Raw genomic sequence first — 56,772 nt, 5'->3', positions numbered from 1 at the left:
AAGTGATCAGGATCGTCGCCCAGATGCCGACCCACCACGGGTCCAGCCGGGTCGCATCCAGCACCAGCAGCTTCCCGATGAAACCCGACATCGGCGGCAACCCGGCCGCGGCGATGGCGGCGGCGAAGAACATCGCCGCGATCAGCCCGCTGTTCTGGATCTTCGGGCGCAGGGTCAGCCACAGGTCGCCGCCGCGCCGGGCCGCGATCATGTCGGCGATCAGGAAAAGCGCCGCCCCGGTCAGGGTCGAGTGGATGGTGTAATACAGTGCCGCCGAGATCGATTCCGGCGTGAACATCGACACCGCGATCACCAGCGTGCCGATCGAAGCGATGGCCGACATCGCCGCCACCCGACCCAGATGCCGCCCCCCCAGCACGCCCACCTGACCCACGATCAGGGTAATCAGCGCCGCAGGCAGCAGCATGTCGGAAACCAGCGTCTCGACCGCGGAATCGCCGGGGAAGACCAGCGTATAGAAGCGGATGATGGAATAGACGCCGACCTTCGACATGATCGCGAACAGCGCCGCCACCGGGCCCGGCGCATTCGCATAGGTCGAGGGCAGCCAGAAATGCAGCGGCACCAGCGCCGCCTTGATGGCGAAGACCAGCATCAGCAGCACCGCGCCGGTGCGCAGCACGGCGGTATCGCTGAGCGGCAGCGCCGCCACCTTGATCGCCATGTCTGCCATGTTCAGCGTGCCGGTCACCGCGTAAAGCGTCCCCAGCGCGGCCAGAAACAGGGTCGAGCCGATCAGGTTGATGACCACATATTGCACGCCCGCGCGCAGGCGAAGCGGGCCGCCGCCATGGATCATCAACCCGTAGGAGGCGATCAGCAGCACCTCGAAGAAGACGAACAGGTTGAAGGCGTCGCCGGTCAGGAAGGCGCCCATGACGCCCATCATCTGGAACTGCCACAGCGCGTGGAAATGCCAGCCCTTGCGGTCCCAGCCGGAACCGATGGCGTAAAGCTGCACGACCAGCCCCAGAAAGGCGGTCAGCACCAGCATCATCCCGGCCAGCCGGTCCAGCATCAGCACGATGCCGAAGGGCGCGGGCCAGTTGCCCAGACGATAGACGAAGACCTCGCCGGTGCTGGCATGGAAGGCCAGATACAGCGCCGCGCCCAGCAGCAGGACCGAGCCGACGGTCGAGAAGACGCGCTGCAGCAGCAGATCATGCCGCATCCACAGGATGATGAGGCCGCCGATGATCGCGGGAAGAAGGACGGGGGCAATGATGAAGTGGTTCATTCGGCGTTCCCGTCCTCGCGCCGGTCGGATTCGGGCATGTCGATATAATCGTCACCTCCCTCGATATAGGCGCCCAGCGACAGCAGCACGACCACTGCCGTCATCCCGAAGGAAATCACGATGGCGGTCAGCGTCAGCGCCTGCGGCAGCGGATCGGTATAGGCCGAGAAATCCGGTGCGCCATGATTTTGCAGGATCGGCGGCTTGTTGATCGCCAGCCGGCCGGTGGCGACGAGGAACAGGTTGATCGCATAGGACATCATGGTCATGCCGATCACGACCGGGAAGGTCCGCAGGCGCAGCACCAGATAGATGCCCGAGGCGCTCATGGCGCCGATGGCGATTGCGACGAGCGCTTCCATCAATGCGCCTCCTTCGGAACTGCGGGGGGGGCCTGATTGGTGGCGGGGCGGTTCGTCGATTCGCCCGTGCGCCGGGCGATCCGTGACAGCGAATTCAGCGCCAGCATGACCGCGCCCACGACACACAGGAAGACGCCCAGATCGAAGGCCATGGCGGTGGCCAGTTCGAACTCCTCCAGGAAGGGGAGTTTGAAATAGCCGTAAGCCGAGGTCAGGAAGGGCACGCCGAAGAACCACGCGCCCATGCCGGTGGCGGCGGCGACGATGACGCCGGCGCCGATCATCGCGTGGAAGGGCACGCGCTGACGTTCCTGCGCCCAGGCGAAGCCCGAGGCCATGTATTGCATCAGCAGCGAAATCGCGACGATCAGACCGGCGACGAAGCCGCCGCCCGGCTGGTTGTGGCCGCGCATGAAGATGAACAGCCCGACCGTCAGCGAGATCGGCAGGATCAGCCGCGTCGCCACCACCAGCATCAGCGGGTGGCGATCGCCGGCGCGCTTCTGGTCGTGGCGCCAGTTGGCCAGCTTGCGGGCGGATTTTCCGATCAGCAGCGTCTCGGTCATGGCATAGATCACCAGCGCGGCGATCCCCAGCACGGTGATCTCGCCAAAGGTATCATAGCCGCGGAAGTCGACCAGCGTGACGTTGACGATATTGTCGCCGCCGCCCTGCTTGTAGCTGTTGGCGATGTGGTATTGCGAGATGGTGTCGAAGGCGAAGTCGCGCCGCATGATCGCATAGGCCAGCCCGCCGAAGGCCAGCCCGACCATGGTGGCGATCAGCGCGTCGGCGCCCCGGCGCAGGCCGCCGGTCTCGACCCAGGTGACCTTGGGCAGGAAGTTCAGCGCCAGCAGCATCAGCATGACGGTGACCACCTCGACCGAGATCTGCGTCAGCGCCAGATCCGGTGCCGACAGGTAAACGAAGGCGCAGCTGACGATCAGGCCGACGATGCCGATCAGCACCAGTGCCAGCAGGCGGTTGCGGTGGAAGACCACCATGCAGGCGGTGGCCACGATCAGCAGCACGAAGCCGATGGCGGCGACCGGGCTGATCGGCAGCATCGCGCGGGTTTCGGGGCCGGCGCGGCCGGTGATCCAGGCGAAGGTGCCGGCCAACACGATGGTGGCGGCCATCATGCCCGCGCCACGCGCCAGCCGGCCGTCATGCAGCCCGTCATTGACCGCCTGCGCCCAGCGGACGGCGCGGCGGATCACCGCGTCGAAGATGGTCTTGGCCTCGGGGCGCGGCAGCGCGTCCCAGATCCGTTGCAGCGGACGGTGGAAGGCGACCATCAGCGCACCGATCACCAGCGCCGCGCCCGAGATGAGCAGCGGCGCGTTCACGCCATGCCACAGGGCGAGGTCGGGCTCGGTCGCGGCCCCGGTGACCGCATTGGCCGAAGCGGTGACCAGCCAGCCCGCCATGGTCATCGGCATCAGCCCGATCAGGACCACCAGCACCACCAGCAGGCCGGGACTGAACAGCAGCCCCAGGCCCGGATCATGCGGGTGATGGGGATAGTCGTCGCGCACCGGCCCGAGGAAGGTGCCCGAGATGAAGCGCAGCGAATAGGCGACCGAGAAGGTCGCCGCGATGGCCGCTATGATCCCGAACAGTTGCGGATGGCCCGCCCAGCTGGTGTGGATGGCGTCGTCTAGCATCATCTCCTTGGAGATGAAGCCGTTCAGCGGGAAAACCCCGGCCATGGACAGGGCCGCGATGGTGCCGATGATGAAGGTGATGGGCATCAGCTTGCGCAGCCCTCCCAGCAGCTTCATCGAGCGGGTGCCGGCCTCGTGATCGACGATCCCGGCGGTCATGAACAGCGCGGCCTTGAAGGTGGCGTGGTTGATGATGTGGAAGACGGCGGCGATCACCCCCGCCTCGGTTCCCAGACCCAGCAGCATGGTCACCATGCCCAGCTGGCTGACGGTCGAGAAGGCCAGAATCGCCTTCAGATCGTCCTTGAACAGCGCGATCACCGCGCCCAGCAGCATGGTGAACAGCCCGGTGGTGGCGACGATATAGAACCACTCGGGCGTGCCGGACAGCACGGGCCACAGCCGCGCCATCAGGAACAGTCCGGCCTTCACCATGGTGGCGCTGTGCAGATAGGCAGACACCGGCGTCGGCGCGGCCATGGCTTGGGGAAGCCAGAAATGGAACGGGAACTGCGCCGATTTGGTGAAAGCGCCCAGCAGGATCAGCAGCAGCGCCGGCACATAAAGCGGCGAGGCCTGGATCGCCTCCTTCGCCTGCAGAATGTCGCCGATGTTGTAACTGCCGGCGATATTGCCGAGGATCATCATCCCCGCGATCATCGCGAGGCCGCCCATTCCCGTCACGGTCAGCGCCATACGCGCGCCCTGCCGCCCCTCGGGCAGATGCTTCCAATAGCCGATCAGCAGGAAGGAGGACAGCGAGGTCAGTTCCCAGAACACCAGCAGGAACAGCACGTTATCCGACAGCACGATGCCCATCATCGCGCCTTGGAACAGCATCAGATAGGTATAGAACTGCCCGACCGGATCGCCCTTGGACAGGTAGTAACGGGCATAGAGGATGATCAGCAGCCCGATCCCCAGGATCAGGATCCCGAACAGCAGGCTCAGCCCGTCGATGCGGAAGCTGGCATCCAGCCCGATCCGGGGCAGCCAGGTGAAACTGCTGGTGATGACCTGCCCGTCCATGACGGCGGGAATGTGAAGACACAGCCCGATCAGGGCCAGCAATGTCATGGTTCCGCAGGAGATCGCCGCGACATTGCGCCCCGAGCGGATCAGAAGTCCGGGCAAAAGCGCGCCCAGGAAGGGCAGCGCTGCGATCAGGGCTGGCGACATCTAACCTCCGAAGTGTTTACCGTTTGTGTCAAGGAACGGGGGGGCGGTGTCAAGCAAAGGGGGGCGCGGAAAAGGACCTCTTTCCCGATGTTCGCGTTTCGTGCTAGCCTGCGGAAAACGAAGGAAAGAGGGCAGGGCATGCGGGTTCTGGGCATCGACCCCGGTTTGCAGAACATGGGCTGGGGTGTGATCGAGTTGGACGGCCCGCGCCTGCGACATATCGCCAATGGCATCGTCCATTCCGATCAGGGCGAGCTGGGGGTGCGCCTGCTGCGGCTTTATCGCGGGCTGTCGGCGGTCATCATCGCGCATGCGCCGACGGCGGCGGCGGTGGAGCAGACCTTTGTGAACAAGGACGCGGTGGGCACGCTGAAGCTGGGACAGGCGCGCGGCATCGCCCTGCTGGCCCCGGCTGAAGCGGGGCTGGAAATCGGCGAATACGCCCCCAATGCGGTCAAGAAGGCGGTGGTCGGTGTCGGCCACGCCGGAAAGGAACAGGTTCAGCACATGGTGCGCCATCAGCTGCCCGGCGTCGAATTCGCCGGCCCCGACGCGGCGGATGCGCTCGCCATTGCCATCTGTCACGCCCATCACCTGCAATCGCGCACCATCCGCATCAAGGTGCGGGCGTGATCGGCCGTATCGCCGGGGTGATCCTGCACCGCGCCCCCGATCACGTGCTGATCGATGTGCGTGGCGTGGGCTATATCGTCCATATCAGTGAACGGACGGCGGCCAGCCTGCCGCCGGTCGGTCAGGCGACCGCGCTCTATACCGACCTGCTGGTGCGCGAGGATCTGCTGCAATTGTTCGGCTTCCCCAGCCTTCTGGAAAAGGAATGGCACAAGCTGCTGACCAGCGTGCAGGGGATCGGGGCCAAAGCCTCGCTGGCGATTCTGGGCACCCTGGGCGCGGAAGGGCTGGGCCGGTCCATCGCGCTTGGCGACTGGTCGGCGGTCAGGAAAGCGCCGGGCGTCGGCCCGAAACTCGCGCAGCGCGTGGTGCTGGAGCTGAAGGACAAGGCGCCGTCGGTCATGGCCATGGGCGGCGCACTGACCGTCGATGCGGGCCTGCCGGTGATCGAGACCGATACGCCTCCGGCCGCAGCCCCGCCGCCGTCTGCGCCGCCGCCTTCGGCCGCCGCGCAATCCGAGGCGCTGTCGGCGCTGACCAATCTGGGCTATAACCCATCAGAGGCTGCTCAGGCGGTGGCGCAGGCGGCGATGGCGGAAGCGGGGGCGGCGACCCCGGCATTGATCCGCGCGGCGCTGCGATCGCTGGCGCCGAAGGAATAGGAAGTCTATGATGTCCGGCACGCTGCGCACATTCACCCTTATGGCCGCGCTGACGGCCCTGCTGATGGGGCTTGGCTGGCTGGTCGGCGGTCGCGGCGGGATGATTCTGGCGCTGATCTTCGCCGGTGTGGGCAATGTCTGGGCGTGGTGGAACAGCGACCGGGCCTTGCTGCGGCAGGCCGGCGCGGTCCGCGTCGATGCCCAGACCGCGCCCGATCTGGTGGCGCTGGTGGCGGCGCTGGCGCAGCGTGCGGGTCTGCCGATGCCCGCCGTCTACGTGCTGCAAAGCGACCAGCCCAATGCCTTCGCCACCGGCCGCGATCCCCAGCATGCCGCCGTGGCGGTGACGCAAGGACTGCTGCGCAGCCTGAACCGGGACGAACTGGCGGGCGTCCTCGCCCATGAACTGGCCCATATCCGCAATCGCGACACGCTGACCATGACAGTCGCCGCCACGCTGGCCGGTGCGATTGCCATGCTGGGCAATCTGGCGCTGTTCACCGGCGGACGCGAGGGGCGCGGCGGCGCGCTGAGCGGTATTCTCGCGATGATTTTCGCGCCGCTGGCGGCGGGGCTGGTTCAAATGGCCATCTCGCGGACGCGGGAGTTCCGCGCCGATGCGCTCGGCGCCGAGATCGCAGGGCAGACGCAGGGCCTGTCCAATGCGCTGCGCAAGATCGCGGCTGTCTCGGGGCAGATCCCGAACATTCCCGCCGAACGCAACCCGGCCTCGGCGGCGATGTATATCATCAACCCGTTGGGGGCGCTGCGCATGGATAGCCTGTTCCGCACCCACCCCTCGACCGAGGCGCGGATCGCCGCGCTGCAGAAGCTGAAATTATGAGCCTTCCTGACCCCACCCTGCGCCCTGAACCCCTGCCCGAGGACGAGCCGGGGCGCGCCCTGCGTCCGCAGGCGCTGACCGACTTCGTGGGCCAGGCAGAGGCGCGGGCCAATCTGCGCGTTTTCATCGAAAGTGCCCGCCGCCGCGGCGAGGCGATGGACCACACCCTGTTTCACGGTCCGCCCGGCCTTGGAAAAACCACGCTGGCGCAGATCATGGCGCGCGAGTTGGGGGTGAATTTCAAGATGACCTCGGGCCCGGTGCTGGCGCGGGCGGGCGATCTGGCGGCGATCCTGACCAATCTCGAAGCCCGCGACGTGCTGTTCATCGACGAGATCCACCGGATGAACCCCGCCGTCGAGGAAGTCCTTTATCCGGCGATGGAGGATTTCGAACTGGACCTGATGATCGGCGAAGGCCCCGCCGCGCGCACGGTCAGGATCGAGTTGCAGCCCTTCACGCTGGTCGGCGCGACGACCCGGCTGGGCCTGCTGACCACGCCGCTGCGCGACCGATTCGGAATTCCCACGCGCCTGCAATTCTACACCATCGAGGAACTGGACCTGATCGTGCAGCGCGGGGCGCGGCTGATGGGGATGGCCGCCGATCTGGACGGCACCCGCGAAATCGCGCGGCGCGCGCGCGGCACGCCGCGGATCGCGGGGCGCCTGCTGCGCCGGGTGGCGGATTTCGCGCTGGTGGAAGGTGACGGCCGGTTGACGCGGGCGATTGCCGATAACGCGCTGACACGGCTGGGCGTGGATGATCTGGGCCTCGACGGGGCCGATCGCCGCTATCTGGGCCTGATCGCCGAGAATTACGGCGGCGGCCCGGTCGGGGTCGAGACGCTGGCGGCGGCGCTCTCGGAAAGCCGTGATGCCATCGAGGAGGTGATCGAGCCCTATCTGCTGCAGCAGGGGCTGATCGCGCGGACGCCGCGCGGGCGGATGCTGGCGGCGAAAGGCTGGCGGCATCTGGGGCTGGATGCGCCGATCACGCCGCTGCAAACGCCGCTGTTCGGCGATTGAGCGCCGCTGCGGGGCGATCAAGAAGCTTTGATGCGAAAGCGCTGCGCGCGCGGGCCATGCTGTCCTAGACTGGACCGCGAACCGGAGGATCCGCCATGCAACCGATACGCCGCCTTGTCGCCGCTTCCGTCCTGCTGTCGGCCCTGTCGCTGCCCGCGCTGGCGCATCACGGCTGGGGCTGGGCCGAGGGCGATCTGATCCAGATGACCGGCGCAATCCGCAGCGTCACCATCGCGCCCCCGCACCCGATCCTTGAGGTCGAGGCCGCCGACGGCAACCTCTGGACGGTGGAACTGGGCAATCCCGGCCGCACCGAGCGTGCGGGCTTTGTCGAGGGCGTGGCCGAAGCGGGCGATCAGGTTGAGATCCTCGGCAACCGCTCCCGCGACCGGGGCGAGGCGCGGATGAAGGCGGTCAGCATCACGCTGGACGGGCGGGATTACGTCTTCTACCCGGAACGGCTGCCGGAAAACTAGCGTGCAAACGCTGGCCGAGTTCCTCGCTGGGTTGCCGTTTTCGGGCCCGATGCGCCGCTCGGCCCTGCTTTATGCCTTGGTGAATGCGACGCATATCCTTGGCATCGGGCTGATCCTCGGGGCGATCCTGCCGCTGGATCTGCGGATTCAGGGGCTGCTTCGGGCGCCCCCGCTAGCGGTAATCGGGCCGTTTCTCAGCCGGGTGGCGGCGGTCGGTGTCGGGCTTGCAATGCTGACCGGGCTGGCGCTGATTTCGGTCCGGCCGGGCGAATACCTCGGCAATCCGGCGTTTCGGGTCAAAGTGCTGCTGCTGGTCACGGCGCTGCTGAACGTGGCGGCGCTGCATCTTTCGGGCACCTGGGGGCGCGCTGCCGCGGGCGGGGTGGTCTCGGTTGGGCTGCGATTGGGCGCGGCGGTGTCGTTTTCGGCCTGGCTCGGCGCCCTTGTCGCCGGGCGAATGATCGGGTTTCTATAACCCCGCGCATCCGACGGGGGGATCATGGAAATCGAAGCACGCATCCGCGACAGTTTCGGCAAGCAGACGATGATGCAGACGCTGGGGGCGGAACTCGACAACGTGGCCGAGGGCCGCGTGGTCATCACCGCGCCGATCCTGCCGACCAGCCTGCAGCAGCAGGGGGCGGGCCATGCCGGGCTGGCCTTTTCCATCGGCGATTCGGCGGCGGGCTATTCGGCGCTGACGGTGCTGCCCGAAGGCGCAGAGGTGATGACGGTCGAGATGAAGATCAACCTGATGGCGCCCGCGCTCGGGGATCGGCTGGTGGCCGAAGGCCGGGTCGTCCGCGCCGGCCGCCGCATCGTGGTGGTCGCCGCGGATGTGTTTGCCGAGACGGCGGGTGCCCGCAAGCATGTCGCCATGCTGCAGGGCACCATGATCCCGGTCTAGGCGCGCTCCAGCAGCGCCTCGCCGCCCGAGATGGAACACTGGCCGGGCGATTCCTCGATATTCAGGGCGGTGATCGTGCCGTCCTCGACCAGCATGGCATAGCGCTTGGACCGTCCGAACAGGCCCGCAGGCGGGGCGTCGAAATTCATGCCCATCGCCTTGGTGAAGCTGCCATCGGCATCGCCGAGGAAGGTCAGTCCGGCCTTGTCGGCGCCGGTCGAGGTCGCCCATGCGCCCATCACGAAGGGGTCGTTCACGCTGACGCAGACGATCCGGTCGACGCCCTTGGCGCGGAACTGGTCGGCGGTGCGGATGAAGCTCGGCACATGGGCGGTGGTGCAGGTGCCGGTGAATGCGCCGGGCAGCGCGAAGATCGCGACGCGGCCCGTCGCGTAATCGGCCAGATCGACCTCGGCCGGGCCGTTTTCGGTCATGTTCAGCAGCTTGCCAGCCGGCAGCTTGTCGCCTTCACCTAAAGCCATGATGCGCTTCCTTCTGTTGAGATGCGCGAAGCCTAGCCCATGCCGCCGGCAGGAGCAAAGGGTCAGCCGGCCTCGATCTCGGCCAGAAAGGCCCCGGCGAAGCGGTCCAGCCGCGCCGCGTCCAGAAAGCGCGACATCGCGTCGCGGTCCGCCGGGCGCTGCTCGGCGATACGTTTGAGCTGGCTGGTCGAGCAACTCAGCGGTTTCCCGGTCCCGTCCTCCCCGCGGACCAGACGCATCTGCGCCTCGGCCAGCCGATCGAACAGCGCGCCGGAGGCACGCCCTGCCAGCGCCCGACGCGCCGGATGCATGGGGGCGGTGTCGCCCGCGATGACCGACAGGAAGGCCGCGCCGTAACTTTCCAGCTTCTTCGCGCCGACGCCGCTGATCCGGGCCATCTCGTCCAGCGTCTGCGGGCGGCGCTCGGCCATTTCCTGCAAGGTGCGGTCGGGGAAGATGACATAGGCGGGGACACGCGCGGCCTCGGCCAAGGCGCGGCGCCTGGCCTTCAGCGCCGAGAACAGCGGCGCGTCCTCCTCGGCCACCTGCATCTTTGGCACGAAAGCGGGTTTCGCGCGGCGGATGCTATCCTCGCGCAGGGTGATCTGGATTTCACCGCGCAGGACCGGATGGGCGGCGTCGGTGATGTGCAGTGCGCCGTGTCGGGACGGGTCCGGGCGGCACAGGTCGCGGCCCATCATCTGGCGGATGATCGCCTGCCATTGCGCCTTGGACCAGTCGCGCCCGACGCCGAAGGTGGGCAGGTGGTCATGGCCGCGTTCGCGGATCTTCTCGGTTGTGTTGCCGGTCAGCACGTCGATGACATGGCCCGCGCCGAACCATTCGCCCGTTCGCAGCATGGCCGAGAGCGCCATGCGCACGGGGATGGTGGCGTCGAAGGTGGCAGGCGGCGCGTCACAGAGGTCGCAGTTGCCGCAAGGTTCCGAAGTCTCGCCGAAATAGGACAGCAGCAGCTGTCGGCGGCACGAGGTCGCCTCGGCCAGTCCCAGCAGGGTGTTCAGGCGGGCATGGTCGGCATCCTTGCGGGCGTTGTCGGCCAGCCCTTCGTCGATCTGGGCGCGGCGCATGCGAATGTCGTCGGGGCCGAACAGCGTCAGGGTTTCGGCAGGCGCGCCGTCGCGCCCGGCGCGGCCGATCTCCTGATAATAGGCCTCGATCGATTTGGGCAGGTCGGCATGGGCGACCCAGCGGATATCGGGCTTGTCGATGCCCATGCCGAAGGCCACGGTGGCGGCGACGATCAGCCCGTCTTCGCGCTGGAAACGGGCCTCGGCCTCGCGCCGGGCCTCGGGGTCCATGCCGCCGTGATAGTGCAGCGCGCTGTGGCCGGCGGCGTTCAGCGCGGCCGAGAGGGTCTCGGTCTTGGCGCGGCTGCCGCAATAAACGATGCCGGACTGGCCGCTTCGCGCTGCCGCGAAATCCATGATCTGCCGGCGCGGGCTGTCCTTGGGCTGGAAGGCCAGATGGATGTTCGGGCGGTCGAAGCCGCGCAGGAAGGTCAGCGGTGCCTCGCCCGCGAACAGGCGGGTGACGATTTCCGCGCGGGTTTCGGCATCGGCCGTGGCGGTGAAGGCCGACAGTGGCACGTTCAGCGCCTGTTTAAGCTGGCCGATGCGCAGATAGTCGGGGCGGAAGTCATGTCCCCATTGGCTGACGCAATGGGCCTCGTCCACGGCGATGGCGGTGACGCCGGCGCGGCGCAGAAGCGGCAGTGTCCCGCCCGAGGCGAGGCGTTCCGGCGCCATATACAGGATCTTCAGCGTGCCTGCGCGCAGGGCGGCGAAGATCTCGTCCGTCTCGGCCTCGGTATTGCCCGAGGTCAGCGCGCCCGCGGCCACACCCGCCTCGCGCAGGGCGCGGACCTGATCGCGCATCAGGGCGATGAGCGGCGAGATCACCACCGTCACCCCGTCCCGGATCAGCGCCGGCAGTTGGAAGCACAGCGACTTGCCGCCGCCCGTCGGCATGATGGCCAGCACGTCGCGGCCATCGCGCACGGCCTCGACGATGTCCTGCTGGCCGGGACGGAATTCGTCGAAGCCGAAGATCTGGCGCAGCAGGTCGGCTGGCATGATCAGCCCAGGAAGAAGCCTGCGTTATTCGCCAAGGCCTGCCGCAGGATGATGATGCCGATGAACACCACCAGCGGCGCCAGATCGAGGCCGCCGGTATAGGGCAGCAGCCGGCGGATCGGGCCATAGATCGGTTCGAGAATCCGGTTCAGCCCGTCCCAAAGCTGCGCGATCAGCGGCTGGCGCAGGTTCAGGACCTGGAAATTGATCAGCCAGGACATGATGATATGGGCGATCATCAGAAACCAGACCACGTCCAGGATCAGCATGATGGCTTGGTAAAGCGTGGTCATCGGTCAGGCCTCGATCAGGATGCGCAGGATGCGGCGCAGCGGCTCGGCCGCGCCCCACAGAAGCTGGTCGCCGACGGTGAAGGCGCCGACATATTCCGGCCCCATGGCCAGCTTGCGGATGCGGCCGACCGGGATGGTCAGCGTGCCGGTGACGGCGACCGGGGTAAGGTCGCGCATCGACGCCTCTTTCTCGTTCGGGATGACCTTCACCCAAGGATTATCCTCGGCGATGATCGCCTCGATCTCGTCCACGGGCACATCGCCGTTCAGCTTGAAGGTCAGGGCCTGGCTGTGGCAGCGCATGGCGCCGATGCGGATGCAGAACCCGTCGACCGGGATCGCCGGTTCGGTCGAGCCGCCCATCGCGTCGGGCCCAAGACCGAGGATCTTGTTCGTCTCGGCCATGGCCTTCCATTCTTCCTTGGACTGGCCATTGCCCAGATCCTTGTCGATCCACGGGATCAGCGAGCCGCCCAGAACCGCGCCGAACTGGGCGGCCTCATCGGTGCCCAGCATGGCCTGCTGGCGGGCCAGCACCTTGCGGTCGATTTCGAGGATCGCCGATTTCGGATCGTCCAGCAGGTCGCGGATCTCGGCGTTCAGGGCACCGTATTGGGTCAGCAATTCGCGCATATGCTTGGCGCCGCCGCCCGAGGCCGCCTGATAGGTCTGGGTCGACATCCATTCCACCAGTCCCGCCTTGTACAGCGCGCCGACACCCATCAGCATGCAGCTGACGGTGCAGTTGCCGCCCACCCAGTTGCGGTTGCCGGCGGTGATCGCCTCATCGATCTGCGGGCGATTCACCGGGTCCAGCACGATCAGCGCATCATCCGCCATCCGCAGCGTCGAGGCCGCGTCGATCCAGTGGCCGTCCCAGCCCTCGGCCCGCAGTTTCGCATAGATGTCAGACGTATAATCGCCGCCCTGACAGGTCAGAATGGCGTCGCAGGATTTCAGCGCCTGAAGGTCATAGGCATCGGCCAGCGGCTGATCGCCCTTTGGGGCCTTGCCGCCAGCGTTCGAAGTCGAGAAGAAAACCGGCTCGATATGGTCGAAGTCGCCTTCGGCCTCCATTCGGTCCATCAGGACCGAACCCACCATGCCCCGCCAGCCGACCAGACCGACCCGCGGCGTTTCATTCATCGCCATCGCCGTTTCCCCCGAAAAGATGCGCAGGCCAGCACCTAAGGCAGCCGGGCCTTTCGCGCAAGCTTGCGCTGCGTCGTTGTTGACACCGCTCACCCCCCTGTTACCCCCGCAGCAACAGGAGGCCGCGCATGTATCCCTTTGTCCGCTTTACCAAGGAAATGCTGAAATTCCGTAACGCGCCCAAGCTGGGGCCGCTGGACACGCATATCTCGACCCATATGTGCTGGCCCTGGGATCTGGACCCGTGGATCGAGCTGAACAACGGCCGCACGCTGACCCTTTATGATCTCGGCCGCATTCCCATGGCGGTCAGGACCGGGTTGATCGGTGCGTTGCGCGAACATGGCTGGGGGATTACCGTCGCGGGCAACTCGACGCGGTATCGCCGGCGGATCCGGGCCTTCGACCGTTTCACCATGCTCAGCCGGATGATCGGCTGGGATCAGCGCTTCATGTATATGGAGCAGTCGATGTGGCGGAAGGGCGAGTGCTGCAATCACATGCTGCTGCGCGGGGCCTTCACCGGCCCGAAGGGGATCGTCAGCCCGCAGCAGGTCTTTGCCGCCGTGGGTTACCACGATGACAGCCCGGCGCTGCCCGAATGGGTTCAGGGCTGGATCACGGCCGAGGCGATGCGCCCCTGGCCGCCCGTGGTGGCCGAGGAGGCGCGGGATGCCATTCGCACCTGAGGCTACATTATCACGTCACCGACCGTGCGGCCGTCGCGGGACAGATCGGTGAAGCTGTCCAGCCCGTCGAACAGATCGAGCGGGATCGGTCGGATGATATCCTGATCTTCCGACAGTCGCAGATTGACGGCGAGGCGGCGGCGGCCGTCCTTTTGCAGATGCACCCCGCGCCATGCGGCGATGCAGCCGCAATCGGGGCAGAAATGGAACTCCAGCCAGCCGCTGCTGGTCTTGTAGATGTGGCTGTCGCCGGTCAGGGCGACATCCTCGCCCTCATGGCCGTAGATCCACAGGACACCATATCGACGGCAAATCGTGCAGTTGCACAGCGTTGCACCATCCGGCCAGGTGTCGAAGCGCCAGTGCAACCGGCCGCAATGGCAGCTTCCTGTCAGCATGTCGCCGCCTTTCGCTGGGATGACCGAAGGTTAATCCAGCCGGGCATATGTGAAAAGACAGTTGCCAAGGCCGACGGCTTTGGACTTATCTCGCCTCAGGCATCGGGAAGGGCACCATTTGGACCGCAAACGCATCTGGGGCTGGTGGTTTTTCGATTGGGCCAGCCAACCCTATCACACGCTGCTTGTGACCTTCATCTTCTCGATCTACTATGCCGAGGTTGCCAAGCGCTCCTTCATCGCCGAGGGGATGGACGCCGCGCAGGCGGGGGCGGCAGCGCAATCGCTGTGGGGTTACGGGCTGGCGATCGGCGGGGTCATCATCGCCGTGCTGGCGCCGATCCTGGGCGCGGTGGCTGATACGACCGGGCGGCGGCTGCCCTGGGTGTGGTTCTTTTCCGGGCTGATCGTGGTCGGTGCGGCGGGTCTTTGGGGGCTGACGCCGACGAATCCGCAACTGGTCACGGCGGTGGTCTTCTTCGGGCTGGGTCTGATCGGGGTCGAGTTCGCGACCATCTTCACCAATGCCATGCTGCCCGGCCTCGCGCCGAGGACCGAGATCGGACGGCTGTCCGGGTCGGGCTTCGCCTTCGGCTATCTGGGCGGGCTGGTGTCGCTGGCGATCACCCTGCTGTGCTTTGCCGAAACGCCCTCGGGACTGACCCTCGCGGGAATCCGGCCGCTGTTCGGACTGGACCCGGCCCTGCGCGAGGGCACCCGATTCGTCGGCCCTTTCACGGCGATCTGGTATGTGGTCTTCATGCTGCCCTTCTTCTTGTGGGTCAGCGAACCAGCGGGCACCGGGCGCCCGATACGGCTGAGTGTTGCGATGCGCGACCTGTGGCGGCTGGTCAAAAGCCTGCGCCACCGCACCAGCCTTGCGGCATGGCTCCTGTCCTCGATGCTGTCGCGCGACGCGCTGAATGCGCTTTATGGCTTCGGCGGGGTCTATGCGGGGACCGTGCTGGGCTGGCCGGTCTTTCTGTCCGGCGTCTTCGGGGTGGTCAGCGCGCTGTCGGCCACGGTGATTTCGTGGCTGGGCGGCCGTGCCGACCGCAGGTGGGGACCGAAAGCCGTCATCCGGGCGTCGATCATCGTGCTGGTGCTGGTCTGCATCACCATCGTCGGAATGGACCGGCAGTCGCTGTTCGGGGTGCCGCTGGTCGCGGGATCGCGGCTGCCCGATGTGATGTTCTTCATCTGCGGCGCGCTGATCGGCGGCGCGGGTGGCGTTCTGCAGGCCGCGTCCCGCACGATGATGGTGCGCCACACCACCGAAGAACGCGCGACCGAGGCGTTCGGCCTTTACGCGCTGTCGGGCAAGGCCACGGCCTTCCTCGCCCCATTCCTGATCGCCGTGGTGACGGATCTCACCGGCAGCCAGCGGATCGGCATCTCTCCGCTGATCGTGATATTCCTTCTGGCGATCTTCCTGCTAAAGTGGGTCAACAAGAACGGAGAGGCAGTGCAGTGATCCGCAAATTCATCCTGACGGCAGCCGCCGTCATCGGTCTGGTCGTGCCCGCCATTGCTGAACCGCTGGCGAAGGATGTCTTCGGCAGCGCCCCCGGACCGACCGGCGGCGCGCCGGTTTCGGTCGGCGGCTACAACCGGGGCTGCGTGTCGGGTGCGGTGGCACTGCCCGAGACCGGGCCGACCTGGCAGGCGATGCGCCTGTCGCGCAACCGCAACTGGGGCCACCCGGAACTGGTGGGTTTTCTGATCGGCCTGTCACAGGCGGCGACCCAGCTTGGCTGGCGGGGTCTTTATATCGGCGATATGAGCCAGTCGCGCGGCGGTCCGATGCTCACCGGCCATGCCAGCCACCAGATGGGGCTGGACGCGGATATCTGGATGCTACCGCCGCAAAGCCTGAGCCTGTCGCCGGCGCAGCGCGAAAGCATCTCCTCGATCACCGTCGTGGCCAGGAACGGGTTGGGCGTGAACGGGAACTGGACCGGCTCGCATGCGGCGATCATCCAGTCGGCGGCGATGGATCCGCGCGTCGACCGCATCTTCCTCGATGCCGCGATCAAGGTGGCCATGTGCGACGCCAATGGCGACCGTGGCGCCTGGCTGCAGAAGCTGCGTCCGACGCCGGACCATGATTATCACTTCCATGTTCGCCTGCACTGCCCGCCCGGCAGCCCCGGCTGCCAGAATCCGGCTGCGCCGGTCGCGCAACTGTCGGGCAATGACAATGGCTGCGGTGCCGCGCGTCAGGAACTGGCCTATCGCGCCAACCCCTCGACCCGGCCGAAAAGCCAGCCCGATCCCAATTACCGTCACCCCCGCAGCTTCCGGCTGAGCGAGATGCCGAGGCAATGCCAGGTCATCGGCACCGCACGCTGATCCTTTCGGCGCTGATCTGCCTGCTGGCGCTGCCGTCCTTCGGCGGGGCGCGGGTGGACTATGTCGGCAGCTATGTCTGGTCGCTGCCCGAATCCGACTTCGGTGGCTTCTCGGGGATCGAGATCAGCGATGACGGCTCGCAATTCCACGTCATCTCGGACCGCGCCCAGATCCGCTGGGGCGGCATTGAGCGCGACAGCGCGGGCCGGATCCGCGAACTGACCATGTCCGGGCGGGCGCAGTTGCAGGACAGCGAGGGCGCCCCCCTGCGTCCCGGCCGGATGGGCGACAGCGAGGGGCTGGCCATCGGCCGCGACGGCACCATCTGGATCAGCTTCGAGGGGCTGGACCGCGTCGCGCGCTATGACGATGTCGACCGCCCGGCGACCCGCGTGCCGGTTCCCCGCGAATGGGCAAAGATGCAGACCAATGAGGGGTTCGAGGCCCTTGCCATCACCGCCGACGGCACGCTGCTGACGCTGCCCGAATATGCGCCGGAGGGCGGCGATTTCCCGGTCTGGCGCTATCGCGATGGCCGCTGGGACCAGCCATTTACCATTCCGGCCGACCCGGAATGGCAGGCGTCGGGCGCCGATATCGGCCCCGACGGCAGGCTGTATCTGCTGGAGCGGAATTTCCGTGGCCTGCTGGGCTTCCGCTCGCGCGTGCGGCGCTTCGGCCTTGGCCCCGACAGCATCACTTCGGCCGAGGTGCTGCTGACCACCGGCACCCTGCAATATGACAATCTCGAAGGGATATCGGTCTGGGACGATGGGCTGGGGATTCGGATGACCATGATCTCGGACGACAATTTCCTGCCGGTGCAGCGGACCGAACTGGTCGAGTATCGCGTCACCGATCTGCCCTGAGGGCGATTTCCGTTGACAACCGGACGGGGCGGGCCTTATCCCGCCCCGTCCGCAGGTCGCGGGCCGAGTTTTTCCGCAACCTTGTAAAACGGAAATCACATGACCCGCTTTCTTCCCGGCGTTATCGCCATGGCCATCATCGTCGTGGCCTCGAACATCCTCGTGCAATATCCGCTTGGCAATTGGCTGACCTGGGGCGCGATCACCTATCCTTTCGCCTTTCTGGTCACCGATGTGATGAACCGCGTCTATGGTGCGCCGGCCGCGCGGCGGGTGGTGCTGGCGGGTTTCGTGATCGGCGTCGCCTGTTCGCTGGTCGCCGCCGGCATGGACAAGACCACCCTGCGCATCGCCCTCGCCTCGGGGACGGCCTTCCTGGTGGCGCAACTGGTGGACATTGGCGTGTTCAACGCGCTGCGCAACCATGGCGGCTGGTGGAAAGCGCCGCTGCTGTCATCGTTCTTCGGGTCGGCGCTGGATACCGGACTGTTCTTCTCGATCGCCTTCGCCGCGCAGCTGAGCTTCATCAACCCCGCCGATGATGTCGCGTGGGCGAACGAACAGCTGCCTTTGCTGGGCATTGGCCCGATGGCGCCCTTGTGGGCTTCGCTCGGGACTGCCGACTGGATGATGAAAATGCTGCTCGCTTTGCTGGCACTGGTGCCCTTCCGCATCATTGTCCGCAATATCTTGAGTCGACGCCCGGCATTTTAAGTTGACTTATCCCCAGCCTGTGGCACCCTTCCGATACGTGGCAACATATCGAAAGGAGGTGGTCCAGTGTCGAGAGTGATATTGGAGAGAGGTATTGGGACAGTCAGGGGGGCCGCGGCCTAAGGGCAAACCCTGGGGTGATGAACCCTGGCTGGGACGGACGGATCTTCGATCCCTAACCGGACCATCTCCGTAGATCTCGCGGGCCGTTGCCGGGTGGCGCGGCCCGTTTCTATTCGGGCAGCCTTGCTATCCGGCGCGCTTCAGCCGTCTTCACCGATAGTTAGGAAAATTGCGCTAAGCCGGGCGCATGTCATTCGGGAATCGCCTTGCCATCTCTGCCGCCACCGCCGCTGCCCCGGCGGCCGCGCGGCGAAAACTGGTGCTTGTCGTCGATGAAAGCCGGGCCCAGCGGGCGATGCTGGCGATTCATCTGACCCGCGCCGGATATGAGGTCGCCGAAGCCGAATCCGGCGATACCGCACTGGCCTTCTGCGGCGCGCGGCGCCCCGATGTAATCCTGTCGGACTGGGTGATGCGCGGCATTTCGGGGCCGGAACTGTGTCAGCAGCTGCGCACCGATCGCGAGGGGCCCTATATCTATTTCGTGTTGCTGGCCTCGAAGGACGAACCGGCCGATATCGCCTTCGGGCTGGAAAGCGGGGCGGATGACTTTCTGACCAAGCCCGCCTCGGCGGCGGAACTGCTGGCGCGCCTGCGCGCGGGCGAGCGTATCCTACGGCTGCAGGACGAAGCGCATAGCGTGTATGTCAGACTGTCCGAGACCCTGGCCGCGCTGCGCAGCGCGCAGGTGGCCATGGACCGCGATCTGAACGAGGCGCGACGCCTGCAGCAGGGGCTGATCGGCGAACGGCAGGCGCGATACGGGGATTTCACCGTCTCGAATCTGCTGCGTTCCGCAGGCCATGTCGGCGGGGATCTGACCGGCAGTTTCGCCATCAATGCCCGTCGCTTCGGGGTCTTCGCGATCGATGTGTCGGGCCATGGGGTCGCGGCGGCACTGCTGACGGCGCGGCTGGCCACGCAATTTTCGGCATCGGTCGACCAGAATGCGGCGCTGTTCATCAACGAATACGGGCTTTACGAATCGCGCTCGCCGGCCGTTCTGGCGCGCTACCTGAACCACCTGATGCTGGCCGATCTGCGGGTCGATACCTATTTCACCATGGTCTACGCGGTGGTCGACCAGATCAGCGGCGAGGTGCGGCTTGTGCAGTCGGGCCATCCGCATCCGCTCATCCAGCGGGCCGACGGCAAGATCGAGCAGGTGGGCAATGGTGGCCTGCCCGTCGGCGTGATCGAGGGCGCCGATTATGAGGAAATCTCGTTTGTGCTGGCCCCCGGAGACCGGCTGCTGATCGCCTCGGACGGGATCTGGGATGCCGCGGATGCGTCGGGCCGCGTGCTGGGCGCGGAAGGATTGGCCGCGGTTCTGCAAACCAACCGGTCCACTAAGGGCCTCGGCCTGGTCGAGGCGATGGTCTGGTCCGTTCTGGGCTATAGCGGGGGCAGGCAGACGGATGACATCTCGGCGGTGCTGATCGAACGCGGCGCCGCGCCGGATGAAAGCGTTGCAGAGGCCACCTGACCCGGCGCCCCCTGTGCGCGTTCCGGCCTCCAGCAAGAGGTCAACCGCAGCGGCGATCACCTGCCGACCGCCTGGCCAGTCGGACAGCTAACCCCCTTCCGCCCCGCGGCTGTCGGGGGACCTGTACCGCACCGCGACAGGAAGGCATGAGCGCGTGGCTGTGCGTCGATCAGCGGCCAGTTGACGCGGTGCGCCTGCGCGGCAACCTTGCGGCTCCGACAAGGCCCGCATCGCCGGGGACGGGACGCGCGATCAGGCGGCCTTCCGGTGGTGGCCCATGGCGGCCATGGCCGTGTTGGCCTTCTCGCGGTGCTTGGCGATGGCGGCGTGTTTGACTGGACCGTAACCGCGCATCTGCTGCGGCGCGGTCAGCACCTCCAACGCAGCGTCGCTGCCGTTCTGCGCGACCAGGGCTGGCAACCTGTTCAGGATCTCCTCGAACCAGGCGATCAGTTCCCGCTCCTCGCGCCGCTCGGCCATCCGGCCGAAGGGGTCGAAGGCCGTGCCGCGCAGCGCCTTGCCGCGCGCCAGCAGGCGCAGCATCGGCGTCAGCCAGCCGCCGAAGCTGCGTTTGACCGGCCGTCCGCGCCCGTCCTTGCGCGCCGGCAGGAAGGGCGGCGCGAGGTGATAGACCACGCGCCCGCCGGCCCATTCGGCATCCAGCTTGTCGCGGAAGGCGGCCGCGCTCAGCAGCCGGGCGACTTCATATTCGTCCTTGTAGGCCATCAGGCGGAACAGCGACCGGGTGGCGACGCTTGTCAGCGCCTCGCGTTCGGCGGGGGGCAGCGGGGGCAGCGCGGCGGCGAAAGCGTCGATCCGGCTGCGGAAACGCTGGGCGTAGCCGGCATCCTGATAGGCGGTCAATTCGGCGCTGAAGCGTTCCAGCAAGGCCGCCGTGGTCTCGACCGGGGCAGGTGCTGCGGTCAGGGGCAGCCGTTCAGGCGCGGCGGCCAGCACCCGGCCAAGGTCGAAGGCCCGCTGATTGGCTTCGATCGCGGTGCCGTTCAGACGGATCGCCTGATGCAGCGCCTCCAGCCCGACGGGGACGAGCCCGGCCTGCCAGGCATAGCCGAGCAGCAGCACATTGGCGAAGACGCTGTCGCCCAGCAGGCGTTGGGCGATGCGGTTGGCATCCAGCGCCATCAGGTTCTCGGCCCCGACCGCGCGCCCAATGGCGTCGACGCGGGCATCAACACACAGGTCGGCGTCGCGGTTCAGCACCAGATCGCCGGTCGGCATCTCGGCCAGGTTCAGCACCACCTGCGTCCCGCGCCGATACAGCGCCGAGGCCTTGGGCGCCGAGGCGACCACGATGTCGCAGCCGATCATCGCGTCGGCGGCACCGTTTTCAATGCGCAGCTGATTGATCTGGTCGGGGTTTTGCGCCAGCCGGACATAGCCCAGCACAGTGCCGAATTTCTGCGCGAAGCCGGTGAAATCCAGCACGCTGGCACCCTTGCCTTCCAGATGCGCGGCCATGGTGATCAGCGCGCCCACCGTCACCACGCCGGTGCCGCCCACCCCGCCGACCAGAAGATCATAGGGTTCGGTGAGCGCCGGCAGATCGGGCAGCGCCACCCCGTCCAGCAGGGCGGCCACGTCCAGATCGGCGGCCTTGGGCTTCTTGCGGGTCGCGCCCTCGATGGTGACGAAGCTGGGGCAGAAGCCGCCGATGCAGGAAAAATCCTTGTTGCAGCTGTTCTGGTTGATCTGGCGTTTGCGGCCGAAGGGGGTCTCCAGCGGCTCGACCGAGAGGCAGTTCGAGGCAATCGAGCAGTCGCCGCAACCCTCGCAGACGCGGTCGTTGATGACCACGGCCTTGGCCGGGTCCTCCATCAAGCCGCGCTTGCGACGGCGGCGCTTTTCAGTGGCGCAGGTCTGTTCATAGATCAGCACGGTGACGCCGGGAATATCGCGCAGCTCGCGCTGGATCGCGTCCAGCCGGTCGCGGTGGTCGAAGCTGGTCCCGGACGGGAAGGCGCCACGATCGAATTTCTCCGGCATGTCGCTGACCACGGCGATGCGGTCGACGCCTTCGGCCCGGCAGGTCTGGGCGATGCCGGCGGCGCTGACGGGGCCGTCAACAGGTTGGCCACCAGTCATGGCCACGGCGTCGTTATACAGGATCTTGTAGGTGATATTGGCGCTCGCCGCCACCGCTTGACGGATCGCCAGCGAGCCAGAGTGATACCAGGTTCCTTCGCCCAGGTTCTGGAAGATGTGTTTGCCGCCGTTATAGGCCTGGCGCGCGATCCACGGCACGCCCTCGCCGCCCATCTGGGCATAGCCGACGGTGCTGCGGTTCATCCAGCTGGCCATGACGTGACAGCCGATGCCCGAGGCTGCCATCGAACCATCCGGCAGCTTGGTCGAGGTGTTGTGCGGGCAGCCCGAACAGAAATAGGGCGTCCGAGTCGCGCCGGCGACGTTCATGGTCAGGTCGGGAATGGCCGCCAGCGCAGCGGCGCGTTCCGGCAGGTGTTCATCCGGGAAATGGCGGTCCAGCCGGGCGGCGAGGATGGGGGCCAGCAGGCGCGGCGACAGCTCGCCCGAGAAGGGGATCAGCGGTGCGCCGGTCTCGTCATGCTTGCCGACCATGGCCTGCGGCTTGTCACCGGGCCAGTCGTAGAAATGTTCCTTGAACTGGCTTTCGATGATGCCGCGCTTTTCCTCGACCACCAGCACCTCGGCCTTGTGGCGCATGAAGCGCAGCGCGTCGCGGCGCGCCAGCGGCCAGACCATGCCGACCTTGTAGATGTCGATGCCGAGGCGCCGGCAGGCGGCTTCATCCAGACCCAGCAGGCGCAGCGCCTCCATCAGGTCAAGATGGCCCTTGCCGGTGGTGACGATGCCGAAGCTGGCATCCTCGATATCATAGATGCGGCGATCGATCGGGTTGGCCTCGACGAAGGCCTCGACAGCGCGCAGCTTGTGAGTCAGGCGGGTTTCGATTTCCGGGCTGGGCAGGTCGGCCGGGCGGATATGCAGGCCGCCGGGGGGCGGATCGAAGGCCGGGATGGTGAAGGCGCGGTCCTCGGGCAGTTCGACCGAGGCGCCCGATTCGACGGTTTCCGAGATCGCCTTGAACCCGACCCAGGTGCCCGAGAATCGCGACAGCGCGATGCCATATTCCCCGAAGGCCAGGTATTCGCTGACCGAGGCCGGGTTCAGCACCGGCATGAACCAGGTCATGAAGGCCACGTCCGACTGATGCGGCATGGAGGAGGACACGCAGCCGTGGTCGTCGCCCGCCACCACCAGCACGCCCCCCTTGGGCGCGCTGCCGTAAGCGTTGCCGTGGCGCAGCGCATCGCCGGAACGGTCGACGCCCGGCCCCTTGCCATACCACATGGCGAACACGCCCTCGACCCGCGCATCGGGGTCGAGGATCGCCTGTTGCGAACCGAGAACGGCGGTGGCGCCCAGATCCTCGTTCACCGCCGGAAGGAAGGTGATGTCGCGGGTGGCCAGACGCTTTTTGGCGCGCCACATTTCCTGATCCACCGCGCCGAGGGGCGATCCGCGATAGCCCGAAACGAAGCCGGCGGTGTTCAGCCCCGCTGCGCGGTCGCGCCGGGCCTGATCCAGCATGATCCGCACCAGCGCCTGGGTGCCGGTCATGAAGACCCGGCCTTCTTTGGCGTCATAGCGGTCTTCCAATGCGTAGCTGTGCGGATTCGATTGATCCAGCATGGCTGCTCCTCCCCGTGGTTCAGGTCAGGATATGCCGAATCGCTTGGTGAATCTGGCCGGGTTTGGTATTGATTCCAGCCCATGATGGAAAATTTGTTCGAAAGTATGGCTTATGCCGGATGAATTTCAGCTCAGTAGCGGAGACCGCGCCATCATCCGCGCGCTTCAGCAGGATTGCCGCCTGTCCAATGCCCAGCTGGCCGAGAAGGTCGGCATGTCGGCCTCGGCCTGCTGGCGGCGCGTGCGCGCGTTGGAGGAGGCGGGCGTCATCGCCGGCTACGGCGCTGTGATCGATGCCGACCGGGCGGGTCTGGGCTTTCACGCCATTGTTCACGTCACGCTGGCGCGCCATGACCGCAGCGCCGTGCAACGGGTGATGACCGAACTGACCCTTCGTCCCGAGGTCGTCGAATGCTATGCCACCACCGGCCAGTATGATTACCACCTGCGGGTGCTTTGCGCGGATATGGCGGCTTACCGGCGGTTTCTGGATGATTTCCTGTTCCGTCTGCCGGCCATCGAGAGCGCCCAGACCAACGTCGTGCTGGAGGATCTGAAGCGCCGCAGCGTGGTGCCGGTCTAGCCCCTGCGCGTCCGACGGAAGGCCAGCATGCAGCCGATGGTCCAGCTCAGGTTGAAGATCAGGTTGCTGGCGGCGGCGCCCTTGACCCCCCACAAATGAACGAAAGGCACGAAGGACAGCGCGAACAGCAGCGTCGAAAGCATGGTGACGCGCACCAGCATACGGTCCTTGCCCATCGCCAGCAGCGCCGGGTTCAGCACCACCCCCGAGGCGAAGATGATCGCTGAGGTCAGCAGGATGTTCATCACCGGGCCTGCGCCGGCAAAAGCGGGGCCGAACAGCAGGGCGATCACCGATTCCATGTTCAGCATGAACGGCACCGCGATCACCAGTTGCAGCAGCAGCATCGAACCCGAGAAGATCAGCACCAGCCGATTGAACTTGTGAATCTTGCCCTTGTCCCACAGCCGGGCCAGTTCGGGATAGACGGTCTGGCGCAGGGGGCCGGCCAGCTTGGTCAGCCGGTTCATCACCCGCTTGCCCAGCTGATAGATGCCGACGGCCGCGGGACTCATCATCACCCCCAAGGCCAGCACATCGAAGCGATTCGCCGATTGCCGCAGGATGACGTTGAAGTTGGAGTTCCACAGGAATCGCAGGAAGCCCGGATTTTCCCGCAGCGCCGCCAGCCCCTGCGCCGCCAGCGCGCCATGATGGCCGCGCTTGCGCAATTCCTGCAGGGCGACGGCAAAGGCCAGCAGCCCGTCCATCAGGCTCTGGACCAGCAGGATCACCAGAAAGGCCCAGATCCCCAGCCCCGCCAGCCAGGCCACGACGGTCAGCAGCAGCCGCACCAGTGCCGAGATGATGTCGACCCAGGCCAGCCGGTCGAAACGGTCGAATATCCGCAGCACGGCGATGGCGGTTGGCCGGAAGGAAAAGAACAGCCCCGCCGCCATCAGCCATATATATTCCTCGCCCCGCCCTTCGGGCAGCCCGATCAGCGGCGCCACGAAGGGGGCCAGGATCATGCAGACCACCCCCGCCAGAACGCCGCCAGCGGCGTCGATCAGAACCGACAGCTTGATGAGGCGCAGAAAGGCCGCGGTATCGCCGCGATGCTGGGCCTGGATAGCGTAGCGAATGACGGCCTGCCACGGCTCCAGCCGCAGGATCAGATCGACGATGCGCACGAAGGATTCGACGAGCGCCAGAATGCCCAGTCCCGCCGGGCCAAGCGCGCGGGCGGTGATGAACAGGGTGACGACGGCAGCGATGGAAATGAACAGCTGACTGGCGAAGGTCCAGCTGAGGTTGCGTGACAACCGCGACCGCAACGAGCGGCCCGGCTGCGGGTCCTCTGAATCGTTACTCATTCCCTGGTCCCGGCTTATGCCTGCGCAGGCGTCACAACATTACAAAATCAATAGGCTAGAAAAAGGGCCGTCAGGCTGGATACTGGCGATGAGACACTGAATGCGCAACCCGAATCGCGGCGGCCGCCCGCGCTGTCCGAGGGCGCGACCTCTGGTCCGGGTCGGTTTCCCGGGAGATGGTCCGACAGAGGCTCAGACCTTGATGCGGCTGCTTCTTGCCATCCGTTCACGGGCCGTCTTGTGCAACCCGCCGCCGCCGTGTTGAAGATGAGCGCAGCAGGTGCCCGTAAGGCGCTGGTTGCGGTTGCGCATGACGGTTGGCAGTTGAAGGGTTGATTGATGCGGGTTCTGGTTACTGGAGCGGCCGGGTTCATCGGATCTCACCTGTCCGGCTTGCTGCTGGACGAGGGGCACGAGGTGATCGGCCTCGACAGCCACAACGATTATTACGACCCCAGCCTGAAGGCCGCGCGCGAAGCCCGGCTGGCGAACCGGCCCGGCTATCAGGCGATACACGGCAAGGTCGAGGATCCCGGCCTGCTGATGGACCTGTTCGCCACGCACAAGCCCGATGCCGCGATCCATCTGGCCGCGCAGGCGGGCGTGCGCTACTCCATCGAAAATCCCCGCGCCTATGCCGAGGCGAATCTGATGGGCAGCTTTGAACTGCTGGAGGCCGCCCGCGCCCATCCGCCGAAGCATCTGCTGATGGCCTCGACCAGCTCGGTCTATGGCGCGAATATCGACATGCCCTACCGCGAGACGGACAAGGCCGACACCCAGATGTCCTTCTATGCGGCCACGAAGAAATCGAACGAGGCCATGGCCCACAGCTACGCCCATCTGTTCGGCATCCCGACGACGATGTTCCGCTTTTTCACCGTTTATGGGCCGTGGGGACGGCCCGACATGGCGCCCTATCTGTTCACCAGCGCGATCATGGACGGGCGGCCGATCAAGGTCTTCAACCATGGCGACATGCGCCGCGATTTCACCTATGTCACCGACCTTGTCCGCGCCATCCGGCTGCTGATCGACGCCGTCCCGGTGCGCCCGGAAAGCCCCGACCAGATCGAGGAAGGCGACAGCCTGTCGCCGGTCGCGCCCTGGCGCGTGGTCAATATCGGCAATGGCGAATCGGTCCCGCTGATGGATTTCATCGCCGCGATTGAAGGCGCCTCGAACCAGCAGGCGATCAAGGAAATGCTGCCCATGCAGCCCGGCGACGTGCCCGCGACCTGGGCCGACAATGCGCTGCTGCGCCGGCTGACGGGCTATGCGCCACAGACCTCGGTCCGCGAGGGGGCCAAGGCCTATGTCGACTGGTACCGCGAATATTACGGCGTCGGCGCATGACCCCGGTGCTGATCTCGTCCGCGGGGCGGCGGGGGGCGCTGGTGCAGGCCTTCCGCACGGCGGGGGCAGTTGTGCATGGCTGCGACATGCAGCCCGAACTGTCCTCGGGCTGTCAGTTGGCCGATCAGGCGCATCAGGTCCCGCGCTGCTCGGCGCCCGATTTCATCGACCGGATCGAAGAAATCGTGCGCGGGAATGGCATCCGCCTGATCGTGCCGACGATCGACACCGAACTGCCCGCCTATGCACAGGCCGCGCCCCGTCTGGCGGCGGCGGGGGCTTATGTGCATGTCTCGCCGCCCGAGGTCATCGCCGTGGTCCGCGACAAGACCCGCACCATGGCGGTGCTGGCGGCGGCGGGCGTGCCGGTCCCCGAAACCTGTTCGGAAGCCGAGTTGCGCGCCGATCCCGACCGGCTGGGCTGGCCGGTCTTCGGCAAGCCTGTGGGCGGCAGCGCCAGCCGGGGCCTGGGCACCTATGACCGCCTGGCCGATCTGCCCGCCGCCTTCCCCGAACCGATGATGTTCCAGCCCGTCCTGAAGGGGCCGGAATATACCGTCAACATGTTCATCGACCGCGCTGGCACCTTGCGCTGCGCGGTCCCGCATCTGCGCATCCAGACCCGCGCGGGCGAGGTCGAGAAGGGCCGCACCGCGCGCCGCGCCGACCTGCGCGCCCTGGCCGAGGGGATCTGCCGCGCCCTGCCGCAGGCGCGGGGGGTGCTGTGCTTTCAGGTCATCGACGATGCGGTGCGCGGCCCGCAGGTCATTGAAATCAACGCGCGTTTCGGCGGGGGCTATCCGCTGGCCCATCACGCGGGCGCGCAATTTGCCAACTGGCTGATGGCCGAACTGGCGGGCCAGCCTTCGGGCGCCAATGATGACTGGCGCGACGGGGTCACCATGCTGCGTTACGACGATGCCGTCTTCACCGGCTGATCGCATCGTCTTCGACCTCGACGACACGCTGTATCTGGAGCGTGACTTCGCCTTCAGCGGCTTCGACGCGGTCGAGGCGCATCTGGGTGTGGGTGGCTTCGCCGCCACCTGCCGCGCCCTGTTCGACAGCCCCCACCGCGCCGCGATCTTCGACGAGGCGCTGCGCCGCCACGGCCTTTCCATGGAGGCTGCCGGTCTGGTGGCCGTCTATCGCGACCATACGCCCCGGATCGAGCTGTGCCCGGACGCGGCGCGCTATCTCAAGCGGGGCGGCTTCGGCCTGATCACCGACGGGCCAGAGCGGACGCAGCGGGCCAAGATCGCGGCGCTGGGTCTGGCGGCCTTCTGCGATCAGATCATCCCGACCGGACAATGGCCCACGGGCTTCGGCAAGCCGCATCCCCGCGCCTATCAGGCCATGATGGCGAAAGCGCCCGACCGGCGCTGCGTCTATGTCGCCGATAACGCCGTGAAGGACTTCGTGACCCCGAACCGGCTGGGCTGGCTGACGGTGCAGATTCTGCGCCCCGGTCGCGTTCATGGCTGCGCGGCCCCCGACGCGGCCCATGCCGCGCAGGCGGTCATCACCTCGCTCGATCAGCTGGATGCCGTGCTGGCCGAGGGCAGCACGTGATCGTCGGCTTCGGCGATCAGCCGATCCCATTGCGCCAGGATCTGCGCCGGCGACAGCCGGGCGGCGGTGATATGGGCGGAACTGCCCAGACGGTCGCGCAGCGCCCTGTCGCGGGCGATCCGGGTCATCGCCGCGGTCATCGCCGGCACGTCGCCATTGGCGACCATGAGGCCATTGGTTTCGTGGATGATCATCTCGGACGGCCCGTAAGGGCAATCGAAGGAAATCAGCGGCAGGCCCGAGCAGGTCGCCTCGGCCACCACATTGCAGAATCCTTCATAGCGTGAGCTGACCACCAGCACGTCGCCTGCCCCCAACCAGCTCTGCGCGCTGGGGGCCAATCCCGCCAGCCGGGCGCGGCCGGTCAGGCCAAGCGCGAGGATCTGGCTTTCCAGCTGCTGGCGCTCCTGCCCCTCGCCGAAGATGTCGAGGGTCGCGGCGCAGTCCGCAGGCATCTGTGCGAAAGCGGTCAGCAGCAGGTCGAAGCCTTTCTGATGGTCCAGCCGACCGGCGGCGACGAAGCGGCAATGCCCGGCCGGTGCCGGCCGGGTGAAGGCCACGGCGTTGCAATGGTTCGGAATGACATGGGCGCGCGCGGCCTGCGCCGGGTGCAGATCGGCGACGGCGGCCTTTGTCTGCATGGCGATGCCCGCCGCGCGCGGCATCAGCGCGAGCTGCAGACGGCGCCAGAAATGCGGCGACTGCACCGTCGGATTGTTGCGTTCCGAGATCACCACCGGCACCCCGGTGCCGGCGGCGGCGAGCAGCGTCAGGCAGTTCACCTTGGTCAGGAAGCTGACGATCAGGTCGGGCTGCAGCTTGTGGATCAGCCGCCGGATTGCCAGCGCGCGCATCGGCTGCAGGACGGGCGCGGGGGGGCGCCGGCCGGCGCGGTCCAGCACATGCAGCGAGATCTCGGGCGAGTAGGAGAAGAAGGACCCGGTCTTCGGCATCCGCATGGCGGCGACATGGACTTCGTCACCGCCCGCGGCGCGATGATGCGCCAGCGCGCACATGATCTTCTCCGCCCCGCCGGCACCGAAGCCGCCCTGCACCATCAGGATTCTCATGCCCTCTCCCCCTTCTGCTCGTTATCGGTGCGACGGCCCTATTCGGCCGCGCGGGTGGGTGCCTGCGCCAGCTGGCGCGGCTCGAAGCGCAGCCAGGGCGGCGGCTCGGCGGTGCAATGGGCGGCCAGCAACTTGCGGTCCGCCACCGTGTCGAGCGGTTGCCAGAAGCCGTAATGGCGATAGGCCATCAGTTCGCCATCCTGGGCCAGCTGGGCCAGCGGCCCGGCCTCCAGCGCGGCGTGATCGTCGAGAAGATAGTCGAAAACCGCCGGTTCCAGAATCAGGAAGCCGCCATTGATCCAGGTATCGCTGCGGCGCACCTGGCGGGTGAAGGCCGTCACCCGCGTGTCCAGCAGTTCCAGATTGCCGGCGCGGGCCGGCGGGCGCACGGCGGCGATGGTGGCCAGCTTGCCGTGGCTGTTGTGGAACTCCAGCATCTCCTGCACGTCCAGATTGGCGAGGCTGTCGGCATAGGCGAGCATGAACGGCTCGGTCCCGATCCATTTGCGCAGCAGGCACAGCCGGGCGCTGTTGGTGGAATAAATGCCGGTATCGACGATGCTGACGGTCCAGCCCGCCCCTTGTATGGGATGAAGTTCGACCTGACCGGTATCGATGGCGACGCGGACATCATTGGCCATCAGATGGTAATTGGCGAAGAATTGCTTGATCGCGACCGATTGGTGACCGGCGGCGATGATGAAGTCGGTATGCCCGAAATGGGCATAGACCTCCATCAGGCGGGTCATCAGCGGGCGGCCGCCGACATCCACCATCGCCTTCGGAATGGTGGTGGCGGTTTCTTCGGCGGGCATGCTGTCCAGCCCGCCGGCGATCAGGATCGTTTTCATTGCAGTGCCTCTTTTTCCGGGGGACTGGCGCGGGTCCATGCCAGCGGCGTGGGACGCATCCCGGCGCCGGTCGAGGGCGCCGGCCGGATCGGTGCGCCCCCGGCCTCGAGCCCCATTTCAGTCAACAGCAGGCGGTTGACCAGGTGAACGTCATTGTTGCGGCAGACCCGTGCGCGGGCCTGTTGGCCCAGCTGCGCCGCCAGCGCCGGATCGTCGAGGAAGCGCCGCATCGCCGCGGCAAGCGCGGCCGGATCGCCCATCGGCACCACGAAACCGCCCTCGCCATCGCCCACGGTTTCGCCGCAGCCGGGCGCGTCGGTGGTGATGACGGCGCGCGCGCAGGCCATGGCTTCGAGAATGGTGCGTGGCACCCCCTCGCGCAGACGCGTCGGCAGGACCAGGACATGGCATTTCGCCAGATAGGGCCGCACGTCGCGCGTGGCGCCGTGCCAGATGACCTCGCCCGCCGCGTGCCATTGGCGCAGGGTGGCCGCGTCGATGGCATCGGGGTTGCTGTCGGTCGGCCCCAGCAGTTCGACCCGGAACCGCGCGCCTTCGGCGCGCAGGCTGCGGGTGGCGGCCAGCAGATCCTCCAACCCCTTGCTGCGCAGCATCCGGGCGACGAACAGGAAGACCGGCACCCCCGTGGGCAGCGGTTGCGGCGCGAAACGGTCGGTGTCGGCGCCCGAGCCGGGGATGGCCACCATGCGGGCGCGGTCCGGGACCATGCCGAAGCGGCGCAGGTCCGTCAGCTCGGCGGCGTTATAGTAGAAGCCCAGCCGGACCCCCTGCAAAGCGTGGCGGTGCAGGCCGATTGCAATGCGGCGCACCAGCCGGCGCTTGCCGCGCGGGTCCGGGTCCGAGAAGGCATAGCCGAGACCGGTGAACAGCGGATAGCAGCGCTGATGCTTTTCCAGCCGCGCGGCAAGCGCGCCCCAGACGATGGGCTTCATCGTATAGGGCAGGATCACGTCGGGACGGCGGCTGCGGATCAGCCGGCGCAGCGCCGACAGCGTCTTCAGATCCTGCACCGGGTTCAGCCCGGTGCGGTTCATCGGCACGGTGACCGGCTCGATCCCGACGGCGCGCAGGGCGGCTTCGGTCTCGGGGTCGAAATCGGGGGCGGCGGCCAGCACGTGATGACCATTGGCCAGCATTCGGCGCATCAGGTCCAGACGGAAATTCACCAGCGACCAGGCGAGACCGGCAATGACAAGCACGGTCAGCCGTCCTTGCCCCGGCACCGCGCCGCCCGCTTCGGAGAAGCCGGCTCGGGCGGATTCGATCATGCGAAGACCTTTCCCATCGCGGGTTCGGTCGCGGCCGCCATCGCAGGCACCTGCCGGGCGGGGCGGCTGCTGCGCGCAGGGAAGCTGTGGACCTCGGCCTCGCCCCGGTCGCCGTCGAAGCCGGGCACCAGATTGGCCAGCCCGCGCCGCACCTGCGACGTGTCCCCCGCCCGCGCGGCGCGTTCAAGCTGCAGGATCGACGCCCGCAACCGCGAGATCGGGACCGGATAGGGCACCGCGCAGCTGACCCCGGCGAAGCCCGCCGGTTCGACCACTTCGTTGCGGTCGAACAGCTCCTCGAACAGCTTTTCGCCCGGCCGGATGCCGACGAATTCGATCATGATGTCCTTGCCGGGCACCTTGCCCGCCAGCGCGATCATCCGTTCGGCCAGATCGAGGATGCGCACCGGCTTGCCCATGTCCAGCACATAGATGCGGCCATTGTCGTCGCGGGCGCGCAGGCCCTGCGCTGCGGCCACCAGCGTCAATTCGACCGCCTCGCGGATGGTCATGAAATAGCGCTCCATGTCCGGGTGGGTGACGGTCAGCGGGCCGCCGCGCGCGATCTGTTCCTGAAACAGCGGGATCAGCGACCCCGAGGAACCGAGCACATTGCCGAAACGCACCGCGAAGAAGCGGGTGTCGCAGCCGAGGTCGCGGGTGATCAGGTCCTGCGCCTGGCAGTAGAATTCGGCCACGCGCTTGGTTGCGCCCATCACGTTCGTCGTGTTCACCGCCTTGTCGGTCGAGACCTGAACGAAGGCGCGCACGCCTACCTCGCGGGCGGCATCGCAGACATTCCGGGTGCCGATCACATTGGTCAGCACGCCCTCGCAGGGGTTGGCCTCGACCAGCGGCACATGCTTCAGTGCAGCGGCGTTGAAGACCATGTCGGGGCGGTGTTCCTCGAAGATGGCCTGCAGATGGACGCGGTCGCGGATACAGCACAGATGCAGCTTGCGCGGCACCTGCGGGAAGTGGCGGGCCAGCAGGCGGTCGACCTGATAGGCGTTGAATTCGCTGTTCTCGATCAGCACGAGTTCGGCCGGCCCCAGCGAGGCGAGCTGGCGCACCAGCTCGCTGCCGATGGAGCCGCCGGCCCCGGTGACCAGCACCTTCTGGTTGCGATAGGTGTCACGCAGCAGCTGCAGCTCGATCGTCTTCTGCGGGCGGGTCAGCACGTCCTCGGGGTCGATCGTCGCGGGCGTGGCGGGGTCGGCCACACCCTCGGCCAGGCTCGGCAGGGCGCGGACCTTGATGCCCTGGGCCTCGGCCCAACGCGACAGCGTGGCGATGCCATCACGGTCGAAATGGGTCACAGCCTTGGTCAGCAGCAGCCGGCGCGGCATCTCGGCACCGGCCATCAGCCGGTTGATGACGATCTGCGGGTCGCGCACCGAGCCGAGGATGGGAACGCTGTGAAACAGCAGGTTGGTGCTGTCGAGCGAATCGTCGATGATCCCCATCACCCGGTATTTCGACTGGCCGAGATGGGCGGCGCGGATGAACAGGTCGCTGGTGGCGTCCAGTCCGACCAGCACCACCGGCATTCCGTCACCCGCAGCGACCGGCCGGTTGCGCAGCAACTCGCGGGTGCGGGCGATGACCCGGATGCCGGCGAACTGCAGCAGCATGCAGATCAGCATGATCGGGAAGGTGGTCAGCGGCAGTTCATGCATCCAGCCGGTCCCGCGGGTCAGCAGCAGGATCAGTGTGACCGTCAGGACCGCACCGGGGATCAGCGCCAGCAACCCCGGCATGGTCGAGGAATGACGGTGCCGGCGATAGAACCCGCTGCCCAGCAACACCGGCAGGGCAACCGACAGCGACAGCACCGCGAAGGGCAGAATCGCCGCCTGCTCGACGGGGCTGAAATAAGATCCCGACGCAAGGACGACCGAAGCTGCCGCGGCCAGCACGACCGCCAATCCGTCGGCCACGACCAGCTTGCGGTTTGCGCGTAACTCGGACCTGTTGAAGCGAAAGTTTCGGGTTGCGGCATTACCCTGCCGCAAAAGCTGCTGGACGTTCGTCTGCATTACAACATACCCACCTCACCCGCGATATGTCGCGAGCGACCTTTTTACTGAAATAGTATTTCCCCGGCGGTATGATTGCATGTTTATTGGGGTGTAACCCCGTCAATTCGAATGGGGGTTGAAAATACCACCGGAGGGCGTGGTGATGATCATTCACACAACAAATACGGCCATATCCCCATAATTGCAGGCCGAAATTTGAAGGCCTCGAAACGTGCATGTCTGATTAATGCAACCTTTGCGAGTATTATTGTTCTTAATTTCTCCTTTATATCCTGATCGCGGCAAGTTTACGCATAATTCTCTTGCGCGGCATTTTGGTGTCGAATCGATTATTGGACCAAACGGTTCGGATTACCCGTGCGCGGCGATTGGCGCGGCTTGCGCCAGATATCGAAATTCTCACCAGTCAGGGCCGCGAGGCGGTCCAGTTGGGGCGCAAAAAAGGCCGAAACCTCTGCCTTCAGGGCCGGATCGAAGGGCGGATAGCGATGCTGTCGGGCCACCAGCCCGCGCAGCCGGGCGATGGGCGCGGTGTGGCGGATCGGGTCCAGAAGCGGGCGCAGCGGGGCCAGCAGCCTGCGCAACGGGCGAGGCACAGCGGTGGCGCGGGCATCCTTCACCCGCTCCTGCAGAGGGGGCGCCAACTGTTCCGTCAGCTCCAGATGGGCGGCAAGCCGGGCGACCTGAGCCTGCGGGTCGCGCAGGATATCCTCGTAGCGCAGGACCAGAATCTGTTCGGCCGGGAACAGGTCGTAGAAGCGGGCCAGATGCTGGGCATAGCAGCCATCCTGCAGGAAACGCCCGTTGGCCGCGCGGTCGGGATCGAGGTGCCGCGCAATATCTGCGTCAACCTCGCCCCGGCGCAACAACATGCAGTAGTCGGAATAGGCGCGCGCCACCGGGTCGCGCAACTGGAAGACCAGCCGCACCTGTGGAAGATGGGCATGGATGCGCGCCGCGGCCGCGGGTTCCGTGAGGTAGCTGTTGGACTTCTCACCCAGCAGGACGCCCTCCGGGGCCGGCCCAAGCTCGTTCCGATAGGCCTCCATTCCCTCGTCGTAGCGGCGCGAGAAAAAATGCGGCTCGTGATCGGGCATCTGGATCATGGGGGACTGCTGCAAGGAGTTCTGCAGCCACGTCGTCGCCGATTTGGCTGCGCCGGCAATGATGAAATCGGGCAGGCGCGGTGTCTGGGTCATCGTCACTCCGGTGCTTCGGTGACTGTGGGGGCGGCGATGTCCAGCGTATCGGCCGGCTGCAGCACGGTGTCGGGCTGGATCTTGCTGCGCTGATCGCCGCGCGTCAGGGTGAATACCAGATCCGATTCACTGGGGGCGTCGCTGCTGCGCGTCCCCGAGGCGTCCATCATAGCCGTGAACTGCGCCCGCGCGCTGCGCTCGCGGATCTCGGCGGCGGAGATTTCGGATTCCAGCTCGGTCAGGCGCTGCAGCCGTTCCGAGACCGCGTCGGTGGTGATGGTGCTGCTGTCGCGTTGCGCCTGATTCAGCTGTTCATCCAGCAGAAGCTGGGCGGTCTCCAGCTCCAGCCGCTTGGCCTCGAGGTCGTTCAGCGCCGTGGTCAACGAAGTCACCCGCGCATTCACGGCCAGCCCACGCTCGTTCAGGCTTGTGATGTCCTTCAATTCCTCGCGGGTGGCGGCGATCTGTTCGTCGCGCAGCGACATCTGCTGATCCAGCCGCTGCGCCCGCGCCTTCAGGACGATCTGCAGGTCGTCATAGCTGTCCAGCCGCACCTGACGGGCGTTGCGCTCGGCCTCCTGCAACTGGGATTGGACATCGGTGCCGGGGGTGCCTTCGGTCCCGGCGGGCTGGGGGGCGACATCGCCCGATTGCAGGGCGGCCAGTTCGGTCCGGATGCGCTCCTCCTCGGCGCGAAGCCAGCGCAGGCGGTCGGCGGCTTCGGTCGCCTCGCCCGACAGCATGATGCCACGCACGATGTCGGCGCTTTGCGGGGCACGGAAGATCCCGCCTGCCAGCGCCATCGCCTGTCGCGCCGTCAGGCCGGGATGGAAGGGCACCGCGCCGCGGTTTTCCACCGCGCCCAGCACGAAGACCGGCAGGCTGGCGGCCAGTTCGATCGACAGCTGCGGCGGCTCCTCCAGACCGGCGCGGCCGCGCAGCAGGTCAGAGATGGCAGCGGCCAGCTCGGCCTGGGTCATGCCCTCGGCGCGCAGGGCGCCGGCCAACGGCAGGTGCAGATTGCCTTCGGGGCTGATGGTATATTCACCCGACAGTCCCTCCCAGCCGGTCATGCTGTTCTCGCGGAAATCCCAGGTCAGGACCCGGATCAGCAGCCGGTCCTGCGCGTGCAGACGGTAAGGCTCCTGCGCCTGGGCGAGGGGCGCCAGCACCAGCCAGCAGGCGGCGGCCGCCACCCCCGCCCACGCGCGATGCCCCCCGCGCCGTGCCATCATTCATCCCCCGCCAGGGCCGCCAGCCACGCTTCGATCGCTGGCACGCCCTGCGCATCGGGCTGCCAGGGGTCATCTGGCCGTGCCGGGTCCAGACCGGGGCGGCCGGCTTCCCAGTCGTCGGGCAGCAGGTCGCCATCGGTATCGGCGGGTGGCGCGGCGGGTTGAAGTTCGGTCCAGCCACCCACGTCGCCCGGCTGGTTGATGACCCGACCCTTGCAGGTGGCGATGTCCTCCAGCACCTTGCGGTCCAGACGGTCGCGATGGCCGCCGCCGGGCAACACGTCGCCGGCGCGCGGCGGCAGCAGCGCCAGCAGAGCGGTGGCCGGCAGCGGCGTCACGGTCATCGGCATTGGCGCGGTGGCCGCCAGCCGCTCGGCCGCCGGGTCCAGCACCGCCAGTTCACCGCCATCGGCGCAATCGCGGGCGAGGTTGTCGCGTGACCAGATGGTCAGGTCATTGCCCTCGGTCCAGTCGAAGGCCTCGACCGAGGCGCCGACCTTCTTCACCGTCGACGGCCCGGCCAGGGCCAGGTTGCCGACATAGGCGATGGCGGTGTCGCCGAACAGGTCATAGAACTCGCCGAACTGGCTTATCGGGTCATAGAAGATGTTGTTGATGACCTCGACCGGACGGCCGTCGGTGGCCTTGATGTCGGGGTTGCGGTCGCGGTGATGGGCGAAGACGTTGCGCAGCAGGCTGATGCGCCCGCATTCGTTGGCCGATCCGTCGCCCGAGCAGATCAGCGCGCCCTTGGAATGTCGTCCCTTGGGGTGATTGGCGCGATCAAGGCTATAGGCGAGAATGCTGTCGGCAAGGGTGATGTCGGTGGCCTTCCCGCCCGAGACGTGGATGTTGAAGGTCTCGTCCGAGGCGAACATCAGCGACAGGTTGCCCAGATACAGGTTCGAGGCGTTCTCCACCGTCAGCGCATCCACGTTGGGTGTCTCGGCCTCGCCCGCGCCGGGGCGCAGCTTCAGGAACCGGACCACCACATCGGTGGCGTCCTTGATGATGAGCGGTCCGTGACGCGACCCCGCCATGCGCAGCTGGATGCCCTTTCCCGGCGCCGTCTGCCCGGCGATATAAAGGTCCGAACGCGCCATTAGCGGCCCGTCGAGGCTGATGGTGCCGGCGACGCGGAAGATGCAGACGCGCCGCCCCTCGGCCTCGACACAGGCGCGCAGGCTGCCGGGGCCGGCATCGTCCAGATTGGTGATGGCGATCAGTTGTCCGCCCCGCCAGCCCGTCGCCCCGGCGCCATAGCCTTCGGCACCCGGAAAGGCCGGGGCGCCACCGGATTGCGGCATGGCCGGCCCGGTGCCCGCGGCGGCCAAGACCGCCAGCGCCAGCGCGCCGAGCAGGCGGCAGTCAATAATAGCCATACCCGCCCCCGAGGTTCATCTGCCGGTAGCGGCGCTGCTCGATGTCATTCATCACCGTGCCCGACAGCTGGACCCCGCTGTCTTCCAGACGTTCGACACAGTTCTGCAGCGCGCGTTCGGGCGTCTTGCCTGAGCGCACGACAATCAGGGTTTCGTCGGCCAGCATGCCCACACGGGCGGCATCGGCGACGCCCAGAACCGGCGGGGTGTCGATGATGATCAGGTCATAGGCATCGGTCAGTTGCGGCAGAATATTGGCGGCGAAATCGTCGATGGCGCGCGGGGTCAGGCGGCTGTCGCGATCGATCCGCAGCATGTCGAAATTGGTGTAATCGGGAACGGCGGCAATCGCATCCTCCACCGGCAACGTGCCATCGTTCAACTGCGACAGCGAACTGGTCTTCAGATTGCCGTCGATCATCAGGCTGGCGCCGGCACGGTGGGGGTCGAAGTCCAGCAGCAGCACGCGCATGCCGTCAAGCGCCGCGACCGAGGCCAGCGAGGTCGCCACCGTCGACTTGCCCTCGTTCGGCAGGGCCGAGGTCACCATGGCCAGCTTGCGCCCCTTGTCGCGGGCCGCCTGACTGGACCAGATCGTCACCAGGGCGCGGATCGCCTCGGAATACTCGGAGCGGGGAAAGCGGCGCAGGGTCCACGCGGGGGCCAGCCTGCGGCCCAACAGGCCCCGGCCCCTGATCCGGGGCAGGTTGCCCAGATTGGGCAGCTGGCTGACATGGGTGGCTTGGGCGCCGGTCCATATCTGGCGGCTGAAGCTGCTGCGCAGCAGCGCCAGAATGAAGCCCAGCATCAGCCCGGCCGGCAGCGCCAGCGCCAGCGTGGTGGGGATGTTCGGCCAGGACGGCTCGAACGGGACTTCGGCCACCGTCACCTGCCGGGCATCGGGCTGGATCTGATCGCGCTGCGGTTCCAGCTGGTTCAGCCTCTCGACCATGGTCTGATAACGCGTGCTCATCAGGTCGACGCTGCGTTCCATCCGGCTGAGCTGCATCTCGTTGCGGGTGCGTGCGGCAAGCTGATCCTCGACCTCGGCCAGGTTCTTTTCCAGCCGCGCGCGTTCGGCCGGGTCGTTTTGGCCGCGCCCGTCCATCACCGCCAGCACCGAAGCCTGATGGCTGCGTTCGCGCCGCAGGCGTTCGGGCAGTTCGGTGTCGTCCAGCACATTTTCGCGGATGAAATCTGCCATCTGCATCTGTTCCAGCGCCAGCTGCTCGCCAGTGGTTTCGATCTGGCGGCGCAGATATTCGGTGGATTTCTCGATCTCGGTGACCTGCTGCGCGGAGGACAGCCTGATGAAGGTCTCGACCACGGCATTGGCGATATCTGCGGCCAGTTGCGGCTGCTCGGCATCGGCCATGACCGAGATCACCAGGCTCTCGCCCGAGCGTTGCAGGCTGTAGGATCCCAGCAGTTTGTCGATCACCGCCCGGCCGCGCTCGCGGCTGCCCATGGCCGGGCCATTGGGGTCGAGCGGCAGGAATTTGGTATTGTCGAACAGGTCCAGCGATTCGGCGACCTCCTCGGCGAAGTTGCGCGAGCGCAGGCGGTCCAGTTCGGTCTCGACCCGCGCGCGGGTCAGGTCATAGACCTCCATCTGGGTGTCGACCTGGCTGATGCGGACCTCGGAATTGGTCAGGGCCATGGCGGACTGGGCTGTATAGACCGGCGTCTCGCGCTGCAGATACCAGAACGTCCCCCCCATGACTGCTGCCACCACGACAAGGATCAGCCAGACATTCTGGCGCAGAAGCTGGATGAATTCCTCGCTGTCCATCCGTTCGACCCGCGAGGGGATCGCCTTGCTGGGCTGGCGCGGGCGGCGAATCGGGTCGTTCATGCGGCCTCCGCAGGGGCGTTGGGGGCGCGGGCGGCGCGAGCCTGCCGGTAAAGCGCGTCGTGGCGGGTGAGGTAGTCCTGAAGCGAAAGATGCTGGATGATGCGTGCCCGTGCCGCCGCCGACAGCGCGGCGCGGCGGTCGGGCGGCAGGGCCAGCAGATCGGCGGCCGCCCGCGCCATCAGATCGATACGGCGTGGCGGCACCACGGCGCCGCAATCGCCGACCAGCCAGCGGCAATCGCCAATATCGGTGACCACGGCGGGCACCCCCGCCGCCATCGCCTCGGCCACGGCGAGGGGCAGCGCCTCGCCCCAGGCCGAGGAGAGCAGATACAGGTCCAGCCCCGGCACCAGCCCGGCAATGTCATCGCGGCCGGGCAACACGCTCAGCCGGTCGGCGATACCCAGACGGACGGCTTCGGCCTCGGCCGGGCCGCCAGGCTGGCCATGGCCGATCAGCACCCCGTGAACATCCAGCCCCTGCTGCACCAGCTGCGCCAGCGCCTGCACGAAAGCCGGGTGATCCTTCATCGGATGGGCGCGGGCAAAGCTGCCGATGACGCGCCGCCCCTCGGGCAGGTTTGCCGCTCTCGCCAGCCGGGCGCGCGCCGTCGGATCGGGGCGGAATTCGGCGGTGTCGATGGCGTTCGGCACGAACTCGGCCCGCGTGGCGGGCAGCCCGAAGGCGGCGTGCTGCTGCGCCGATTGGCGGGCGCAATAGGTGATGGTGTCGGCGCGCTCGGCCAGCAGCCGCAGCCCGCGCAGCACGGCCCGCGTGGTGATCTTCTCGCGCGACAGATCGGCCAGCGAGTGGTGAATGGCCCAGATCAGGCCGATATCGGGGCGCCGGCCCAGCCGCAGCGCCAGCGTGGCGACCAGACAGCCGTGATACATCCAGCCATGGATGACCTGCGGATCACGCTGCGCGATCACCCGCTGCAGCCGCCGGATCGCCGCAGGGATCTGCCGGGCCGAGGCTGCGCCCAGATCGCGCACCTCGACCCCGGTATCGCGAATCATCGCCGCCACCGGCCCGCAGGGCATCATCGAGACGACCCCATGCCGGTCGCGCGCCGGACCCAGCGCGCGCAGATAGCGCAGCAACATGATCTCGGCGCCCCCGATCGCCGTTCCGGTAATGACATGAAGAACTTCGGACTGGGCCATTTGCAAAATTCGGCGGATCGTTACTACCATTCGGAGGCTAGAGTAGTATCCGCGCCAAAGAAATGAAAACTTGAAAAAATAATACCGCTACCCCAGAATCGTGATGCAGGATTCGGAATATGGTACCGGCTCTGTGCGCGGCCCGCCTTTGGTGGGAAGTATTTGTTTTTGTAGATTTTCTATCGGCAGGTTTGAAGCGTGAAACGGTACCAGGAAGTTTTTGTGGTCTCCATTCTGTTGTTGGCGTCCGTTCCAATTCAACTTGCCGTTGTATTTATTCTGCGTTTGCAGCTTGGCGCACCCGTCATGTTTCGGCAGATTCGTGCCGGAAAGAATGGTCGCAATATCGTGGTGCCGAAATACCGGACAATGACGGATGCGCGCGATGCTGCCGGTCAGTTGCTGGCGGACGATCTGCGCCAGACCCGACTCACCCGGTTGATCCGGCGGCTGCGCTTTGACGAATTGCCGCAGCTGTGGCTGGTGTTGCGCGGGCAGATGGCGCTGGTGGGACCGCGCCCGCTGCTGCCGGCGACGGTGGGGGGATTCGGGGCGCTGGGGCGGCTGCGCAACTCGGTCGCGCCGGGGGTGACGGGCTGGGCGCAGGTCAATGGCAACACCCGGCTGTCCAATGCCGAAAAGCTGGCACTGGATCTGTGGTATGTCGGCCATCGCAGCCCCGAACTGGACCTGCGCGTCATGGCAGAGACCGTTCTTGTCCCGCTTCGCGGCGAGATCCGCGACCTCGACCGGCTGCGCGCCGCCACCGAATGGGCCGAGGCGCGCTTTGGCGCGGCACTGGAACAGGCGGCCGCGGGATGAGGGCAGTCTTCATCGGGGCGGTCGAGGGGTCGGCCATCGGGCTGCTGGCGCTGTGCGACGATGGACTGGAACCCGATCTCGTCGTCACGCTGCCGCTGGAAAAATCCGCGGCGCATTCCGATTTCGCCGATCTGGGGCCGATCGCGCAGGCCCATGGCATCGCCCTGCATCGCACCGCCCGCAGCGACGATCCGGCGCTGATGCAGGCGCTGGCCGACCTCCGACCCGACCTGATCCTGATCATCGGCTGGTCGCAGCTTGTCGGACCCGAGATGCTGGCGCTGCCGCGCATCGGCGTGCTGGGCTTTCACCCTGCACCGTTGCCCCGGATGCGCGGCCGGGCCGTGATCCCCTGGCAGATCCTGACCGGGCAGCGGCAGGGTGGCGCCACGCTGTTCTGGATCGGCGAAGGCGTCGACGACGGGCCGATAGCCGCGCAGGCGCTGTTCGACATCGACCCCGACACCATCACCGCACGCCAGCTTTACGACCGCGCGGTGTCGGAAATGGCCGGGCTGCTGCCGCCGCTTCTGCGCCAACTCGACGCGGGCGAGGTTCCAGCAACGCCGCAGGATCACGCCCAAGCCAGTCTCTGCGCCCGCCGCCGGCCCGAGGATGGCCGCATCGACTGGACCCGCCCGGCGGCCGAGATCGAGCGTCTGATTCGCGCCGTAGGCCCCCCCTATCCGGGCGCCACGACCGCCACCATGCACGGTGACGTGGTCACCATCACCCATGCCCGTCTGCATCCGCGTGACGGCTATTTCATCGGCATGCCGGGGCAGGTGCAGGAAATCTGCTGTGGCTGCGTCACGGTCATGTGCGGCGATGGCCAGTGCCTCGACCTGCTGGCCTGGCAGGGCGCGGGCAGTCTGGCCCGACATTCTCTGCTTGGAAGGGGAACATGAGCAGTCTGATTGCACAGGACGGCCCGGTGCTGGTCATCGCGCCGCATCCCGACGACGAGGTGCTGGGCGTCGGCGGCACCATGGCGCGGCTGTCGGCTGCCGGCGCGCAGGTGCATGTGGCCATCGTCACCACCGGCCGCGCCCCCCGTTTCGACGCCGCGCAGGTCGCCGCCGTCAGGGCCGAGGCCGCCGCCGCCCATGCCCTGCTGGGCGTGGCCGAAACCCATTACCTCGGCTGCCCGGCGGCCGAGCTGGGCGAATACGCCCATGCCGATCTGAACCGGGCGATTTCCGAAGTGGTCAGCCTGGTCCAGCCGCGCACCCTGTTCGTCCCCCATCCCGGCGACATCCATCTGGACCACCAGCTTAGCTTCCTGTCGGCGCTGGTGGCCTCGCGTCCCTATCAGCAGGATTATCCGGCGCGGATCTTCGCCTATGAAACGCTGTCGGAGACGAACTGGAACGCGCCCTATCTGACACCGGGCTTCCTGCCCAATCTGTTCATCGACATCTCGGACACGCTTCAGCGCAAGCTGGATGCCTTCGCCCGCTTCGAAAGCCAGCAGAAGCCGGCCCCGCATGAACGCTCGGTCGCGGCGCTGACGGCGCTGGCGACGCTGCGCGGGGCGACGGTGCATCGCCATGCCGCCGAAGCCTTTGTCACAGTCAGGATGGTGGAATGATGCAACGCCCGCAGACATGGCCGGTTTTCGACGATGAACAGATCGAAGCGGTGACCGAGGTGCTGCGCTCGGGTCGGGTCAACGCCTGGACAGGCCCCGATGTGCGCGCCTTCGAAGACGAGTTCGCGGCCCATAACGGCAGCGTCCATGCGATTGCGATGGCCAATGGCTCGCTGACGCTGGATGCGGCGCTGCGCGCGCTGGATCTGCAGCCGGGGGACGAGGTGATCGTCAGCCCGCGCAGCTTCGTCGTCTCGGCCAGTTGCGTGCTGCTGGCGGGCGGCCGCCCGGTCTTCGCCGAGATCGACCGCGACAGCGGCAACATCACCCCCGAAACCATTGCCGAGCGGATCACCCCGCGCACCCGTGGCATCATTCCGGTGCATCTGGCCGGCTGGCCCTGCGACATGCCCGCCATCATGGCGCTGGCGGATCAGCACGGGCTGTGGGTGATCGAGGATTGCGCCCAGTCCCATGGCGCGCGGATCGGCGACCGCCCGCTCGGGGGGTTTGGGACGCTCGGCTCCTATTCCTTCTGCCAGGACAAGATCATCTCGACCGGGGGCGAGGGCGGCATGATCGTCACCGATGACGAGGCACTTTACGACCGGATCTGGAGCTTCAAGGACCATGGCAAGGACCGCGCCCTGGTCTTCGCCCCCGACCCGCCGCCGGGTTTCCGCTGGCTGCACGCCGCCGGCCCCGGCACCAACCTGCGCATGACCGGCCCTTCGGCCGCCATCGGCCGGGTGCAGCTGCGCCGGTTGCCGGAATGGCGGGCCACCCGCGCCGCCAATGCGGGCCGGCTGGCGGCGGCGCTGGGGGCCTCCGATCTGTTGCGCATTCCGCAGCCGCAGCAGGGGCTGACCCATGCCTGGTATCGTTTCTATGCCTATCTGCGCCCAGATCGGCTGGCCCCCGGCTGGGACCGCGACCGGGTTCTGGCGGCGGTGAACGCGCGCGGCCTGCCGGTATTTTCGGGCAGCTGTTCCGAGATCTATCTGGAACAGGTCTTTGCCGGTCCCGGTAACCACCCCGAGGCGCCGTTGCCCATCGCCCGCGAACTGGGCCAGACCAGCCTGGCCTTTCTGGTCGACCCGACCTGGACCGCCGCTGAACTGGACGCCATTTCCGCGGGCCTGCTGGAGGTGCTGGCCGATGCAAGCGCCTGACCACCCGCCAGCATCCCGCATGACAGGAGGCTGATTCTGGACAGTTTGACGCCCCTGCGCAAAAGGCGGGTGCTGGTGTGCACCGCCGATCCCGATCTGCAGATCCACGTCGGCAACGGGCTGGCCCATCATGGCTTCAGTGTCGCCTCGGTTCAGGATCACGCCTATGCCTTGACGCTGCTGCAGGAGAATATCCCGGATGCGATGCTGTGCGATCAGGCCCTGCCGGGTCATGACGGCATGGTGCTGCTGCAGCAGATCCGCCGCGACAGGCCCGATCTGGCGGAGATGCCGATCATCGTGATCTCTGAATTCGGAGAGCGCGCCGATATCGTCGCCGGCAAGCTGGCGGGGGCGGATGACTATCTGGCCAAGCCGGTCGATATAGACCTGCTGGTCGCCTCGCTGGAAACACAGCTGCGCCAGATCGCCCGCGTCCGCGCGGGCGCTGTCACCCGGCAGCAGGCCGCGGAGGGCTCGCCCCAATTGCTGGCCTGCCAGGCACTGATGGACCGGCTGTCCTTCGGGGTGGAGCTGTTCGACGCCCATGCCCAGCTGATCTTCAGCAACCGGCTGGCGCGCAGCCTGTCGCGCACCAATACCGAGGCGATCCGCGCCTGGATGGTCCGTCATGTCGGGGCGTCCGCGCGCGGGCCGACGCGCTTTGGCCGGCCGCGGCCGGGCGTGCTGGATTTCCGCATGATCCCCACCGGCGTGTCGCGCGGCAATGCGGCCCAGCACCTGTTCGTCGTCACGCTGGCCCTGACCCAGTCCGACGAAGTCGAGACCATCTTCGCCGCCGCGATCTTTCCCTCGGCCCACGGGGGGGCGCTGGGGTGGCGGCTGGTGGCCGATGCGATCGGCCTGACGCCGACCGAGACGCGTCTGGCGAGCCTTCTGGCCGAAGGACTGCGGCTGGACCAGATCGGCGAGCTGATGGGCATCGCCAAGCCGACTGTGAACTACCACCTGCGCAACATCTATCAGAAAAGCGGCGCCTCGCGACAATCCGAGGTCATCAACCTGCTGCGCGCCGTCCACCTGGCCGAGTTGCCGGGCACTGGCCCCGGCAACGGCAACGGCAGCGGAGAGGCGCCGGGCCGCGACTGACTCTCAGGCGCGCGGGGGCGACAGCCGGTCATAGATCTCGGACATCTGGCGGATATGGGTCTCGCGCCCGTATTTCGCGGTGACATCGGTGCGGGCTGCTTGGGCGATACGGTCATAAAGACCGGGCGTTTCCATCAATCGCCGCAACGGCGCGATGAAGGCCGCCGGGCTTTCGGGTTCCACCAGAAAGCCGGTCTGGCCGTCGGTGATCGCCTCGGGATTGCCGCCATGGGCGGTGGCGATGACAGGTGTCCCCAGATGCATCGATTCGATCAGGGTGCGCCCGAAAGGCTCGTTCAGGGCCGTCACCAGGCTGACATCGACACCGGCCATATAGTGCGTCAGCGGGCTGCGGAAGCCCATCAGGTGGATGTTCGGCGCGATGCCCGCCGCCGCCGCGCGTTCGGCGCAGCGCCGGTTCAGCGCCGAATGGGTCTCGACCTCGCCGCCGAACAGCAGGCCATGGACAGGACGGTCGGGCATGGCGCGGGCGATCTCGGCCACCGCCTCGACGAAGCGGGTGGGCTTCTTGCGTTCGGTCAGGGTGCCGAACCAGCCCAGCAGCAGGCTGTCGGCGGGCAGGCCCATCTCGGTCAGGATGGCCTGACGCGCGGCGGCTTTGGCGGGGATGGCGGCGCTGAAGTCGAAGGGGCTGCGCACCACGGCGAAGCGGTTGTCGATATTGCGGATCGGGGCCGCCGGTCGTGCGAAATACGAGACGCTGACGATCTGGTCCGATAACAGCGGCGCCAGCTTGTTGACCCCGAAGGCGCGCGGGTCCTGACGGTGGTGCCACAGGTGCCGGCGCCCGGCCAGCCGCGTGGGCAGCGCCCAGTTGGTGTGGATGCGCCCCTCGTTGGTGTGGATGATCTGCGGGTCCAGCCGGCGGATCTCGGCCACCATCCGGCGCAGGTTCACCAGCGCATAGCGTGCCATCCCGACATCGCCCTTGCGCGGGCTGTTGCGGCTGCGCAGCAGCGGCAGGTTCTCGGCGATCTCGAAATCCAGACCCAGATCCGCCGCATATTCCCCCACCCGTCCGGCGTGCTGGTGCAGCAGGATCATCGGCGCGAAGCGGTCGCGGTCCAGCCCCGCGATCAGATCCAGCGCCGAGACATGGCTGCCCCCCAGCCCGGTATTGCCGGCGAAGGGAAAGAGGATGCGGGTAGGCGACATGGTGGCTCCTTCCGGGGGCGGCTGTCCCGACCCTAACATGCCCAGCCCCCCCGACAACCGCCTTGCGATGTGATCGGACGCGCCGCATAATCCCCGGGATGTCTGCATGAACGGGTCCAGGGACGTGAGTGATTTTACGTTTGCGCCCGAATTGGCGGGAGAGCGTGCCGCGCCGCGGCCAACCTTCTGGCGCGCCGACCTGATCCTGATGGCGGTGGCGGTGTTCCTGTCGCCGATGAACTATCTGCGCGCCAGTTTCGCCTATGTCACGCTGAGCGATCTGTTCCTGCTGCTGGCGCTGCTGCTCATGTATGCGCAGGGGCGGTTGCCGCTGATGCCGTTCGGCCGCGCCTCGATCGTGTGGTATTGCAGCGTCTTCATGCTGGCCTTCGGGCTGCTGGCGGGATCGGCCATCCATGGCGATCTGGTCGCGGGGCTGACGGTGGTGGCGCAATACTGCTTTTCGCTTCTCGTGGTGCCGATGCTGCTGTTGCAGCGCCCCCGCGCCGAGGTGCTGTTCCTCATCAAGGTCTTCGTCGCCGCCATGGTCTTCGTCATGCTGCACGGGGCCTGGTACATGGCCTATGCGCCCAAGGATTTCCGCTTCGTGACCCCCAGCGGCCGGCTGGCCTCGCTGGTCGAGCGTGAAAACGCCGCCGCCGCCCTGACCGCGATCGCCATCACCTTCAGCCTGTGGCTGTATTTCATCCGCCAGATCCGCCTGCCGATGCTGATCGTGATCATCGTGCCGCTGGCGCATGGACTGTTGCAGACGGGATCGAATACCGGCTTCTTCCTGACCGTGATCGGCGCGATCTGTCTGGCGCTGCTCAGCGGGGCGATCCGGCTGCTGCTGGGCATGGCGGTGGCCGGGGCGGCGCTGATCTTCGTGACGCTGATGTGGGGCGAGCTGTTCTTGCCCGACATCTTCGTCGAGCGCGTCCTCGGCGCGCTGGAGACCGGCAACATGGACGAGGCCGGCACCTTTTCCGACCGCATGTATCTGATCCGCGAGGCTTACGGCATCACCCGCGGCACCATCTTCCTGGGGCTGGGCGCCGATCAATACCGCACCATCAGCGCCTTCGGGGCGCCGGTCCACAACACCTATCTGCTGCTGCTGGCCGAGGGCGGCCTTATCAGCCTGCTGGGCCATTTCGGGCTGATGGCAACGGGGATACTGGTCGGCCTGCCGCTGCTGCTGTCCAAGCGGGCGCGCTGGTATGGCGTGCTGACCGTCACCACCGTCATCATGCTGGCGCTGGTGCAGAACGGACTGGCGCATTTCTACGCCCGATTCTGGGCGGTGCCGTGGTTTCTGGCGCTGGCGATCAGCCTTGCCCCGCCCGAACCCGAGGAGGCGTGGGATCACTCATATCCATAGCGCCGCATCCGTCCGGCGGTGATCCGTTCGACCTGCGCGCGCGCGGCCGGGGCCATGCGGTCCTGCCAATGCAGGTCGGCCTTTAGCGCCATCGGTCCCGACATGCGGATGCGACTGCCGGCGACCTGATGCTCGGCGGCGATTGGCTGGCCTTCGGCAATCGCCGCGCCGCGCTTGGCCAGTTCGGGCAGGTCCACAGCCAGCCCGATCAGGGCCAGCGTTTCCGCCGGATGGGCGACGAGATCCTCGTATCGGATGCGGATTGCGCGGGTCTCGGGCAGGCGGCGCATCAGCGCGTCGGCCCCGGCGTTCACATAGCTCCAGCGCAGGGCGGTGCGCCAGGCGGGATGGGCGCGGATGCGCTTCTGCACGCCCGCCTCGGTGTCGATCTTCATCGGCTTTGACATGGACCAGGCCACCGCACGGGGATCGCGGACCAGATGGATGGCGCGGAAATCCAGCCCCGCATCGGCCGCCGCCGCCGCCAGCGCCAGCGCCCGGCCGGGGGCTTTGGAACTGTCCAGCAGCACTGGCTGGCCGCGATGGGCGGCGGTGATCCGCAGCAATGCCAGCGTCTGCTGCGCATATTGCCGCGCCGTTGTCCCGCCGAGGATGCGGGCCGGGGCGACCACCGGTTCGATCTTCTGCTGCAGGCGGGCATGGGCGGCCGGGTCGATGCCGCCGGCCAGCCATTCCGCCATCACGCCCGACCACAGGGGACAGGCGCGCACCCGGTTGTGGCAGGCGCAGAATTCGTCATTGGGCCAGACATGGCGGCAGATGGTCGACATCTCGCCGGCGCCGAAGACGTCCGGGTGGCTCGACAGCATCATGTCCAGCAGGGTCGATCCGCTGCGTCCGTAACCCGCAACATAGATGATCTTTTTCAGCATTTCCGGCCCCGTCCCGACTGCCCGCCCAGCATGGGCCGAAGCGCGCATGGCGGCAAATGAAAACGCCGGGCAAGCGGGTGCCCGGCGTCGTGTCCTGCGTCGCCTGCCCGGATCAGAACGGGCTGTCGGGGAAGTAGAACGACTCGGCGTTTTCGGGGGTGATCAGCTGGCTGCTGATGATGTAGCGCCCGGTCATCGGTGCATTCGACACGAAATTCAGCGCCGTCATCTCGATCGCCGAGGAGATCAGCGCCGGCGGATAGGTCACGTTCACCGGCAGCTGCGGGTCCTTGTCCATGATCCGCTTGATGATGTCCTTCATGCCAGCGCCGCCGACGACGACCATCTGGTCCTCGCGGCCGGCCTGGGCGATGGCTTCCAGAACGCCCACCGCCATGTCGTCATCGGCTGCCCAGACGGCGTCGATTTCCGGGTATTTGGCCAGATAGTCCTGCATGACGTTGAAGGCGTCGTCGCGGTTCCAGTTGGCATATTGCATATCAAGGATCTGCTTGTCGGATCCTTCCAGCGCGGCCTGAAATGCCTCGACCCGTTCGTTGTCCAGCGTGGTCGGAATGCCGCGCAGCACCACGATCTTGCCGCCCGCCTTCAGATTGTCGCGGAAATATTCGCCCGCGACGCGGCCGAAGGCGGCGTTGTCGCCGGCGACATACAGATCCTCGATCCCTTCCTCGGAAAGGCCGCGGTCGACGACGGTGACGAATTTGCCCGCCGCCTTCACCTGCTTGACCGGATCGGTCAGCGGCTCGGATTCGAAGGGCAGCACCACCAGTCCGTCGATGTTGCGGGTGGCCAGCATGTCTTCGATATCCGAGACCTGCTTGCCCACGTCCGGCGCCGTGGCCAGCACGAATTCCAGGTTCGGATAGGTCTCGCCCAGCCGCTTGATGGTGTCCTGCGCGTGCCAGTTCAGACCGCCCATGAAGCCATGCGTGGCCGAAGGGATCGACACCCCGATCACGACCTTTTCCGCGTCCTGCGCGAAGCCCGCGCCGATGGTCAGCGACAGCGCCGCCGCCGCCAGCGGCAGTTTCATCAGATTGCGACGTTTCATTCCACTTCCTCCCCAAAAACCGCTACTCTGCGGTGCGTTTTTCCCGCTGCAACACCACAGCAAGGACGATGATGACGCCCTGAATCGCCCCGTTCAGGTAGGGGCTGACAAGGTCCGTCAGGTTCAGGATATTGTCGATCATCGACAGGATCAGGACGCCCACCACGGTGCCCCAGACCCGGCCCCGGCCGCCTTTCAATGCGGTGCCCCCGATGATGACGGCGGCGATCGCCTCCAGCTCCCACAGGACGCCGGTGGAACCGGAGGCCGAGCCGAGCCGGGGCACATAGAGGATCGTGGCGACGCCGACCAGGACGCCCAGCAGCACATAGGTGGCCAGCCGGACCCGTTCGACATCGACGGCGGAATAGCGGGCGACGCGGTCATTCGACCCGATCGCCTCGACATGGCGGCCGAAGCGGGTGTGGCGCATGGTCCATTCGCCCAGCACCGCGGCGATGGCGAAGACGATGATCGGCCAAGTCAGCCAGCCGAGGCCGCCGAAATAGACCGGCCGATAGATGCTGCGCAGCCCCGAATCGAGGCTGAGCGTGCCGCCATCGGCAAGCCAGGTCACCAGCGACCGGAAGATCCCCATGGTGCCGAGGGTGACAATGAATGCCTCGATCCGGGCCTTGGTGATCAGCGCGCCATTGACATACCCGGCGGCGATCCCGCCCAGCAGCGCCACGCCCATCCCAAGCAGGATGGTGCCCCAGCTCTCGCCGACGATCGGCACCAGCGCATTCATCGCCATGATGGTGATGCCGGCCAGAAAGGCCGCCATCGACCCCACCGACAGATCAAGGCCGCCCTGTGTGATCACAAAGGTCATGCCGATGGCGATCAGCCCGATAAAGGCCGAACGCGCCAGCACGTTGGACAGGTTCGCCGGGGCGAGAAAGGCCGGGTTCAGCAAAGCGCCTAGAATGAACAGCCCGATCAGGGCGATCAGCGGCCCCCAGACATGCAGGTCGATACGTTTCACGCGGGCTCCTCCTCGCGGTCCAGCCCCATGGCGAGGCGAACAATGTTTTCTTCGGTAATGGCCGCGCCTTCCACCTCGCCGGCGATGCGGCCCATGCGCATGACCAGCACCCGGTCCGACAGGCCGATCACCTCGGGCAGTTCGGACGAGATCACGATGACCGCCTTGCCTTGCCGGGCAAGCGCGCGGACGAAATGATAGATCTGCTGCTTGGTGCCGATATCGATGCCGCGCGTGGGTTCGTCGATGATGACGATTTCGGGGCCGGTCAGCATCGTCTTGGCCAGCAGAAGCTTCTGCTGGTTGCCGCCCGACAGTGCCCCCGTCCGCATCTCGTCCGAGGCGGCGCGGATGTCGAATTCCTTGCGCGCGCGGGTCATCTCGGCCTTTTCGCGCTTGGGATCGATGCGGAAACCCCACATATCCAGCGCCGAAAGCGTCAGGTTGACGGGCAGGTTCTTGTCCAGCAGCAGCCCGGCTTCCTTGCGATCCTCGGTCAGATAGGCCAGTCCCGCGGCGCGGGCATCGCGCGGGCTGCGGATCTGCACCTGCCGGCCGCCGATGCGGATTTCCCCGGTCGCGGGACGCAAGCCGACGATGCCTTCCGCCAGCTCGGTGCGGCCCGATCCGACAAGGCCCGCGATGCCCAGCACCTCGCCCTTGTGCAGCGTCAGGGAGACATCCTTGACGAGGTTCTGGACGTTGAGGCCGCGCACCTCCAGCAGCGTCTCGCCGGTGGTGGTGTCCTTGGGCGGGAAGATGTCGGTCAGTTCACGCCCGACCATGGCGGCGGCCATGCCGTCCTCGGTCATCTCGCCGCGCAGCGAGCGTTGGACAACACTGCCGTCGCGCAGCACGGTGATGCGGTCGGCAAGGCGGGACACTTCGTCCAGCCGGTGCGAACAGAACATCAGCGCCACGCCTTCGGCGCGCAGCCGGTCGACCTGCGCATAAAGCGCCTCGACCTCGCGATGGGTCAGCGCGGCGGAAGGTTCGTCCATGATCAGCACGCGCGCCTTGCGCGACAGCGCCTTGGCGATCTCGACCATCTGGCGGTCGGGCACCGACAGGTCGCGGATCAGCGCTTCGGGGCGGATGGAGGTGTCCAGCCGGGCCAGCAGCTCTGCCGTGGCGGCACGCATGGCGGCATGGTCCAGCCCGAGGCCCCTGGTGATCTCGCGGCCCAGGAAGATGTTTCCCGCCACCGTCAGATCGGCGGCCAGGTTGAATTCCTGATGGATCACCACGACGCCCTGCGCCTCGCCCTCGGGGCCGCTGTGATAGGTGACCGGCGCGCCGTCCAGCAGCACCCTGCCCGTAGTGGGGGCAAGATAGCCGCCGAGGATCTTCATGATCGTCGACTTGCCGGCGCCGTTTTCGCCGATCAGCGCGTGAACCTCGCCCGTGTGCAGGGCCAGATCGACGCCGTGCAGCACCTCGACCGGGCCGAAGCTTTTGGTGACCTTCTCCAGTGCCAGCACCACCGTCATGGCTTCACCTCGACCCACGCGCCGTCACGCGCTGCACTGTCCTGTGCTGCGAAGATGAAGGCCATGCCGGACAGGCCGTCCCGGATGCCGGGGATGCGGTCCAGATGCCTGTCATCGCCCCGGATCACCTCGGCGATGTCGCGATAGAGGTTTGCGAAAGCCTCCAGATAGCCTTCCGGGTGGCCCGAAGGCGTGCGGCCCGAATTCGAGCGGTCGCGCGCCCGCGTCATCCGCAGGGCCTGGCCGTCCTTGCCGGTGAAGATCAGCGCCTCGGGGTCCTGCAGCCGCCATTCCAGCGCGCCTTCGGTGCCGAACAGACGCAAGGACAGCCCGCCCTCCTGACCGGCGGCGACCTGACTGACCCAGATGCCGCCCTTGGCGCCGCTGGCATAGCGCAGCGCGATGCGGGCATCGTCGTCGACGCGGCGGCCTTCGACCATGCTGGACAGATCCGCCGAGAGCGAGGCCGGTGTCTGGCCGGTCACAAACTCGGCCAGTTGCCAGGCATGGGTGCCGATATCGCCGATCGCCCCGGCGCCGGACCGCGCCGGATCGGTGCGCCAGTCGGCCTGCTTGCTGTGCACATCATCCGACAGCCAGCCCTGCAGATATTCCGCCTGCACCAGCCGCAGCTTGCCGATATCGCCATCGGCGACCATGGCGCGGGCCTCGCGCACCATCGGATGGGCGCAATAGTTATGGGTCAGAAAGAAATGCGCCGAGGAGCGCTTGACGGCCGCCGCCAGCGCTTCGGCATCCTCGCGCGTCGCGGTCAGCGGCTTGTCGCAGATGACGTTGATGCCCGCGTCCAGAAAGGCAATCGCCACCGGTGCATGCAGGTGGTTCGGCGTCACGATGGCTACGGCGCGGATGCCGTCGGGGCGGGCGGCCTCGGCCCGCGCCATTTCGCGGTAATCGGCATAGCTGCGGGCGATCCCCAGCGCCCCGGCCGAGGCCGCGGCCCGCGCCGGGTCCGACGACAGCGCGCCCGCAACCAACGTGAACTGGCCGTCCATGCGCGCGGCGATGCGGTGAATGGCGCCGATGAAGGCGCCGTCGCCGCCGCCGACCATTCCCAGCGGGACAGGATCCTGGGGGGCTGCCGTGCTCATGCTTCCAGCCCCAGGGCGCGGCGGTTGGCGCCGTCGTCGCTGCCTTGCGCGGCGAAGTCGTCAAAGGCGTGTGGTGTGGTGCGGATGATGTGCTTCTTCACGAATTCGGCCCCCTCCCTTGCCCCGTCCTCGGGGTGCTTCAACGCGCATTCCCATTCGACCACGGCCCAGCCGGGGAAGTCGTATTGGGTCAGTTTGGAAAAGATCCGCCCGAAATCAACCTGCCCGTCACCGGGGCTGCGGAAGCGTCCGGCGCGGTTCACCCAAGGCTGAAAGCCGCCATAGACGCCCTGCCGTCCGGTCGGCCGGAACTCGGCATCCTTGACGTGGAACATGCGGATGCGGTCGTGGTAGAAATCGATGTGCTGGATGTAGTCCAGCTGCTGCAGCACATGATGCGAGGGGTCATACAGCATATTCGCGCGGGCATGACCGTTTACGCGATCCAGAAACATCTCGAAGGTGATGCCGTCAAGCAGATCCTCGCCGGGATGGATTTCATAACAGACATCGATGCCGTTTTCCTCGGCCAGATCCAGCAGCGGACGCCAGCGCGCCGCCAGCGTGTCGAAGGCGGTCTCGACCAGCCCCGGCGCGCGCTGCGGCCACGGATACAGATAGGGCCATGCGAGCGCGCCCGAGAATGTCGCCATTGCGTCCAGCCCCAGCAGTCGGCTGGCGCGGATGGTCTTGGCGACCTGATCCACGGCCCATTCTTGCCGCGCCTGCGGATTGCCGCGCAGAGGGGCAGGGGCGAAGGCATCGAAGGCCGCGTCATAGACGGGGTTCACGGCGACCAGCTGGCCCTGAATGTGGCTGGACAGTTCCGTCACGGCGACCCCGTTCTGCGCGGCAATGCCCAGAAACTCGTCGCGCCAATCCTGCGAGGCGACCGCGAGGTCCAGATCGAACAGCCGCGCGTCGTTGCTGGGCACCTGCACGCCGGAATAACCCAGCGAAGCAGCCCATTTGGTGATTCCGTCCCAGCTGTCATATGGCGCGGCATCACCCGCGAATTGCGCCAGAAACAGGCCCGGCCCCTTGATGGTGCGCATATCTTCCTCCCCGATGCGCTCAATCAATACATGGTTTGTAATCGTTTTCAAGTATGGTTTTTCCGTATTGAAAACGATTTCATTCCGGCGCAGTCTCGTCGCACACAAGAGGCGGAATTTGACCGATCGACCCCATCATCCTGTCCGGCTCGCCGATGTCGCCCGTCATGCGGGGGTGTCTTCGGCGACGGTCAGCCGGGTGCTGTCGCGCCCCGAAATGGTGACCGAGGCCACCCGAGCGGCGGTGATGGCGGCCGTCGCCGCCACCGGCTACCGCGTCAATCTGGCGGCGCGGAACCTGCGCAAGCAGCGCACCGGGGCAATCGTGGCGCTGGTGCCGAATCTGGGGAATCCGTTCTTCGCGCGCCTCCTTTCGGGGATGGGGCACGAGCTGATGGCCGAAGGTTATGACCTTTTGGTTGGTGACACGATGGCGACGGGCGGCCGCCACCGGGCGCTGCGGCGCTTTCTGGACACCTCGCGCGCCGACGGCATCATCCTGCTGGACGGGCAGGTCACCGCCGCCGATCTGGCCAGCCTGCCGGGTGCGCCGCCGCTGGTCACGGCCTGCGAATGGATCGAAGGCGCCGACCTTCCGCGTATCGTGCTGGACAATCAACGCGGCACCGAGCTGGCGACCGGGCATCTGCTGACGCTGGACCATCGCCGCATCGCCTTCATCGGCGGACCCGAGGTGAACGTGCTGCACCGCGCCCGGCTGGAGGGGATGATTCGCGCCCTCGGCACCGCGCCGCCGGGATATGCGGGCGATTTCACGCTGGCCGCCGGTGCCCGCGCGGCCGGAATCTGGCTGGCCGAGGACCCTGCAACCCGCCCCACCGCCATCGTCGCCTTCAGCGACGAACTCGCCGCCGGCTTCATGGGCGAGGTGCAGCGCCATGGGATCGCGATCCCGCGTCAGGTCTCGGTCGTCGGGTTTGACGGAATTGACTGGGGCGCGCATCTGCCGACCCCGCTGACCACGATCCGCCAGCCCAGGCACGCGATGGGCCGCGTGGCCGCGCGAACGCTGCTGGCCCATATGCGTGGCGGGGGCGATCTGTCGACCACCCTGACGCCGGAGCTGGTGATCCGCGCCTCCAGCGGGCGGGTCTCCGGTTAGCGGTCAGCGCCCACGCCGGCGTTGCCACCAGACCAGACCGGCCGCGATCGCCGCCATCCCCATCATCACGTGGCGCGAGGTCAGCCCCAGCCGCGCCTCGGCGCTGCGGCGATAGCGCGGGTCGAAAAAGCGGGTATCGGCCAGCCATTTGCCCAACAGGCTTTCGCGTCGCGGCAGGATCGGGCGCAGCCCGCGCCCCTGCGGGCGATTCAGCGCGTCGATGGCGGCGATCACGCTGCCTTCGGCGTCGATCCGGGCGGCCACCTCGGCCGGGTCGCGGCCAAGATGCTCGGCCAGCAGGCTGTCGCGCAGATCCCGCATCGTCTGGCGGTCGGTGGCGTTTTCCCCCACCAGCGCCACGTCGCATTCGGTGTCGAACCCCATCGAGCGGCGGTCGATATTGCTGGAGCCGACCCGCAGGAAGGCGTCGTCGATGATCGAGACCTTGGCATGGACATAGATATCCTGCTCGTCATCGTTCACCGGATAAAGGATGCGGAAGCGGTCAAAGCGGTCCTGTGCCGCCAGGTCGCGGATGAAGCGGCTGCGGGTGACATGCATCGCCTCATCCTCGATCGCGCCCTGGGCGGCGCGGGGATTGATGACGATGATCTCGGGACCATCCGGCTCCTCCAGCCGGGCGGCGATGGCCTGCGCGATTTCGTCCGAGGCGAAATATTGCGACTCCAGATAGATCACCTTCTGCGCGGCGCGAATGCTGTCCAGATACAGCGCCTCGATCTCGGCGATCACCGGCTGGGTGCGGGTGGGAGGCGCCGTCCGGGCGATGGCTACCGGGATGTTGCGGAACTGAGGCTTCAGCGCCTTGGGCCAGCGGTCCTGACCGGGCAGGAAGGGTTCGTCCGGCGGCGTGCCCTCGGCACGTTCCCAGCGGATGCGACACAGCCCGCTGAGCGCGGCGGCCGCCGGGCCGCTCATCACCGTCGCCACATCGTGCCAGGGCTGGGCGATATCGCCGTTCTTCAACTGACGCAGCGGGTTATCGGCAGCATGGGCGCCGGTGTCCCAGCGGCCATCGGTCACATCGATGCCGCCGCAGAAGGCCAGCGAATCGTCGATGACGGCGATTTTCTGGTGATGGCTGGCACCGATCGGATGATGGCCGTCAAAGGCCAGGTGCACCTGGTCAGGCGACAGCAGCTTGATCCGTGCGGCCGGAAGCGCGCGGCCGGGGGCGATAAGGGCGCCGCCGCTCCATTTCAGCAGATAGATTTCAAGCTCCGGGTTGCGGTCGACAAGCGCATCCAGAAATGGCCCCATCTGATTCGGCAGGCCGTCTGGGGCGATGCCGTCGTCATCGCTGTCGCCCGGCAGCATTTCGATTTCGAAATCGAAGTCCCAGCCGACCAGCATCACCAGCCGCTCGGCCCGTTCCAGCGATTCGCGCAGCACGCGAAAATAGTCGGTCCCGTCGATGATGGTGGTAAATTTGGCGGCGGTCGCCACCCGCCAGCAATTTTCGCCGGGGGTGAAGGTCAGCTCGG

Annotated in this window: 51 protein-coding genes (2 of these 51 only partly in view); 24 read left to right on the top strand and 27 right to left on the bottom strand. The window is 66.8% G+C overall.

The annotated features are described in order from the left end of the window. The 3 genes in view from H1S04_RS08850 to H1S04_RS08840 are tightly spaced (each overlapping or abutting the next) and all read right to left on the bottom strand, a layout consistent with a single transcriptional unit that may run on beyond the window. On the bottom strand, positions 1–1,258 hold the 5' portion of the coding sequence (locus tag H1S04_RS08850; RefSeq protein WP_181745120.1) for a monovalent cation/H+ antiporter subunit D. 344 nt of this gene lie to the left of the window's left edge; 1,258 of the gene's 1,602 nt are visible here — the first part of the coding sequence; the start codon lies at positions 1,256–1,258; the stop codon falls past the left edge of the window. Continuing rightward, complete coding sequence (locus H1S04_RS08845) at positions 1,255–1,620, bottom strand: Na+/H+ antiporter subunit C (protein ID WP_181745119.1); 366 nt, start codon at positions 1,618–1,620, stop codon at positions 1,255–1,257. The genes H1S04_RS08850 and H1S04_RS08845 overlap by 4 nt, the downstream gene beginning before the upstream one ends. Next, a complete protein-coding gene (locus H1S04_RS08840) occupies positions 1,620–4,466 on the bottom strand; it encodes a monovalent cation/H+ antiporter subunit A (protein ID WP_181745118.1) in 2,847 nt (948 codons plus the stop codon). The genes H1S04_RS08845 and H1S04_RS08840 overlap by 1 nt, the downstream gene beginning before the upstream one ends. Positions 4,467–4,604: 138 nt before the next feature. On the opposite strand from H1S04_RS08840, the gene ruvC reads away from it, so the two are divergent. The 7 genes from ruvC to H1S04_RS08805 all read left to right on the top strand — a co-directional run bounded on the left by ruvC (position 4,605) and on the right by H1S04_RS08805 (position 9,016). Then, the gene (gene ruvC, locus H1S04_RS08835) at positions 4,605–5,099 is read left to right on the top strand and encodes a crossover junction endodeoxyribonuclease RuvC (RefSeq protein WP_181745117.1); all 495 of its coding nucleotides are present in this window, start codon (positions 4,605–4,607) and stop codon (positions 5,097–5,099) included. After that, entirely contained in the window at positions 5,096–5,761 is a 666-nt protein-coding gene (gene ruvA / locus H1S04_RS08830; protein WP_181745116.1) for a Holliday junction branch migration protein RuvA, read from the top strand. Before ruvC ends, ruvA begins: the two co-directional genes overlap by 4 nt. 10 nt (positions 5,762–5,771) lie before the next feature. After that, entirely contained in the window at positions 5,772–6,605 is an 834-nt protein-coding gene (locus H1S04_RS08825; protein WP_181745115.1) for a M48 family metalloprotease, read from the top strand. Beyond that, positions 6,602–7,633, top strand: coding sequence for a Holliday junction branch migration DNA helicase RuvB (ruvB, locus tag H1S04_RS08820; RefSeq protein ID WP_181745114.1), 1,032 nt, complete (start codon positions 6,602–6,604; stop codon positions 7,631–7,633). Before H1S04_RS08825 ends, ruvB begins: the two co-directional genes overlap by 4 nt. A 95-nt stretch (positions 7,634–7,728) precedes the next feature. After that, the gene (locus H1S04_RS08815) at positions 7,729–8,109 is read left to right on the top strand and encodes a DUF6152 family protein (protein WP_181745113.1); all 381 of its coding nucleotides are present in this window, start codon (positions 7,729–7,731) and stop codon (positions 8,107–8,109) included. A gap of 1 nt (position 8,110) precedes the next feature. Next, entirely contained in the window at positions 8,111–8,584 is a 474-nt protein-coding gene (locus tag H1S04_RS08810; RefSeq protein WP_298947111.1) for a DUF2214 domain-containing protein, read from the top strand. Positions 8,585–8,608: 24 nt separating this feature from the next. After that, positions 8,609–9,016, top strand: coding sequence for a PaaI family thioesterase (locus tag H1S04_RS08805; RefSeq protein WP_181745112.1), 408 nt, complete (start codon positions 8,609–8,611; stop codon positions 9,014–9,016). Here the strand turns inward: H1S04_RS08805 and H1S04_RS08800 are convergent. The 4 genes from H1S04_RS08800 to asd form a co-directional block, all read right to left on the bottom strand. Next, the gene (locus H1S04_RS08800) at positions 9,013–9,498 is read right to left on the bottom strand and encodes a peroxiredoxin (protein ID WP_181745111.1); all 486 of its coding nucleotides are present in this window, start codon (positions 9,496–9,498) and stop codon (positions 9,013–9,015) included. The genes H1S04_RS08805 and H1S04_RS08800 overlap by 4 nt on opposite strands. A 62-nt stretch (positions 9,499–9,560) precedes the next feature. Beyond that, positions 9,561–11,591 carry a DNA helicase RecQ gene (gene recQ, locus H1S04_RS08795; RefSeq protein ID WP_370470494.1) on the bottom strand — a complete coding sequence of 677 codons (2,031 nt, stop codon included), beginning with the start codon at positions 11,589–11,591 and terminating at the stop codon, positions 9,561–9,563. A 2-nt stretch (positions 11,592–11,593) separates the two neighbouring features. After that, positions 11,594–11,884 carry a YggT family protein gene (locus H1S04_RS08790; RefSeq protein WP_181745110.1) on the bottom strand — a complete coding sequence of 97 codons (291 nt, stop codon included), beginning with the start codon at positions 11,882–11,884 and terminating at the stop codon, positions 11,594–11,596. Positions 11,885–11,887: 3 nt separating this feature from the next. After that, positions 11,888–13,036 (bottom strand): aspartate-semialdehyde dehydrogenase, encoded by a 1,149-nt coding sequence (asd, locus tag H1S04_RS08785; protein WP_220185113.1) that lies wholly within the window; start codon positions 13,034–13,036, stop codon positions 11,888–11,890. 128 nt (positions 13,037–13,164) lie between these two features. On the opposite strand from asd, the gene H1S04_RS08780 reads away from it, so the two are divergent. Then, positions 13,165–13,725 (top strand): acyl-CoA thioesterase, encoded by a 561-nt coding sequence (locus H1S04_RS08780; RefSeq protein ID WP_181745109.1) that lies wholly within the window; start codon positions 13,165–13,167, stop codon positions 13,723–13,725. Positions 13,726–13,727: 2 nt separating this feature from the next. Here the strand turns inward: H1S04_RS08780 and H1S04_RS08775 are convergent, their stop codons facing one another. After that, entirely contained in the window at positions 13,728–14,123 is a 396-nt protein-coding gene (locus tag H1S04_RS08775) for a GFA family protein (protein ID WP_181745108.1), read from the bottom strand. A 118-nt stretch (positions 14,124–14,241) separates the two neighbouring features. On the opposite strand from H1S04_RS08775, the gene H1S04_RS08770 reads away from it, so the two are divergent. From H1S04_RS08770 to H1S04_RS08750, 5 genes are all read left to right on the top strand, one after another. Next, the gene (locus H1S04_RS08770; RefSeq protein ID WP_181745107.1) at positions 14,242–15,597 is read left to right on the top strand and encodes an MFS transporter; all 1,356 of its coding nucleotides are present in this window, start codon (positions 14,242–14,244) and stop codon (positions 15,595–15,597) included. Then, positions 15,594–16,475, top strand: a complete 882-nt coding sequence (mepA, locus tag H1S04_RS08765) for a penicillin-insensitive murein endopeptidase (protein WP_181745106.1) — start codon at positions 15,594–15,596, stop codon at positions 16,473–16,475. The genes H1S04_RS08770 and mepA overlap by 4 nt, the downstream gene beginning before the upstream one ends. Continuing rightward, positions 16,448–17,344: an esterase-like activity of phytase family protein gene (locus H1S04_RS08760; protein WP_181745105.1), complete on the top strand. Its 897-nt coding sequence runs from the start codon at positions 16,448–16,450 to the stop codon at positions 17,342–17,344. Before mepA ends, H1S04_RS08760 begins: the two co-directional genes overlap by 28 nt. 99 nt (positions 17,345–17,443) lie before the next feature. Continuing rightward, positions 17,444–18,058 carry a queuosine precursor transporter gene (locus tag H1S04_RS08755; protein ID WP_181745104.1) on the top strand — a complete coding sequence of 205 codons (615 nt, stop codon included), beginning with the start codon at positions 17,444–17,446 and terminating at the stop codon, positions 18,056–18,058. Between the two features lie 310 nt (positions 18,059–18,368). Continuing rightward, positions 18,369–19,667, top strand: a complete 1,299-nt coding sequence (locus H1S04_RS08750; protein ID WP_181745103.1) for a PP2C family protein-serine/threonine phosphatase — start codon at positions 18,369–18,371, stop codon at positions 19,665–19,667. A gap of 252 nt (positions 19,668–19,919) precedes the next feature. Here H1S04_RS08750 and H1S04_RS08745 read toward each other — a convergent pair whose 3' ends face one another. Next, positions 19,920–23,360, bottom strand: coding sequence for an indolepyruvate ferredoxin oxidoreductase family protein (locus H1S04_RS08745; protein WP_181745102.1), 3,441 nt, complete (start codon positions 23,358–23,360; stop codon positions 19,920–19,922). A 112-nt stretch (positions 23,361–23,472) separates the two neighbouring features. Between H1S04_RS08745 and H1S04_RS08740 the strand changes: the two genes are divergently transcribed. After that, positions 23,473–23,943: an Lrp/AsnC family transcriptional regulator gene (locus H1S04_RS08740; protein ID WP_181745101.1), complete on the top strand. Its 471-nt coding sequence runs from the start codon at positions 23,473–23,475 to the stop codon at positions 23,941–23,943. Here H1S04_RS08740 and H1S04_RS08735 read toward each other — a convergent pair. Beyond that, complete coding sequence (locus H1S04_RS08735) at positions 23,940–25,259, bottom strand: lipopolysaccharide biosynthesis protein (protein WP_181745100.1); 1,320 nt, start codon at positions 25,257–25,259, stop codon at positions 23,940–23,942. The two genes, H1S04_RS08740 and H1S04_RS08735, sit on opposite strands and share 4 nt — an antisense overlap. 336 nt (positions 25,260–25,595) lie before the next feature. Between H1S04_RS08735 and H1S04_RS08730 the strand changes: the two genes are divergently transcribed. The 3 genes from H1S04_RS08730 to H1S04_RS08720 are packed head-to-tail and all read left to right on the top strand — an operon-like array spanning position 25,596 to position 28,187. Beyond that, complete coding sequence (locus H1S04_RS08730) at positions 25,596–26,615, top strand: NAD-dependent epimerase/dehydratase family protein (RefSeq protein WP_181745099.1); 1,020 nt, start codon at positions 25,596–25,598, stop codon at positions 26,613–26,615. Next, a complete protein-coding gene (locus H1S04_RS08725) occupies positions 26,612–27,553 on the top strand; it encodes an ATP-grasp domain-containing protein (protein ID WP_181745098.1) in 942 nt (313 codons plus the stop codon). Before H1S04_RS08730 ends, H1S04_RS08725 begins: the two co-directional genes overlap by 4 nt. After that, the gene (locus H1S04_RS08720) at positions 27,534–28,187 is read left to right on the top strand and encodes an HAD family hydrolase (RefSeq protein ID WP_181745097.1); all 654 of its coding nucleotides are present in this window, start codon (positions 27,534–27,536) and stop codon (positions 28,185–28,187) included. Before H1S04_RS08725 ends, H1S04_RS08720 begins: the two co-directional genes overlap by 20 nt. Here the strand turns inward: H1S04_RS08720 and H1S04_RS08715 are convergent. The 9 genes from H1S04_RS08715 to H1S04_RS08675 form a co-directional block, all read right to left on the bottom strand. Next, on the bottom strand, positions 28,151–29,257 hold the full coding sequence (locus H1S04_RS08715) for a glycosyltransferase (protein ID WP_181745096.1): 1,107 nt from the start codon (positions 29,255–29,257) through the stop codon (positions 28,151–28,153). The two genes, H1S04_RS08720 and H1S04_RS08715, sit on opposite strands and share 37 nt — an antisense overlap. 38 nt (positions 29,258–29,295) lie before the next feature. Beyond that, complete coding sequence (locus H1S04_RS08710; protein ID WP_220185112.1) at positions 29,296–30,108, bottom strand: glucose-1-phosphate cytidylyltransferase; 813 nt, start codon at positions 30,106–30,108, stop codon at positions 29,296–29,298. Then, positions 30,105–31,397 (bottom strand): glycosyltransferase family 4 protein, encoded by a 1,293-nt coding sequence (locus tag H1S04_RS08705; protein ID WP_181745095.1) that lies wholly within the window; start codon positions 31,395–31,397, stop codon positions 30,105–30,107. Before H1S04_RS08705 ends, H1S04_RS08710 begins: the two co-directional genes overlap by 4 nt. Continuing rightward, positions 31,394–33,436 (bottom strand): nucleoside-diphosphate sugar epimerase/dehydratase, encoded by a 2,043-nt coding sequence (locus H1S04_RS08700; protein WP_181745094.1) that lies wholly within the window; start codon positions 33,434–33,436, stop codon positions 31,394–31,396. Before H1S04_RS08700 ends, H1S04_RS08705 begins: the two co-directional genes overlap by 4 nt. Positions 33,437–33,768: 332 nt before the next feature. Then, entirely contained in the window at positions 33,769–34,638 is an 870-nt protein-coding gene (locus tag H1S04_RS08695) for a sulfotransferase (protein ID WP_181745093.1), read from the bottom strand. A 2-nt stretch (positions 34,639–34,640) separates the two neighbouring features. Then, positions 34,641–35,870, bottom strand: a complete 1,230-nt coding sequence (locus tag H1S04_RS08690) for a polysaccharide biosynthesis/export family protein (protein ID WP_181745092.1) — start codon at positions 35,868–35,870, stop codon at positions 34,641–34,643. Continuing rightward, entirely contained in the window at positions 35,870–37,255 is a 1,386-nt protein-coding gene (locus H1S04_RS08685; protein WP_181745091.1) for a hypothetical protein, read from the bottom strand. Before H1S04_RS08685 ends, H1S04_RS08690 begins: the two co-directional genes overlap by 1 nt. Further along, complete coding sequence (locus tag H1S04_RS08680) at positions 37,242–39,110, bottom strand: polysaccharide biosynthesis tyrosine autokinase (protein ID WP_181745090.1); 1,869 nt, start codon at positions 39,108–39,110, stop codon at positions 37,242–37,244. The genes H1S04_RS08685 and H1S04_RS08680 overlap by 14 nt, the downstream gene beginning before the upstream one ends. After that, entirely contained in the window at positions 39,107–40,276 is a 1,170-nt protein-coding gene (locus H1S04_RS08675; protein WP_181745089.1) for a glycosyltransferase, read from the bottom strand. Before H1S04_RS08675 ends, H1S04_RS08680 begins: the two co-directional genes overlap by 4 nt. Before the next feature lie 198 nt (positions 40,277–40,474). Here H1S04_RS08675 and H1S04_RS08670 point away from each other — a divergent pair, with 198 nt between their 5' ends. The 5 genes from H1S04_RS08670 to H1S04_RS08650 all read left to right on the top strand — a co-directional run bounded on the left by H1S04_RS08670 (position 40,475) and on the right by H1S04_RS08650 (position 44,971). Then, complete coding sequence (locus tag H1S04_RS08670; protein ID WP_181745088.1) at positions 40,475–41,098, top strand: sugar transferase; 624 nt, start codon at positions 40,475–40,477, stop codon at positions 41,096–41,098. After that, the gene (locus tag H1S04_RS08665; protein WP_181745087.1) at positions 41,095–42,006 is read left to right on the top strand and encodes a methionyl-tRNA formyltransferase; all 912 of its coding nucleotides are present in this window, start codon (positions 41,095–41,097) and stop codon (positions 42,004–42,006) included. The genes H1S04_RS08670 and H1S04_RS08665 overlap by 4 nt, the downstream gene beginning before the upstream one ends. After that, the gene (locus H1S04_RS08660; protein ID WP_181745086.1) at positions 42,003–42,689 is read left to right on the top strand and encodes a PIG-L deacetylase family protein; all 687 of its coding nucleotides are present in this window, start codon (positions 42,003–42,005) and stop codon (positions 42,687–42,689) included. Before H1S04_RS08665 ends, H1S04_RS08660 begins: the two co-directional genes overlap by 4 nt. Next, entirely contained in the window at positions 42,686–43,861 is a 1,176-nt protein-coding gene (locus tag H1S04_RS08655) for a DegT/DnrJ/EryC1/StrS aminotransferase family protein (RefSeq protein WP_220185110.1), read from the top strand. The genes H1S04_RS08660 and H1S04_RS08655 overlap by 4 nt, the downstream gene beginning before the upstream one ends. 69 nt (positions 43,862–43,930) lie before the next feature. Continuing rightward, positions 43,931–44,971 (top strand): response regulator, encoded by a 1,041-nt coding sequence (locus H1S04_RS08650; protein ID WP_181745085.1) that lies wholly within the window; start codon positions 43,931–43,933, stop codon positions 44,969–44,971. Positions 44,972–44,974: 3 nt separating this feature from the next. Here H1S04_RS08650 and H1S04_RS08645 read toward each other — a convergent pair whose 3' ends face one another. Further along, positions 44,975–46,147, bottom strand: a complete 1,173-nt coding sequence (locus H1S04_RS08645) for a glycosyltransferase family 4 protein (protein ID WP_181745084.1) — start codon at positions 46,145–46,147, stop codon at positions 44,975–44,977. A 124-nt stretch (positions 46,148–46,271) separates the two neighbouring features. Here H1S04_RS08645 and H1S04_RS08640 point away from each other — a divergent pair, with 124 nt between their 5' ends. Then, positions 46,272–47,531 (top strand): hypothetical protein, encoded by a 1,260-nt coding sequence (locus H1S04_RS08640; RefSeq protein ID WP_181745083.1) that lies wholly within the window; start codon positions 46,272–46,274, stop codon positions 47,529–47,531. Here the strand turns inward: H1S04_RS08640 and H1S04_RS08635 are convergent. From H1S04_RS08635 to H1S04_RS08610, 6 genes are all read right to left on the bottom strand, one after another. Beyond that, the gene (locus H1S04_RS08635) at positions 47,516–48,424 is read right to left on the bottom strand and encodes a sulfotransferase (protein ID WP_181745082.1); all 909 of its coding nucleotides are present in this window, start codon (positions 48,422–48,424) and stop codon (positions 47,516–47,518) included. The genes H1S04_RS08640 and H1S04_RS08635 overlap by 16 nt on opposite strands. Positions 48,425–48,536: 112 nt before the next feature. Continuing rightward, on the bottom strand, positions 48,537–49,499 hold the full coding sequence (locus tag H1S04_RS08630; protein ID WP_181745081.1) for an ABC transporter substrate-binding protein: 963 nt from the start codon (positions 49,497–49,499) through the stop codon (positions 48,537–48,539). A 22-nt stretch (positions 49,500–49,521) separates the two neighbouring features. Then, positions 49,522–50,487: an ABC transporter permease gene (locus H1S04_RS08625; RefSeq protein WP_181745080.1), complete on the bottom strand. Its 966-nt coding sequence runs from the start codon at positions 50,485–50,487 to the stop codon at positions 49,522–49,524. Beyond that, entirely contained in the window at positions 50,484–51,977 is a 1,494-nt protein-coding gene (locus H1S04_RS08620) for a sugar ABC transporter ATP-binding protein (protein ID WP_181745453.1), read from the bottom strand. The genes H1S04_RS08625 and H1S04_RS08620 overlap by 4 nt, the downstream gene beginning before the upstream one ends. Next, entirely contained in the window at positions 51,974–53,089 is a 1,116-nt protein-coding gene (locus H1S04_RS08615; RefSeq protein WP_255435488.1) for a Gfo/Idh/MocA family protein, read from the bottom strand. Before H1S04_RS08615 ends, H1S04_RS08620 begins: the two co-directional genes overlap by 4 nt. After that, positions 53,086–54,144: a sugar phosphate isomerase/epimerase gene (locus H1S04_RS08610; protein WP_181745079.1), complete on the bottom strand. Its 1,059-nt coding sequence runs from the start codon at positions 54,142–54,144 to the stop codon at positions 53,086–53,088. Before H1S04_RS08610 ends, H1S04_RS08615 begins: the two co-directional genes overlap by 4 nt. A 118-nt stretch (positions 54,145–54,262) precedes the next feature. Between H1S04_RS08610 and H1S04_RS08605 the strand changes: the two genes are divergently transcribed. Beyond that, complete coding sequence (locus H1S04_RS08605; protein WP_255435487.1) at positions 54,263–55,267, top strand: LacI family DNA-binding transcriptional regulator; 1,005 nt, start codon at positions 54,263–54,265, stop codon at positions 55,265–55,267. A gap of 3 nt (positions 55,268–55,270) precedes the next feature. Here H1S04_RS08605 and H1S04_RS08600 read toward each other — a convergent pair whose 3' ends face one another. Then, positions 55,271–56,772, bottom strand: the 3' portion of a protein-coding gene (locus H1S04_RS08600; protein ID WP_181745077.1) for a phospholipase D-like domain-containing protein. It continues 4 nt past the right edge of the window; 1,502 of the gene's 1,506 nt are visible here — the last part of the coding sequence; its start codon lies beyond the right edge, outside the window; its stop codon occupies positions 55,271–55,273.

The sequence above is a fragment of the Paracoccus sp. S1E-3 genome (genome assembly GCF_013868135.1).
Classification (GTDB): Bacteria; Pseudomonadota; Alphaproteobacteria; order Rhodobacterales; family Rhodobacteraceae; genus Paracoccus.
This window is presented reverse-complemented; position numbering and strand designations above follow the sequence as displayed.

Coding starts and splice junctions, on each gene's coding strand:
- H1S04_RS08845 (WP_181745119.1), bottom strand. CDS start 1,620: ATGGAAGCGCTCGTCGCAATCGCCATCGGCGCCATGAGCGCCTCGGGC.
- H1S04_RS08840 (WP_181745118.1), bottom strand. CDS start 4,466: ATGTCGCCAGCCCTGATCGCAGCGCTGCCCTTCCTGGGCGCGCTTTTG.
- ruvC (WP_181745117.1), top strand. CDS start 4,605: ATGCGGGTTCTGGGCATCGACCCCGGTTTGCAGAACATGGGCTGGGGT.
- H1S04_RS08825 (WP_181745115.1), top strand. CDS start 5,772: ATGTCCGGCACGCTGCGCACATTCACCCTTATGGCCGCGCTGACGGCC.
- ruvB (WP_181745114.1), top strand. CDS start 6,602: ATGAGCCTTCCTGACCCCACCCTGCGCCCTGAACCCCTGCCCGAGGAC.
- H1S04_RS08815 (WP_181745113.1), top strand. CDS start 7,729: ATGCAACCGATACGCCGCCTTGTCGCCGCTTCCGTCCTGCTGTCGGCC.
- H1S04_RS08805 (WP_181745112.1), top strand. CDS start 8,609: ATGGAAATCGAAGCACGCATCCGCGACAGTTTCGGCAAGCAGACGATG.
- H1S04_RS08800 (WP_181745111.1), bottom strand. CDS start 9,498: ATGGCTTTAGGTGAAGGCGACAAGCTGCCGGCTGGCAAGCTGCTGAAC.
- recQ (WP_370470494.1), bottom strand. CDS start 11,591: ATGCCAGCCGACCTGCTGCGCCAGATCTTCGGCTTCGACGAATTCCGT.
- H1S04_RS08790 (WP_181745110.1), bottom strand. CDS start 11,884: ATGACCACGCTTTACCAAGCCATCATGCTGATCCTGGACGTGGTCTGG.
- asd (WP_220185113.1), bottom strand. CDS start 13,036: ATGGCGATGAATGAAACGCCGCGGGTCGGTCTGGTCGGCTGGCGGGGC.
- H1S04_RS08780 (WP_181745109.1), top strand. CDS start 13,165: ATGTATCCCTTTGTCCGCTTTACCAAGGAAATGCTGAAATTCCGTAAC.
- H1S04_RS08775 (WP_181745108.1), bottom strand. CDS start 14,123: ATGCTGACAGGAAGCTGCCATTGCGGCCGGTTGCACTGGCGCTTCGAC.
- H1S04_RS08760 (WP_181745105.1), top strand. CDS start 16,448: ATGCCAGGTCATCGGCACCGCACGCTGATCCTTTCGGCGCTGATCTGC.
- H1S04_RS08755 (WP_181745104.1), top strand. CDS start 17,444: ATGACCCGCTTTCTTCCCGGCGTTATCGCCATGGCCATCATCGTCGTG.
- H1S04_RS08750 (WP_181745103.1), top strand. CDS start 18,369: ATGTCATTCGGGAATCGCCTTGCCATCTCTGCCGCCACCGCCGCTGCC.
- H1S04_RS08745 (WP_181745102.1), bottom strand. CDS start 23,360: ATGCTGGATCAATCGAATCCGCACAGCTACGCATTGGAAGACCGCTAT.
- H1S04_RS08740 (WP_181745101.1), top strand. CDS start 23,473: ATGCCGGATGAATTTCAGCTCAGTAGCGGAGACCGCGCCATCATCCGC.
- H1S04_RS08735 (WP_181745100.1), bottom strand. CDS start 25,259: ATGAGTAACGATTCAGAGGACCCGCAGCCGGGCCGCTCGTTGCGGTCG.
- H1S04_RS08725 (WP_181745098.1), top strand. CDS start 26,612: ATGACCCCGGTGCTGATCTCGTCCGCGGGGCGGCGGGGGGCGCTGGTG.
- H1S04_RS08720 (WP_181745097.1), top strand. CDS start 27,534: ATGCCGTCTTCACCGGCTGATCGCATCGTCTTCGACCTCGACGACACG.
- H1S04_RS08715 (WP_181745096.1), bottom strand. CDS start 29,257: ATGAGAATCCTGATGGTGCAGGGCGGCTTCGGTGCCGGCGGGGCGGAG.
- H1S04_RS08710 (WP_220185112.1), bottom strand. CDS start 30,108: ATGAAAACGATCCTGATCGCCGGCGGGCTGGACAGCATGCCCGCCGAA.
- H1S04_RS08705 (WP_181745095.1), bottom strand. CDS start 31,397: ATGATCGAATCCGCCCGAGCCGGCTTCTCCGAAGCGGGCGGCGCGGTG.
- H1S04_RS08700 (WP_181745094.1), bottom strand. CDS start 33,436: ATGCAGACGAACGTCCAGCAGCTTTTGCGGCAGGGTAATGCCGCAACC.
- H1S04_RS08695 (WP_181745093.1), bottom strand. CDS start 34,638: ATGACCCAGACACCGCGCCTGCCCGATTTCATCATTGCCGGCGCAGCC.
- H1S04_RS08690 (WP_181745092.1), bottom strand. CDS start 35,870: ATGGCACGGCGCGGGGGGCATCGCGCGTGGGCGGGGGTGGCGGCCGCC.
- H1S04_RS08685 (WP_181745091.1), bottom strand. CDS start 37,255: ATGGCTATTATTGACTGCCGCCTGCTCGGCGCGCTGGCGCTGGCGGTC.
- H1S04_RS08680 (WP_181745090.1), bottom strand. CDS start 39,110: ATGAACGACCCGATTCGCCGCCCGCGCCAGCCCAGCAAGGCGATCCCC.
- H1S04_RS08675 (WP_181745089.1), bottom strand. CDS start 40,276: ATGGCCCAGTCCGAAGTTCTTCATGTCATTACCGGAACGGCGATCGGG.
- H1S04_RS08665 (WP_181745087.1), top strand. CDS start 41,095: ATGAGGGCAGTCTTCATCGGGGCGGTCGAGGGGTCGGCCATCGGGCTG.
- H1S04_RS08660 (WP_181745086.1), top strand. CDS start 42,003: ATGAGCAGTCTGATTGCACAGGACGGCCCGGTGCTGGTCATCGCGCCG.
- H1S04_RS08655 (WP_220185110.1), top strand. CDS start 42,686: ATGATGCAACGCCCGCAGACATGGCCGGTTTTCGACGATGAACAGATC.
- H1S04_RS08645 (WP_181745084.1), bottom strand. CDS start 46,147: ATGTCGCCTACCCGCATCCTCTTTCCCTTCGCCGGCAATACCGGGCTG.
- H1S04_RS08635 (WP_181745082.1), bottom strand. CDS start 48,424: ATGCTGAAAAAGATCATCTATGTTGCGGGTTACGGACGCAGCGGATCG.
- H1S04_RS08630 (WP_181745081.1), bottom strand. CDS start 49,499: ATGAAACGTCGCAATCTGATGAAACTGCCGCTGGCGGCGGCGGCGCTG.
- H1S04_RS08620 (WP_181745453.1), bottom strand. CDS start 51,977: ATGACGGTGGTGCTGGCACTGGAGAAGGTCACCAAAAGCTTCGGCCCG.
- H1S04_RS08615 (WP_255435488.1), bottom strand. CDS start 53,089: ATGAGCACGGCAGCCCCCCAGGATCCTGTCCCGCTGGGAATGGTCGGC.
- H1S04_RS08610 (WP_181745079.1), bottom strand. CDS start 54,144: ATGCGCACCATCAAGGGGCCGGGCCTGTTTCTGGCGCAATTCGCGGGT.